This window comes from uncultured Arcticibacterium sp. (assembly GCF_964021845.1).
GTDB lineage: Bacteria > Bacteroidota > Bacteroidia > Cytophagales > Spirosomataceae > Arcticibacterium.
In genome coordinates this window covers 57,672-115,342 of sequence record NZ_CAXHZC010000010.1, presented here as the reverse complement: position 1 = coordinate 115,342, position 57,671 = coordinate 57,672, and the positions used below count along the sequence as shown (strand labels likewise).

Genomic DNA, 57,671 nt, shown 5'->3' with positions numbered 1-57,671 from the left:
CTTATCAGACTATTCAACACAAGTAGCAAAGTATAATATAAAGGAAAGAGCAATTGTTAAAATTCTTTTTGATAATAGAGATATTAAAATCTTGTTTGCAGATAATGAAATTGCAGTTCTAAAAGACAACCAAAAAGGTCCGAACGAGTTTACTTTTTACAATCATCAAACCGAAACCACCCTCTGGCAGTTTGACAGCAGCGAGCTGGGCATAGAGAAAATCAGCAAGATTATGGGGGTGTTTGGAGAGGTGCTGGTGGTTTTTGGGCATAAAAATACAGCTCAAGAAAGCTATTTGTCTTCTGTTCCAGACCTTCCCATATTTTTTGGTATTTCTGTGGCGAATGGCTCATTGCTGTGGCAGCAAGACGTGGTTTTTATGTCTGGTAAAAATGAAAGAGATACCCATTGTAGAATAAGTTTACCTTTTCTAAACAACGAAACAGGTAAAGTAATCATTTTTGAAGCTGGTCAATACATAGAAATGGATGCCCTTACAGGTGAAATTTGTATATGGCAAAACCTTCATGAAAATCCGCTCAGCCTAAATGGCTTATCCATGGATCCATTCTTTTTTGACCCATGTCAGGTTGATGAAAGCTTCATTTACTTTAGAACCGGTATTGGTGAAAGTAGCCGTAGGGCTGGTGTAGGGGTTTTTGACAGGAAAAAACAAGAATTAGTTGCTCTAGAAGTATTGACGGATGATTCAGGAAATCCAGTAGAAATGGGACCCTTAAAAGTTCAAGCTACCAAAGATGAAATTTACGCATTAGACCTAAAGCAAACCCTCCACATTTTTGAGAGAGAGTAATAGTCTATACCATGATTTGTTTGATTTTGATGATTACTGGCTTTCTTCTTTCTATTTAAAGACTTTTAAAAATGTTTTCTAAATAGTGGAGTTACTATAAATCTCTTAGGTTATTAATTAGCCCTTCTATTTTCAGAGTTTCGTCTAAATTGTTTGGATCTTTTATTTCGAAGGAAAAACTTCCGGTGAGTTGGTTATTTGAGTCGTTAGTTATTAAAAGCTTTCCAAAGTTCTCTTTTTCGGATTCTTTATAAGTATCTCCGTCTCCAATTCTTAGATAAGAAATATTTTCCGATTTCTCTTTGGAATAATTTGATGTAAGGTGCATGTAGTAAGAATTGTCTGACCCATTTAGAGCTGTTCTATACCACAGGAAAATATCAATTTCTTTTTTAGAAAAATCAACATTTTGAAATTCAAGGAAACTTGTGTCACTACAAAATTTAGCCTCATTAACTCTTATGCTGACAGGGCTTTCGGAGCAAGCTTCAAAAGATACTCCTAGGTTGTCTTTTTTACAAGATAATGAAAATAGGAGGAGCAGGCCAATACAGAGAGTTGTGATAGACTTTGTCATTATTCTGCAGTATTTACATCTATCCCCAACTCCCCAAGCTGCTCATTAGAAATAGCTGATGGCGAATCTATCATGACGTCTCTACCACTGTTATTTTTAGGGAATGCTATGAAATCTCTGATAGACTCCACGCCACCAAAAAGCGAACAAAGTCTGTCAAAGCCAAAAGCAATACCTGCATGCGGAGGTGCTCCGTATTCAAAAGCACTCATCAAGAATCCAAACTGAGCTTCGGCCTCTTCTGGGGTAAAACCTAATAGGTCAAACATCCTTTGCTGAAGCGGTTTCTCAAAAATCCTAACAGAACCACCGCCTACTTCCGTACCGTTTATCACCATGTCGTATGCATTTGCTCGCACAGCCCCAGGGTCAGAGTTTATTAAGTCCATGTCCTCAGGTTTTGGACTGGTAAACGGATGGTGCATGGCATGCCATCTGTTAGATTCCTCATCAAACTCTAACAGCGGGAAATCTAAAACCCATAGCACAGAAAACTTATTAGGGTCACGCAGTCCTAGCCTTTGACCCATTTCTAAACGTAGCTCGTTTAGTTGCTTTCTTACGGTATTGGTTTCGCCAGAAAGCATTAAAATCATGTCGCCTGGTTTGGCGTCAAATCTTTCTAAAATAGCTTTTTTATCTTCTTCAGAGTAAAATTTATCTGCCGACGATTTGGTGCTGCCATCTTCATTATATTTCAGATAAACCATGCCTTTGGCACCCACTTGCGGTCTTTTTACCCATTCGGTAAGTTTATCCACTTCTTTTCTGGTGTAGCTGGCACAGCCCGTAGCGTTAATTCCTACTACTAATTCCGCGGCATCAAAAATCCCGAAGCCTTTGTTTTGAACCAAGTCATTAAGCTCTACAAACTTCATGTCAAAACGCGTATCTGGCTTATCAGAACCATAAAATTTCATGGCGTCCGCATAGTCCATTCTTGGCACTTCGGCTAGGTCTATATTCTTCACCACCTTGAAAAGGTGACGTATCAAACCTTCAAACATATTCAAGATATCCTCTTGCTCCACAAAAGACATTTCACAGTCTATTTGCGTAAATTCAGGCTGGCGGTCGGCTCTTAAATCTTCGTCTCTAAAGCATTTCACTATTTGGTAATAACGGTCAAAACCCGATACCATCAATAGCTGTTTAAAAGTCTGTGGCGACTGCGGCAAAGCGTAAAACTCGCCTTGGTTCATTCTACTAGGCACCACAAAATCACGAGCACCTTCTGGTGTCGATTTTATCAAAACAGGCGTTTCCACCTCTATAAAGTCTTTATTATCAAGAAAACTACGTGTAGCACTTCCTATTTTATGACGTAACCTAAGTTTTTCTCTTACCGGATTCCTTCTTAAATCTAGGTAACGGTATTTCATTCTTAGCTCATCGCCACCGTCTGTTTTATCTTCTATTAAAAATGGAGGAAGCTTGGCAGGGTTAAGCACTTTGATGTCTTCTACCAAAAGCTCTATGTCACCCGTTGCCATTTTATCGTTTTTGGCTTCTCTTTCAGTTACTTTTCCGGTGATTTGTAACACAAACTCCCTTCCTACACCACGCAGGCTTTCTATAACCGCCTCGGTAGATACGCCTTCTTCCACTATCAGCTGTGTAATTCCGTACCTATCTCTCAAATCTACCCATAACATGCCACCTTTATCTCTGGTTTTTTGCACCCAGCCACATAGCGTTACAGTTTCATTGACGTTTGAGATTCTTAATTCTCCACAAGTATGCGTTCTTAACATTAGTCTGATATAAATTTTGGCTTGCAAAATTAAGGAATTGCCTTTTGAAGGACTACATTTTTCAGCTATTCCTACGTTTTCTTATTGATTTGCCAAACAGGCCTCTATTTGGGCTTTGGCATCTGCCAATATTGCCTCCGGCATCAAACCGTTCGGTTCAATAGGTTTTAAAGAAGTATAAACCATAGGTGTAAAAGATGTCAATGGAAAAACACCTGTAGGGTTAAAAACACCAGTACCTTTTATAGCCAAAGGAACTACCAGAGCATTTGGGCATCTTTTCAAAAGTACCGCCACACCACCTATTTGAAAATCTTTGAGTTTGCCAGTTTTAGAGCGAGTTCCTTCAGGGAAAATAGCGGCAGAAAAATTATTCTCATGTACGTATTTACCCAGCTTCGCAATCTCCACTACGGCTTTTTTACCGTCTTTACGGTCAATTAGAGCCGCTTTGCTCTTCCTTAGATTATATGAAATGCTAGGAATGCCTTTGGCCAATTCTTTTTTAGAAACAAACAAAGGAGTGTGCTTACGCCAATACCAGATAATACCCGGGATGTCAAACATGCTGCTGTGGTTGGCAATAAAAAGGATGGGTCTATCGGTAGGGAGTGGGTGTGTTTTGATGGCCTTGGTAGTAGAGCCAGTCAATAGCCAACCTTTGACTATAAAGAAGTTAAGTCCGTTAACTGACCATTGGTGGGCTTTCTGCCCAAAAGCGTTATAACATATCCACTGTAAGCCGTGAAAGAAAATAAGAACGATGGCAAAATATGCGAGGTAAACAACGCTCAATATATAGTCTATTGCTTTTTTCATGCTTTTAAAAAGAGTAAGCACAAAGATAATTTTTTGACATGACTTATATCATGCTTCGGCTCATCTAATATTACTTATCTTTGTAATACAATTTACCTCAATATTCGTAGGTTATTTTGTTAATATTTGAATCAATTGCAGAAAATCACTATATTCTGAGAATTAAGTGATGAACTATAAAAATATATAATATATGAATTTACCGGCTTCACGTATTGAAGTAATGAATTTTATAGGACAAAAAATGGACGACATCATTGGTGAGTTCTTAAAGCCTATAGATTCTAACTGGCAGCCGTCTGATTTTCTTCCAGAGTCAGACTCTCCAGACTTCTTACCAGATATTAAACTCTTGCAAGAAGAGTGTAAAGAACTGCCTTATGATTATATGGCGGTTTTAATAGGAGATACCATAACAGAAGAAGCTCTTCCTACTTATGAAGCGTGGCTCATGGGTTTAGATGGTGTAGACTCTGTAAACGACCCACAAGGCTGGGCCAAATGGGTAAGATGGTGGACCGCAGAAGAAAACCGCCATGGAGATTTGCTTAACAAGTACTTATACCTTTCTGGTAGAGTAAACATGAAGCAAATGGAAACCTCTACACAATATTTGATAGCAGACGGCTACGATATTGGCACAGGTGCTGACCCTTACAAAAACTTCATTTACACGTCTTTTCAGGAATTAGCTACCAATATTTCGCACAGGAGAACGGCATCGCTTTCAAAAAGCTATGGCAATAAAACCCTCTCTAAAATGTGTGGTGTTATTGCAGCAGACGAAATGAGGCATTACAGGGCTTACAAGTCTTTTGTGAATAGAATATTTGAGATAGACCCATCAGAAATGATGATTGCTTTTGAAGATATGATGCGTAAGAAGATAGTGATGCCAGCTCACTTTTTGAGAGAGTCAGGGGTTAAAATGGGCGATACTTTTGCTCATTTTTCTGATGCCGCTCAGCGTTTGGGTGTGTACACCACTATAGATTATATAGAGATTATGGAAGGCTTAATAGCAGACTGGAAGATTGAGAATATTACCAATATTACAGAGCAAGCAGAAAAGGCGAGAGATTACGTGGTTAAGCTGCCTGCTAGATTGAGGAGATTGGCAGAAAGAAGTAAAGTACCGCAGCTAGAATATGAATTCAGCTGGATTAGTAGATAATCTAAATTCTAGTTTATAAATAATCAATAAGGAAGTAACGCTTAAACGCGTTACTTTTTTTATGCTTTAGAAATAATGAACTAGCTTTATCTTATGAGGAATTTTAAATTATTGAGCCTAGTTCTTTTGATAAGTGTTGCTTGTCAAGCTCAGAACTGGAATAAGGTAGACAGCGTTACCCCAAATTCGAACGTAACAGACACCGTTTGGCGAAGTGGGCCAGTTCTGATTTCGGATTACCTTACAAATCCGTCAAATAACAAGTTTGGTGTGGTGGCTAAATATGACTCTACCAATAATAGAGGAATCTTTATATCTCTTAATGAGCCTGATGACTATACTAATGAAGATGGCGATAGTACACGTGTGGGTTTGGTACTAGATGCTGGTGAGAGCCATGCAGCTTTGGTGGCAAATAATTATGCAAATTTTCATGAGTCGGTAGCAAATACGGATGTTCACAATAGTACTTCGGAGTTTAACTATTTTAGAGGTTTTTATGAAGGCTATGGTTTTAGAGACGGAGGGGCCATGGAAAGAGCTGCTACCTTAAGGCTTTCAGGGGCATTTGGTAATAATGGCAGAGCCTATTCTAATAATCAGTATGACCTTTTAAATCTTCGTTTTTTTACTTCCAGTACACCAGATAACCTTGCCACTATCACTAACTTCTATGCCGTTAGAATGGAGGATTTTAGAGGGGTAAATGTGGATATGATAGAAAATGGCTGGGGTATATACATGAAGCCAAACGTGTTGGATAATTTCTTCGGAGGTAAAGTAGGCATTGGTGTCGATAGCCCTACGGCAGCACTAAGCATTGTTTCTGATACTTTAAATCCTTTAAGTTTATCAGGTTTAAAAGTGGATACCGCAGGAACAGACCTTTCGCTAATGAGTGTGGATGCAGCCGGAGTGGTTCACTCTAAATCTTTGCAGTCGCTTAATGAGAACTTTATGGAAGTGTTGGCCGCCATTACTTTAGATAATGATACTTTTCTCTACGTGCATAAAGGCGGCGATGTAATTTATACTCTGCCTGCGGCAAATACCAGAACAGGAAAGACTTGGAAAATTGTGAATATTGGTTCCGGGTCCATCACCTTCTCTGAATCTTATTATGAAGGAAATGAAACTAGAGACACACTGACTAATAAGGCTGGAGCCTACAGCATAGAACTCTTTTCAGACGGGACTAACTACATAGCTATTAAATGATGGATAAAGTTTTAGACTTTTTCGCAAAGCCTTATTTGGCGGTACTATTCAGCATTCTTATTCTTGGTTTATGCATTATGCCAAGTGAGAAATTACCGGGAGAAGATGTAAACGATAAACTAGCTCATTTTGTGGCCTTTGCTGGTATCTCATTTCTCTGGATGTGGGTTTCTGAAAATTACCTAAAAGTGATAGTTCTTTCTGCTCTTTTTGGTTTAGTCATTGAAGTTATTCAAGGATTATTACCAGAGTCATTTCATCGTTCTTATGATTTGATGGATGCCTTAGCAGATTCGGTTGGCGTACTTATTGGGGCGGTTTTATATTATGTCATAATTAAATTATTAGGCATAAAAAAAGGGAGCTAGGCTCCCTTTTAATAGTGTAGTGTTAGGTTATTTTCCTTCTACCCATTCTACCATTTCATTGTAAACAGCCTCAGAAGAACCTAAGAAACCGGTGCTTTTATGTTTGATGTTTCCGTCTTTATCTATGCAGAACTTAGCAGGAATACCCTCTACGCCATAGGCCAATGCTGTACTATTATTGATATCTAAAGGAGGGTTTAAATATTGATATCCTCTTTTGTCTACGAAGTTCTGAACATGGCTTTTCCATTGTTCTGGAGCTACTCTTTCAAAAGTATTTACGAAAAGAAATACAACATCTGCGTTGTCAGCATATTTGTCCTGAGCCTGTTTCATTCCAGGGAATGAACGAATGCATGGTCCACACCAGGTGGCCCAAAAGTCAATAATTACTGTTTTTCCACGCATGTCTGAAAGCTTCACTTGCTCACCTTTCAAATTTACTAAATCAAAATCTGGGGCTGGCGAACCTTCCATTCCTCCCGATTGCCTATCTATAGTTTCGATAAAAATCTTAGCGAAGTAATGGTCTTGACCTTCTGCTACTAACTTGGCTTTTAAGTCGGTTAAATAAGCTCCGTCAAGCTCTGGTGTTAGAAAGTTATTAGCTGCAATAATACCAGAGAGCGAAGTCCCTAAATCAGATATTAATGGTTTTATAGTTTCTCTATTATTATTCAAAGCCATTTGGTATTGACCTCTTAATTCTTCTTGTGCTTTTGGATTTTTTGCATTCTGGAAATCCGTTTCTAAGGATTGGCGAAGCTTTCCGAAGTTTTGAACCTCGGTCATTATTTTATTGAATGTATCAATGTTTTTAGAACCCGTTACGGTGTACTCGGGCATTTTATCTGGCGATGCCAAGCCATCTGCTACAATATCTAAGGTTTCGCCACCATCTAGAATTAAACCAATAACCTGCTGGCCTTCCATGTTTATTTGATAAATGCCAGGCTCAGGGATGGTAGTGTTAAAAGAAAATTTTAGTTCTGAGCTAACGGCTGAAGAGTCTACTCTGGTAGGGATATTTCTTTCGCTCATTCGCTCTAAATAAACTTTATCTACCAGGTTGTTTTTTAAAGTTCCGTTAATAACGAGAGGAAGACTATTGCTAGCTGTCCCTTCTATAGAGGAGTCGGGGTTTTTTTGCGAGTTGCAGGAAAAACTAAAAAGGGTCAAAAAAAATAATGTCCCAGATATTGTTTTGGCTAAGCGGGTTTTAATTGTCATTGCTTCTAAATAATTATGTCTGTAAATAGTCTTTATACCTTTGACTAACGTAATTTCTATGATTTCACAAAAGTAACGTTTTTTTCGAGTGCTTTGTTCTCTTCATTTGGCAGAGAATTGCCGTAAGGAAGGGTTTTAGTATATCTAAGAAAAGTTTCTGTATAACTATCTAAACTTTATGGTTCAATATTTTTAGGAAAAATAAAAAGAGAGACAGGTTGGGTTCAAGATGTTGTATATTTGTTAGATATTTATCTAACTATTTCATAATAGAAAAGACCCTATTTGGTATAGTTAATTCCTTTAGTAGGAGCGTTAAAACAGTAATTGAAATTTTTAGCTCTAGTGTTTAAAATAGGAACATAGATTTTTTATAAAATGTTACTTTTTGATAAAATTAGAGTCTAACTAGCGATTTAAAAATCTTGTATCATAATGAATATTATAAAAACGATAGTTTTTTTTATACTGACGTGTCAATCATTTTCTGTTTTAGCGGTCACCAAAACTTATGTAGGTGCCTCAGGTGGAGATTGGGGCGTAGCGGCTAGCTGGACACCTGCAGGTATTCCTGGGCCTAGTGATTATGCTATTATTCCTGCCGGTATTACGGTAACAGTAAGCGGTAATCAAACAGGAACTCACGTAGGGTTTATAGAGATTCGTGGAACTCTGGATTTGACAAATAATGGAAAATTAACCGTTGTTGATGGAGTACATATTGTAAGTGGTGGTGGAGCTGTTGGGAATGGTAACTCTGACCAATTAAGGGTGAATAATATTACCTATTCAGGAAATGAAATAACGGCTATTCCTGAAGGAACCACTGGAAATAGTGGAGCTTATCCAGTAACTTTGGCAGGATTTGAACTTTATGTTCAGGGTGAGAGTGTACAATTAAAATGGCAGACTTCGGAAGAATTGAATTTTAGTAAATTTGAGGTTGAAAAATCAAGTAATGCCGTGAGTTTTGAGCGGATTGGAAACCAAAATAGTCTAGGAATACAAATTTATTCTTTTGTAGACGAGAATCCTTTTGTGGGCAATAATTATTACCGCCTAAAAATGGTGGATTTAGATGGAACTTTTGATTATTCGAAAATCATTACTATCAACTATGAAGGAGAAGATGCATTAATAGTTTATCCGAACCCTTCAGAGTCTAGCGTGATCAATGTTTCAGGATTGTATGATTCAGAAGAAGTAATGTTATATAGACTGAATGGTCAGAGAGTAGAATTTGATTTTTTAGAAAGTAATAATGGACAATTGCAAATTACTCCTAAAGAGAAGGTTAAGGCAGAAACGTTGATTCTGAGGTCAAACCTTAACCGTTCAACACGTGTTTTTACATTTTAAAAGTTAGTTTATGTTAGTAAAGAAAAAATATAAAAAACCCCGACTTAATAAATTAGGAGAGGTTAAATCAATAACGCTTAAGACAGGCTCTGTCTCAGATTTTGGTTCTAATCAGTTCCAACCATAAAAAGATGAGTATCACATGATACCCATCTTTCCCATTTGGTAATCTCTCATGGCTTGCATTATTTCTGTGGTGGTATTCATCACAAAAGGGCCTTGACTAACCACAGGTTCGTCTAAAGGCTTTCCATAAGCTATGACAAATCTGCTGTTTTCTTGAGCTTCTATTTCAATATCTTCTCCTTTGTTGGCAAAATCTACTAGTTGATTATTAATAGCAAGCTTTCCATTAACCAATATTTCTCCGTTTAATACATAGAAAAGGATATTCTCATTTTTAGCTATTTTGAAATATTGCTTCCCAGCTTTATGTGCTACTACATTTAGAATGGTCAACTCTGTTATTGACTTGGCTGGACCCTTTTTCTCATCTACCTCTCCAGAAATGACCTGTGTTTTAATTAAGCCATCTTCAGAAATGACAAGTGGAATTTCCTCTTTTTGAAACCCTTGGTAATTAGGGGCTGTCATTTTTAGTTTTCCAGGGAGGTTCATCCATAGCTGAATGATTTCCATTTTACCACCATTTTCCCGCATGGTTTCTGGAATGTTTTCAGAATGAACAATTCCTCTACCAGCAGTCATCCATTGTACTCCACCCGGGTTTATAACTGATTTGAAACCTTGGCTGTCCGCATGTTCTATAGAACCCTCATATATAAAAGTTAGCGTTTCAAAACCACGATGTGGATGTGGGCCAAAAGGCAAACCCTGGTTATAGGGCTCAAACTCATGAGGCCCATGATGATGTAATAGTAAAAAGGGGTCTATGCTCGCAAAATCATTATTTGGCAATGGCTGATGCATGTAATGCTCGCCTATTTTCTGTCTACCGTTGCTTAATATTCTTTTGATTTCTTTTTTCATTGCTTAACATTTAAAATGTCATAGGAACCTCAATAGCTAATACTTTACTATCTACAGAGGCTTTCACATCAACCGTGTCAAATTCCCAAATTCCAAACCCATCTCTTTTAGAAAGTTTCTGCTTATCAATCTCGAGTTTACCTTCCAAAACGAAGAAATAAGTACCATTTCCTTTTTTATTCAACGTATACGGAATGTTCTTTCCAAGCTCAATGTCTGCCATAGAAAACCAAGCATCTTGATTTATTTTAACGCCTAGGTCTGAGCTACTACTAGGAGAAACCACTTTTTGGAATCGGTTCAAACGCTCTTCTAAAGGGAATTCTTGTTGGTCGTAATTTGGTTTTATGTTTTGCTCTTTTGGGAAAACCCAAATCTGAAGAAACTTAACAGGTAATTTGCTGTTGTTATTCTTCTCGGAATGCTCTACGCCAGTTCCTGCAGACATAATCTGCACTTCGCCAGTTTTTATAACCGCTTTATTTCCTATACTATCTTGATGCTCTAATTCACCTTCTAGCGGAATAGAGACTATCTCCATATTACTGTGCGGGTGCTTTGAAAAGCCCATACCTCCAGCTACATGGTCGTCATTTAAAACTCGTAATGCTCCAAAGTGCATTCTTTCAGGATTATTATATCCTGCAAAACTAAAACTGTGATATGAGTTTAGCCAACCGTGATTGGCGTGTCCTCTGCTATCGGATGCGTGATATATGCTGTTCATTGTTATACTTATTTGTATTTAATGTTATAACATATATATTGAAAATAAGTTCAATTTGTTCTAAAAGCTAAAGGCAATAGAGACACCACAATTCCAGTTTCTTTTTGGTGATGGATTGTAATATCTGCTTCCAAAAGCGTTGATGTCATTTCCTAAGCTGTAATCTTGGTCTAAAAGGTTTTCTCCTCCAGCGTAAATTTTTAAAAGCCATGAGTCAATATTCTTCTGCCAGCCTATTCTTGAGTTGAGTAAGAAATACTTTTCAGAATAAACCGTATTGGCATTGTTGAGCGGGATCTCATCTGTGAAGTTCAAATTGTTGTTCCAGAATATACCAGAAGAATGGGCATAGTCTACAGAGAAGTTAAAGGTCTTTTTAGGTACAGATGGAATTAGATTTCCGTCAAAAATAGTCTCGTTGTCAGAGAATTCTAGGTACTTATAATCTTTTAAGTCGGCTGAGAAAAGTAGATTTATTTTAGAACTTTCGTCAACTATTTTTTCATAGTTGACCAATAATTCTAGCCCATTTTGGCTTGCTTTACCAGCGTTTGTAAATACATCTTCATCATTGATACTCCCTCTTACTATGGCATCATTTAACTGAAGAGAATAGGCATTAAATTGATATGAAAAACCTTCTTTGGCTCCTTTAATCCCGATTTCATAGTTGGTGCCAGTTTCTGCATTTAGCTTGTCAATAGTGGCTAAAGGATTAAAAATAGTCACAAACTCCTGCACGGTAGGAGGAGAGAAACCTTTGCCAATACTTCCGAAAACAGAGAAAGAAGGTGCAAAAGATTTTAACACAGAAAACCTTGGCATTACTGGCACACCGCTAGATTCGCTTTTGACCGACAGGCCGCCCTCACGTTCATAATCATAGCTTTGTTTGTTCAAGCTTAAGCCAGCAGTTAAGAATACTTTGGAAGGTAATTCAGCTTCTAGCTGGGCGAAAACAGAGCCTTGAAAAGCATCCACAGCTTCTATGTATTGTACGTCACCTGTAACACCGCCATTATTATCATAGACCTCAAAATCAGAAGTAGTTTTTTGATATTCTAAACCTATGACTGCTTTAGTTTTTATGCGATTTTCAGAAAGAACTATGACATTTTTATTTCTTGCTCCAATAGACTTTTGGTCACGCTTTTCAAAATTAGTTATAAACGGGTTTTGGAGTTTTGTGGCGTTCCCAAATAAAGAAATGGTAGAAGTGAATCTGTCATTAAATTTAAATTCTTGCGACACGCCTAAGGAGAATAACTTTTGATAAATGGCGGCATTCTGTTCTTCAGAACTAGGTGTGAAGTTGGTTGCCTGTCTCGCCCATCTTGGGTTTTCATTTTTCTGGTCTAAGTTTAAGCCGCCTGGGGTTTGATAATATAAGTCGGCATAAAAACTGTTTAGATGTAGCGTATATTCATCGGTCAAATAAAGGCTTGTTCTATAGTTTAAAACATCTCTTCGCAGTTTAGAATGGTCTCTGTAGCCTTCTGTTCTGGCGTGGGAGTAACCTAGAAATGTATTCGCTTTTTCTGATGCCGAGCTAAAATTGATACTTCTGTTTTGGGTATTGTAAGAGCCAAAGTGAGTTTTGACTTCAAGTTTGTTTCTTTTTTGTTCTACAACTTGGGCTGACTTACCGTCAAGTAATATTACGCCGCCCATTCCAGCTCCATAAATACTAGCTGATGGCCCTTTTAACAGTTCCATGCTGCCTACACTGTTTATGTCTAGTAGGTTGAAATATGAAACGCCGTTAGCATCTGTGAACGGAATTTCGTTCCAGTAAACCTTTACATTTCTTACGCCAAAGGGCGAACGAACAGAGCTACCTCTAATGGATATTCTATAACTACCCGGTGACCTTTCTTCCATTCTCACACCCGGGTATTGATTTAAGATTGGCAGGATACCGTTATTGTCAAATCTTTCAATGCTTTTTGGCTCAATGACATTGACAGGAGCCGCAACTTCAGTAACACTTCTTTGAGCTTCAAAGGCGGTGACGGTAACTTGATTTAAGTTTTGGGTGCTGTCTACCTGAGCGAAGGAGAATTGCCCAAATAGAATAAAAAGGATAGTGATGTTATACTTCATAGTTGAATATTGAATAGACTGCTTGATTTTGCAAATTTAAGGAAATCATGGGAGCTAGGGCATAAAAAAAGGCGAACCGAAGCTCGCCTTTTACTTAATCTAAATATGTACTATTTCTTTTTCCAGCTGTCTCTCATGCCTACAGTCTGGTTGAAAACTAGTTTGTCAGCTGTACTGTCTTTGTCAAGAACGTAATAGCCCTTTCTGATAAACTGAAATTTGTCTTCCAGTTTAGCATCTTTTAAACTCGGCTCGCCATAAGCTGTAAGAATCTCTAAAGAGTTTTCATTTAAGATTTCTCTAAAGTCACCGTCATAGCCAGCCACATCTTCTTCTTTGAAAAGTCTGTCATAAACACGTAGTTCTAAGGGTACATTGTTCTTTTGGCTCACCCAGTGAATTACACCCTTGCATTTTACGCCCGAAGTATCTTGCCCACTTTTACTGTTTTCTATAAAGCTACATTTCAGTTCTAATATCTCGCCGTTTTCGTCTTTGACAACGTCGTCACATTGAATAATGTAAGCACCTTTAAGTCTTACTACCCCACCTGGCTTAAGTCGGAAGTATTTTTTAGGGGCATCTTCTAAGAAATCAGATTTTTCAATAAAAATTTCTTTATCAAAAGGCACCATACGGCTGCCGCTATTTTCGTCTTCAGGGTTGTTGTCAATTTCACAATCCTCCGTTTCGCCTTCAGGGAAATTAGTAATGGTAACTTTTAAAGGGTCAGTTACTGCCATTACCCTGGAAGAAATCTTATTAAGATGGTCTTTGATGAAGAACTCTAACAAACTTGCGTCAATCATATTGTCGCGTTTTGCTATACCTATTCTATCACAAAAATCTCTTATTGATTTTGGCGTATAGCCTCTTCTTCTTAAACCAGAAATAGTTGGCATTCTTGGATCATCCCAGCCACTCACATGGTTTTCTTCTACCAAAAGTTTCAGCTTTCGCTTACTCATTAAAGTATAACCAAGGTTCAAACGAGCAAACTCATACTGTTTTGAAGGGAAAATCTCTAATTTTTCAATAAACCAATCATACAATTCTCTGTGAGGTACAAACTCAAGTGTACAAACAGAATGGGTTATTTCTTCTATAGAGTCAGACTGGCCATGAGCTAAATCATACATAGGATAAATGCACCATTTGTCGCCCGTACGGTGATGTTTGGCAAATTTGATTCTATAAATAATAGGGTCACGCATGAGCATATTGGTAGAGGCCATGTCAATCTTGGCTCTTAATGCTTTGCTGCCTTCAGCATGTTTTCCATCACGCATTTCTCTAAAAAGCGTAAGATTTTCTTCTATGCTTCTGTCTCGAAACGGACTGTTGGTTCCAGGAGTAGTAGGTGTTCCTTTTTGAGCGGCTAGCTCTTCAGATGTGCTGTCGTCCACATATGCTAAACCTAAGTTTATTAACTTTTCTGCATACTCATAAAGTGTATCAAAATAGTCTGAAGCGTAATGCTCACTAGCCCAGTTAAAGCCTAACCACTTTACGTCTTCTTTTATAGAATCAACGTATTCGGTGTCTTCGGTTACTGGATTGGTATCATCAAAACGCAAATTGGTTTTTCCGCCATAAGACTCTGCTAAACCAAAGTTTAAACAAATGGATTTTGCGTGACCAATGTGTAAATAACCATTAGGTTCTGGAGGGAATCTGGTCAGAATAGATTTATGCTTTCCAGCGGCTAAATCTTTCTCTACAATCTCCTCAATAAAGTTTAAGCTTTTTTCTTTTTCCTCGTTTGCCATTGTGTTTTCTCCTTGCTTACTTCTCTAAAATACGAGAGTATGCATTATTTGGTCTTTAACTTTAAAATTAAAGCCTAATTTTGACTTTATAAGGCGGCAAAATTACTTAAGATTTCCTTAAAACATGTCTATTTCTGATACGTATTTCACTATTTCCGAACCATCGGTAAGTTTATTTAAAGATAAAGGGAGTAAGTTCTATGGTTTTGCCTTTCCGGTGGCTGATGAAGACGAGGTGAAAATGTATTTAGACGAAACTAAAAAGCTTCATCCAAAGGCACGACATCACTGTTATGCGTACAGGTTGGGCACTACAGACGATAACTTTAGAGCCAATGACGACGGAGAGCCGTCGGGCTCTGCTGGTAAGCCAATTTTGAATGTGCTGCTGTCGCAAAACCTAAGAAATGTTTTTATAGTGGTGGTGAGGTATTTTGGCGGGACCCTTTTAGGAGTTCCAGGTCTTATCAATGCCTATAAAATGGCAAGCATGGAAGCTCTTGAAGAGGCCACTTTAGAAGAGAAAACTATCAATGAGCACCTTAAACTAGCTTTTAAAATTCAATACATGAATGAAGTCATGCGAATTATTAAGAATTATGACTTGAATATTATTTCGCAAGATTATACAGACCGATACATTTTAAATATTGAAGTGAGACTATCACTTTTAGAGGAGGTTAAGGAAGCTATTTTGGATTTGAGGTTTGTGGAGCTGGAGTGATTCGGAATCTTATGAACCTATTTTCGTTAATTGCGTCATTACGATGACGGTATTTAGCTAAATTGCGTCAGTTGACTGCATTTAGTTCAAAGTTCAGATTCGGGTATGATTATTGATTACGTTTAAGAAAGAAAACGAATAATAATTCATCGATGAAAAATCTACTTTTGGCCTTTCTTATAATTTTCACTTTTTCATGTACTAAAGATGGCGATACCGAAATAACGCCAGGTCAAACCGGTGATTTGAATATTGTTGGTACTTGGGAGTCAGATTACGTATTCACAGTTAGTCAAAAAAGTGGTGCAAACGCACTTAACTCTACCATAAACTCACCAGACGGAAGTGTAGTTACATTTAATAGTGATGGCACATTTACTATGAATAAGTTTTCCATAGGAGATTATGGTTTTGATTCATTTAAAGCTGGGACTATAAACGGTACGTTTCTGGTTAAGGCAAATAAGGTGACTTTAACCACTGATGCTGGGGTTAAACATAGTTTTACCGCTAGCGTGTCAAAGGTTACTGAGATGGAAATGAACTTGACGAAAGAGCTAATAAAAGAAAGTTTAGAGTCAAGTAAAGCTGCTCTTACGGATACAGAATATCAGGCCAAAAGCTCCGCTATATCGGTATATGAGCGTTATGACCAATCTGGTTATTTTACAAAAAAGTAATTTTTTGAGTAGCCTAAAACTTGTTATAAATAAATACTCTTTCTTGATGAAATTCACTCGCACTTTTTTCCTTTTAAGTATCCTTTCATTATTAATGTTTGGCTGTGGAGGAGATGCTGATGAACCTACACCTGTTATAGACGTAACAGGTAAGTGGCAATTAGACTTTATTTATACCAATAGGGAAAAAGTGGGAGAAGAGCCCTTGCAAGCATCTATTAACCCACTTTATGGAAAATACCTTACGCTTAACGCTGATGGCTCTTGCAGTTTAACAGAGTTAGGCTTGAGCGATGCAAGTTTTGATTTTTTAACGAGCAGCAGCTTTTCAGGAAGCTACAGTTTAGATGGTGATATCTTAGAAATTCAGGTTGATAATGCTGGAAATACCCAATACGAAATATTCAAAGTGAAAGCAGTTAACGCTGAAGAACTAAAATTAGACCAAGATAAATCTTTGATTCTAACGGGTCTAGAAAAAAATAAGGTTTGGCTTTCAGATGAAGCGTATAATGATAGCTTTCAATTCATAGACCAATATCAGGAGTATGATGTGGAGGTTGAGTTTTTGAAGGAGTAAGGACGGATGTATTTAAATTTTATTGATTGAATCAACAAAAAAACCTCGCAGAGAAATCTCCACGAGGTCCAATTATAAGGCTTAGCCAAATATTGAAAAAAGCCTAAGCCATCTCTTCAAAAGTTCTATTTACAAAGTCTGTCAAGCTACCACCTGAAAGCATACCTTGAGAAAGAAGAGCTAAATCGTGCAATTGTTTTGCGTACGTTTGTCTTCTGTCTTCACCTTTCATTTTAAGCATTTTAGCTATGATTGGGCTGTTTCCGTTCACCACTAAATTATACATAGTAGGCATATTACCCATCATGCCAGCTTGACCGTTCAGCTTGTTCATGTCCATATATCTACGCATAAACTCAGGCTGTACTATGCTCACAGGAGCGTCGTCAGCAGGAAGTGCTTCTATCTGAACCACATTGTTTCCGGCCAATTCTTTGAAAAGACCTTCTACTTTTTCTTTCTCTTTGTCGCCAAGAACAGACTCGGTAGTTAAACCTTTGTCTACCAGTTTGTCAAAAGAATCTCCATCTACACGTTTGAAGCTAACTTTTTCAAGTTTTTGCTCCATGGTATTAATGAAGTGAGGGTCTAATACATCATCTAAGATTAATACATCAAACTCACGTTTCTTAGCTCCTTTTATAAAGGCGTCTTGCTTATCTGCATCAGTGGTATAAAGAAGAATGGTATTTTCGTCTTTATCTTTTTGAAGAGCCTCAACCTTAGTTTTGTATTCTTCGGCTGTGAAATACTCGTTTTCAGTATTTTTGAACAATAAGAAGTTTTGAGCTCTGTCGTAGAATTTATCGTCAGAGATAATTCCGTACTTCACAAATAGGCCAATGCTATCCCATTTTTCTTCAAAAGCCTTGCGGTCATTATTGAAAAGTTCGCCAAGTTTGTCAGCTACTTTTTTCGTGATATGGCTATTGATTTTCTTAACGTTTCCGTCTGCCTGAAGGTAACTTCTAGACACGTTTAACGGAATGTCTGGCGAGTCAATAACACCATGAAGTAATTGTAAGAATTCAGGAACGATGTCTTTTACGTTATCGGTAATAAACACCTGGCGGCTGTATAATTGGATGCCTTCTCTGCTTAATTGGAAATCCTGCTTGATTTTCGGGAAGTAAAGTACTCCGGTCAAATTGAAAGGGTAATCTACATTCAGGTGAATCCAGAAAAGAGGATCTTCGCCCATTGGATATAGCTCCTTATAAAAGGCTATATAGTCTTCGTCTTTAAGATCTGATGGAGACTTAATCCAGATTGGTGCCGGGTTATTGATAACCTCTTCTTTAAACTCAATTTCTACTGGAAGGAATTTACCGTATTTATTAAGAATACCTTCAATTTTGCTTTCCTCTAAAAACTCTTCAGAGTCTTCTGCTATATGAAGAATGATGTCAGTACCTCTTTCAGCTTTTTCAATGTCCGAGATTTCATACTCCGTAGTACCATCACATAACCATTTTACAGCTGGAGCATCTTGGTAAGATTTTGTGTGAATTTCTACTTCTTTGGCTACCATGTAGGCTGAGTAAAAACCAAGTCCAAACTGACCAATGATAGGATTTTTGTCGTCTACATCTTTATATTTTTCTAAGAAGTCTTTTGCTCCAGAGAAAGCTATTTGGTTAATGTACTTTTTAACCTCATCAGCTGTCATTCCTAAACCTTTGTCAGAAATAGTGATGGTTTTAGCTTCTTTATCTACCGCTACCTTAATTTTAAGTTCGCCTAGCTCGCCATCAAACTTACCCATGGAAGAGAGCTTTTTGATTTTCTGAGTGGCATCTACAGCATTAGAAACTAATTCTCTTAGGAAAATCTCATTGTCAGAGTATAAAAACTTCTTGATTATCGGAAAGATGTTTTCCGTATTAATGGAAATACTACCTTTTTCAGTTGACATGTTATCTTATATTTTTGTTTTGAACATTCTTTTTTTATTTGCCTTACGGCACAAAGAGGTGAACAAAGTATATTCCAATTGGCAAAAGGCTGACAGATTGACAGTTTTGGAGCTATTATAGACAAAATAGAATTACATTTAGTCTGCTGATTCTATTAAGTTCTACATCCAGAGTATTGAAATAATTTGAATTTTCATGCATAAAATAAAACTACTTTTTTCTCTGCTTTGCGTTTTTTTGTTCCTAACACAGGCTTGCGTTGATACTTATTCGGTTAGTATAGAGGGGAGTAAAAAGTACTTGATAGTAGAAGGAACCATCACTAATGTTTCTGACCAAAGGCAAATTGTAAAGATTTTTGAAACGGACGACCAAAGTGACTTCGTAAGCACGGAGTTTTCTAAAACTATTTTTTCTATTGATAATGAGGCTATTCCTTTGGAGAATATAATGGTAGAAGTTTATGAAAATGAGTCTATTGTTTATCAAATGATAGAAAAGGCTCCTGGGGTTTATGAAATGCCGTCTGGCTTTTTTGCGGAGGTGGGTAACACTTATCAATTAAAGTTTACTACCACAGATGGCCTTAAATATGAATCAAGTGTAGAGGAGATGCTGCCAGTGGCTGAGATTACAAATTTTGAGGTGAAATATAATGAAGAGGGAATAACAAAGCCGCGACTGTATAATCTTAAAATTCCTACACATGATTATTATTTAGATTTTGATGACCCTGCTGAGGAGGTTAATTTTTATAGTTGGTCATGGACAGATTATGAAGTTCAAAACATTTGTCATACCTGCCAGCAAGGCCGTTTTTTTACAAAAGAAGAATTAGGGACAGCTACTGGTGAATGTGTTACAGATGATGCATTGCACCCAAATAATATCTATGATTATTATTGCCAGGGTTTCTGTTGGGAGCTATTTGAGGGAGAAGATATTCAGATTTTTTCAGATGTATTTACCAATGGACAAAGCCAAAAAGGGAAGTTAGTGGCTCAGGTGCCAGCTTTTCAGTCTAATAGCTGTTTGGTAACCATTCAGCAAAAGTCATTGACCGCCGGAGCTTTTAGGTATTTAAAACTGATAGAAGATCAATCTATTAAGTCAGGTTCTTTGGCAGATACGCCACCTGCTCCTATTCGTAGTAATGTGGTTAACATAAACCAAAAGGAGGAGCTTGTTTTAGGCTACTTCTCAGCTTCTGCTGTTAAAGAAGTTAGGCACATGCTAAATAGAGAAGGTATTACAGGGATTAGAAAAGATAACCTTTTTAGTATTCTTAATAACAGAGACCCAGTGCCTGAGACAGACGGAGATTTTCGCTTTCCAATTCCTTTAGCACCTTGTGTAGCATCTGAAACCAGAACGCCAGTAGCACCTCGAAATTGGCAGTTTGGCATATAAATTATGAAGAAAATAGTTTACATACTGTTGTTTATCATTGGTGGGTTTAATGTCAATGCACAGCTTTTTTGTTCAGGGCAAGTTTTAGATTCATTGACTAATTTACCATTAGAAGGAGCTTCTATTGTTCTTAATCATCAGGGTAAAAATAGCGGCGTAAAGTCTGATGCCGAGGGTAAGTTTTACATTAAACTACCTTATGCCGATAACGCTGTTCAGGTTAGGTATACCGGATATATAGCCAAATGGATTTACCTGAAGAAAGGTGTTTCATTGATAGATGGGATGATTAAAATGGAGGAGGTCTCAAATACTTTAGAACAGGTAATAGTTTCTACCAAGGGTTTTGACCAAAATGTAAGAAAACCTGTTTTAGGTGCGAATAGCATCAATATGAAAACACTTGAGAAGATTCCTGCGGCCTTTGGTGAGGTAGACCTTTTTAGAAGTATTCAAATGTTACCTGGGGTAACCAGTGTAGGCGAGGCCTCCAATGGCGTAAATATTAGAGGAGGCACTACAGACCAAAACTTAATTTTGATTGATGATACGCCCGTTTTTAATCCTACACATATGTTTGGTTTGTTTTCTGTAACACCTCCAGACGCTGTAAGAAACCTAGATTTATACAAAGGGAATGTGCCTGCAAGGTATGGAGGTAGAGCCGCGTCTGTAATGGATGTTTCACTTCTGAATCCAGATTTGACTAGGTTTAAAGCAAAAGGAGGAATTAGCCTCATTTCTGAGAAATTAATGCTCAATGTACCTATTGTCAAAGATAGATTCGGCGTTTATGTGGCAGGTAGAGGCTCTAACCATGATGTAATTCTACCTATTATTTCAGATGAACTTGAGAGTATCAAAACTAAATTTGGGGAGTTGGTCGGTAAGGCTTTTTGGCGTGTCAATGATAAAAATACGTTTACGGCCATGGGTTATTATAGCTCAGACTATTTTGAAACAGATTTATTGGCAAACTTGCCCAATGTGGTAGGTACCACCACCTATTTTCAGCATAATACGCTAAACGGAAGTGCTAAATGGTCTCACATTTTTAATGAGAAACTAGACCTGCAAGCGTCTGTTATAGTAGCAGATTACAAGCCAAATATTGCTACCAAAGAAGCGGAGACAGGCAATCCTATAAAATTGGAGTCGGGGATTTTGCAGAAGCAAATTAAAACGAACCTTTACTATCAAACAGAAAAGCACAAAACGGAAGGAGGTCTTATTTTTACAAATTATGCACTCAACCCTGGTCGCCTAAATCCTGGAGTCAGCACCAGTGTAAATGAGATTCAAACACCCTCAGAAAAAGGAAACGAACTGGCGGCATACATAGACGATGAGTTTGCGATTAGTGATGATTTGGCCATATCGATGGGCTTGAGATATAGCTATTTTTATAACTACGGAGCAGCGGAGGTTCGTTCTTATAGAGTTGGAGAGCCAAGGGATGATTTTTCTGTAGAGCAAGTAACTTCTTATGGTATAGGTGAAAAGATAGAGAATTATGGAGGTTTGGAACCTAGGTTTGGTTTACGCTATTCCATTAGTCCCAAACGCTCTTTGAAATTCGGCTATAATCTGATGAGACAGTATCTTCAAATAGTGTCAAACACCACCACGCCTATTCCTACTTCTAGATGGAAAACAGTCGACACCAATATTAAGCCTCAAGTAAGTAACCTTTTTACTGCGGGTTATTACCACGCTTTTGAAGATGATATTTACGAAGCTACTTTAGAAGCATATTACAGAAGCACACAGAATATAATGGATTATAAGCCGGGGGCGGATTTTCTGCTTCAGCAGTTTCCAGAAACTCAATTAGTGCAAGGGCAAAGCAAAGCCTATGGCCTAGAGCTCATGGTGTCAAAGAAAAAAGGAGTGTTAACTGGCTGGGCAAACTATACGTATGCTAGAACTTTCAATAGGGTTGATGCTAGTGTCAATGCCTCGGAACTTGTAAATGGGGGAGATTGGTATGCGGCTAATTATGATAAGCCACACACCTTTAATACTTCGCTAGATTTTAATGTAGATGAGCATAATTCCTTCTCTTTTAACTTTGTTTACAGTACAGGCAGGCCCTATACGCAGCCAGTTGGTTTTGTGAGTTATTTGAATAGTCTATACCCATTTTATGATCAAAGAAATAATGAGAGAGTTCCTGATTATCACCGTCTAGACTTCTCATGGAACATTTATAACCCTTCTATGAAAAAAAGAAGGTGGCAGGGCAGATGGGCTTTTTCTGTCTATAATTTATATGCTCATAAAAATGTCTATTCGGTTTATTTTAAGACCGAGGATAGTCAAACAAAAGCCTATAAACTTCAAATTTTAGGAGCACCTATAGTGTCATTAGCATATAATTTTACATTCGAGTAGACATTTTATCTACAAAAGGTGTCTTTTAATCTGAACGTGGCAGACAAATTGTTCGTTAAAAGTGAAATGAAAATTTAAACAAATGGAAAAGCAGTTTTTACAACATATCTACGAAAAGCATCAAAAAACTGAAGCTGTGCCACAAACCAAGAAAATAGGGGAGTGGGCTACTGAGGTTTTTCATCTTTTATTTCCAGAGCAAGCGAAAGATTTCTTCCCTAGTATTGATGAGATAGAGGGTGAAATATGGAATTTGGGGAATGAATTAAAAATCATGCTGAATGCCACAGATAAATGCAAAGATTGTGATAACGACGAAAGAGCAAATACCTTCAAAGAGTCTCTTCCTGAACTTTTCAGGGTACTAAGTACCGATGTTAAGGCGATAATGGCGGGTGACCCTGCTGCTACCAGTGAGTTTGAAATAATTAGAGCTTACCCGGGCTTTCAGGCCATTTCTTTTTATAGATTGGCTCATTTACTTTTAAAAATGGAAATCCCTTTGATTCCTAGAATATTGACAGAGTTTTCACACTCTAAAACAGGAATTGACATACACCCAGGTGCAGAGATAGGAGAGCACTTTTTCATTGACCACGGCTCTGGAGTGGTGATTGGCGGGACTTCCGTTATTGGGGAGAGTGTGAAAATTTATCAAGGTGTAACTCTAGGAGCACTAAGTGTGGATAAAGCTTTGGCAAATGTCAAAAGACACCCAACGGTAGAAAACGGTACGGTAATTTATGCCAATGCCACCATTTTAGGAGGTGAAACTGTGATAGGTGCAAATAGTATTATAGGAGGTAATGTTTGGCTTACGAAAAGTGTACCTGCCAACAGTATAGTGTATCATAAACCAGAAATAGAAGTTAAAGAAAGAGAATTAGCATAATATGGCTACGATTATAGATTTAGTAGGAAACACTCCTTTAGTAGAGCTAAAAAGGCTCAATCCGCATTATAAAAACAGGGATAATCCAAAGGTTAAGATTTACGCAAAATTAGAGGGGGATAACCCTGGAGGTTCTGTGAAAGATAGGGCAGCTTTGAACATGATTCAGTCTGCTATGGAGCGTGGAGATATTAAGCCGGGTGATAAGTTAATAGAAGCTACTAGCGGAAATACTGGGATAGCTTTGGCCATGATAGCTTGTCAATTTGATTTGGACATTGAGCTGGTAATGCCAAAGAATAGTACGGTAGAGCGTGCCAAAACAATGGAAGCCTATGGGGCAAAAGTAACACTATTAGATGGCATTGAAACTTGCCGAGATTATGCGGACGAAAAAGGTAAAGAGGAGGGCTACTTTCAGTTCAATCAATTTGCTAATCCTGACAATTACCTAGCACATTATAAAACTACGGGTCCAGAAATCTGGAGAGATTCGGATGGTAAGGTGACGCATTTTGTAAGTGCAATGGGGACTACGGGCACCATTATGGGTACTTCCATGTATTTGAAAGAGCAAAATGCTAATATTCAAATAGTGGGCTGTCAGCCAACAGAAGGCTCTTCTATTCCAGGAATTAGACGCTGGCCAAAGGAGTATTTACCAAAAATATTTGACGAATCTCGTGTCGATAGAGTTTTTGATATTTCTACGGAAGTAGCAGCTAATACGGCTAGAGATTTAGCTAAAGTAGAATCAATTTTCGCTGGAATGAGTAGCGGAGGTGCGGCTTCCGCGGCCATTAAACTAGCTGGAGAATTAGAGCACGGCAATATCGTTTTTATAGTTTGTGACCGTGGAGATCGTTATTTGAGCAGTGATTTGTATAGTTAATTGACGGAAAATATTTGTTAGATTTGATTATGGACTTACAAACTTCAAAAATAGAATTAGTCAAAGAAATCTTGAATATTGAGAATCCATCATTAATTCAGAGAGTTTATGATTTACTAAAATCTGAAAAGGAAGAAGTGGGCTTTCACTTGACGGAGGTAGAGAAAAAGGAGATTCAGATAGGCCTGGAGCAGTTAGATAAAGGTATGCGAGTGCCTGCTAGAGAATTTTTGAAAAAGTTCTCTTAGGTGAAATACAGAGTTTACTTTTCTGAATTTGCGGCAAAGAAACTTGATAGACTGGTTCCATATCTTGAAAAGGAATGGGGTGTACCAGAAAAAAAATAATTTCCTTGAAAAGCTTAATAATTCACTGGATAAGCTTGAAACATTCCCGAAATCATCTATAAAAAGTACTCATTTTAAGGGAGTTTATAAATGTATAGTTACGTCAAGAGTCAGCTATTTTTATAAAATTAAGGGCAGGGATGTTGAAATTATCACTTTGACAGACAACCGCCAAAACCCCAAAAATCATGCACGAAGAACTAATAGCACTTTTCAATAAACAATAAAACATGCAAGCATTACATTTAGTAGCTCCCAATACTTTAGAATTGGTGGAGTTAGAAACGCCACAACCAACAAGAAAGGGTCAGGTGTTAATTAAGATGGCGTATTCGCCAATAAACCCTGCCGACTTAGCTTTTTTGACAGGGCAATATGGAATTCAGAAGCCTTTTCCGGTAGTGCCTGGTTTTGAGGGTAGCGGAGAGGTGATAGCATCGGGCGGAGGTTTTTATGCCAATTACCTTAAAGGGAAAAAGGTGGCCTGTGTGGCGTCAGAGCAAGGCGATGGAACCTATGCAGAATACATGTTAACCGATGCTACCAAATGTGTGGTATTAGGTGACAATGTGGCTTTGGAGCAAGGGGCGATGTCTTTTGTGAATCCGTTAACGGCTATAGAATTGTCAGAAACGGCACTCAGAGGCGGTTATAAGGGAATTGTAATGTCGGCGGCTGCTAGTGCTTTAAGTGCCATGGTACAGTATCAGGCAGAAAAAAAAGGATTGTCCTTTGCGGGTGTGGTGCGTAGAAAAGAGCAGGTAGATAAATTACAAGCTCGTGGAGTAGATTATATAGCTAATTCTTCAGAAGAAGGTTGGCAAAAAGGACTGGCAGACTGGGCAAAACCGCAGGGTAAGATGCTCTTTTTAGATGCTATTGGTGGAGGGAAATTACCAAGTCAGATTTTAGGAACACTCCCTATTATGTCAAAAATGGTGATTTATGGAAAGCTTGATTTGGAGAATGATAATATTATTGACGGAAGAGATTTCATTTTCAAAGAATACGAAGTTTCGGGTTATTGGCTAAGTAAGACTGCTTCCAGAAAAAGCTTTTTACAGTCTTTAAAAGACACCAGAAAAGTGCAAGCCATGCTGAAAGATGGCTTTGAAACAGATATAAATGCGAAGTTCAACTTAAAAGATTTCGCGACAGCTATAGGAACATATACTTCTCAAATGTCTGCGGGGAAGGTTTTGTTTGAGTTGTAAATTGACTCAAAACTAAATCCCCAAAACATAGAAGCGTTTTGGGGATTTTTTACTGAAAGGGCTACGCCCAAGCACCAATCACAGCACCCATAATCATCAAAATGATTACTTGGTAGCCGGCGTCTATCAACCATAGTTTAAGGCTTTTTCCTTGGTAAAGGATATTGATGGCGGCACCTGTTGCTACAAACATTAGACCTACGTATAAGCCATGCATTAAGCCTACTTGCCAGTCTATTTCACTAGCTTCATGCCCTCTTAGTAGAATCGCCATTCCTAATGACATGATTAGCATCATTACTAAGCTCCCACCAAAGGTTTTTAATAAGTTGGAGTTTTTAAATTCCTCGTCTGAGATGCCTACGCCTTCTTGCCAAGCTTTGATAAAAAGCAAAGGGCTGTACCAAAGAGAGCCAAAGGCAAAAGAAGCGATAGCTCCCACAAGGACAGCTAGAAAATTGATGTTTGAGAAATCCATAATAGTTTAGGTTAAGGGTTTAGATTGTACCGCGATAATTATTCTACGGTATATAAAGCACCATCGAATATACGTTAATTTAGAAAAAATAGAAAGAGTGAGAGTTATAAGCTTTATACTAATGGTACTTCTTTTTTCATGTGAAAAGGAAACATTTAATAAAATACAGGTTGGGAATTGGGGAACTGAACATGCAAGTCTTACAGTAAATCAACTCTCCTGGTATTTTGAGTTTGACTGTGCTAATGTTACGGTACAAGAACCGGTAACATTTTCAGATGGTAAGTTTGAAACGGATGCTCTTTACTATAGAGAGTCTGGGGTTCAGCTTGATGATCCAGACTTTTACAAGGCTATTCCTTCAAAAGTTTCTGGCAGTCTTTTGTCAAATGATAAGTTAGAGTTGACTATGCTTGTGGGCCCAGATTTAGAGAATTATGGCACTTACACCTTTGTTTATGACCAAGAAGGAAACGTGTATAAGTGTCCTTGATTTACTTTGGTCTGTATTTTAATTGAAGTCCATGTAAGAAGTTTCTAAGATATTGGTCATTCATCTTACGAAACTGATTTTGTTTCGGGTTTCTAAGAAATGCACTTAATTCGTGTTCACTTAATCTAGTATCTACTAGCTGAAAAACTTGAAGCATATCGCCAGACTGTAAATTCAATGCTATTTTGAGCTTTCTAAGAATATCATTGTTACTTAAATAACGCTCTGGTTTAGGCGAAGGTCCATCTTTCTTTCCTCTGTTTTTGGTAATGAAACCGTTTAAGAAAGTAGCCAATAGCAAATCATCAATTGGTTGAAAATCCTCATCTTCCTCTTTTTTTAGCCAATCGCTGACCATGGCTCTGCTAGCACGGTATTCTGCCAGTTTAAACACCTCCATCATTTGGTCGTCAGATAGTTTGAAGGTGTATCGCAGTCTTCTTAAAATATCGTTGTTTGTCATGATGCCATTGCGTTTTCTACCTCTTCTACAGTTTTAGGAATCTTATCACCTAGTATTTGATGGCCATTCTCAGTAACCAGCACATCATCTTCTATTCTAATTCCACCAAAGTCATAATAGGCCTTCAGTTTATCATAGTTAATATGCTCGGCAAACATCTTCTCCGCCTTCCATGATTCTATCAATTCAGGAATAAAGTAAAGTCCTGGTTCTACGGTTATAACAAAATTCGCTTCCAGTTTTTTCGCAAGTCTAAGTGATTTTAAACCTAACTGTGTACTTCTCTCTAAATCTTCGCCATAACCTACTAAATCTTCACCAAGGTCTTCCATGTCATGCACATCCATCCCAATCTGATGGCCCAAACCATGTGGCATAAATAAGCCGCCCATGCCTTGTTCTGCTAGTTCATCTGTATTTCCTGATACCAAACCCAATTCTTTCAAACGGCGTAACATCAATTTATTAGAATCAATATGCACGTCACGATACATAACGCCAGCTTTTAAAGAAGCAATGGAGTTTTCTTCCATTTCTAGCACAATGTTGTAAATCTCTTTTTGCTTGTCAGAGAATTTTCCTGAAACCGGAGCCGTTCTGGTGATGTCGCCCGAGTATAGCATTTCATTTTCTGCACCAGAATCATTTAATACCAGCCTGTTACCAGTCATGGTATTGTTATGTCCATGGTTGTGGAGTGTTTGACCATTGATGGAGAAAATGGCAGGATATGCCAAATAGCTATTGTTTGCTTTGGCGGTTCTATAAAGTTCAGCTACTACTTCATATTCCTTTTTACCTTCGGCAATGTTTCGCATGGCGTTAATGTGCATTTCTCTTGAAATGTTCACTGCATGAGTCATTTGGGCTATTTCTTCCTCAGATTTATAAGAACGAAGGTTTATTACAGCTTTCACCAATTCTGAAGAGACATTTGGTTTAACTTGTTTGGCTCCTAAGCCCAACCATTCCATTAATTGAAGTTTATTGTCAAATCTGTACGGTGGTAAAAAATGTACTTTTCTTCCCTTGGCTTGAGCCATTGAAAGAATATCTGCAATTTTAGAACTTGGTCTTATATCTTTAACACCTACTTTGGCGGCTTTGGAAGCAATAGTCTCTAACTGGCCTACCCATATTATATCTTCAACCGTGAATTCGTCACCAAAAAGAACTTCTTCGCCAGACTCGGTATCGATTATAGCATTTAATCCAGGCTGATTAATACCAAAGAAGTACATAAAGCTGCTGTCTTGCCTATATCTAAAATGGTTGTCAGGGTAGTTTAAAGGGGCTTCATTGGTACCCATCAAAAGGATAAGTCCTGATTTTAGGGAAGATTTCAGTTTGGCTCTTCTATCAATATATGTTTGGGCAGGGAAAAATTTCATGTCTTTCTAATTGTTGATATGCAAATCTACTTATTACTCTTAAAACAAAGATATTTTAGGCGAATTGCTTTCTCTTTAAATGCGTTCCAGGCTGATTTTTAACTTTCTGGAGGGGTTTTGAAAAACTTTACTAATTTATTTGCTGTGAGTATTGCATAAAATTAATAAGTCACTTACTTTTGCACTCCGATTTGAAACAAACATGTTTGTTTTTTATCATGAGGGTCCCATAGCTCAGCTGGATAGAGCATCTGCCTTCTAAGCAGACGGTCGAACGTTCGAATCGTTCTGGGATCACAAAATAAAAGCCTCATAATCAATGGATTGTGAGGCTTTTTCTTTTACTGCTAGTTTCGTTCAAAAGGCTGGTTTAAACATAGTTTAAACATTTTCTGAATTATTTTTTTCGGTTTCAATTTCTTCTCTTCCAAAGAAAAGTAAGATGCTATCCTTGTGAATAGGCCAGTACTTCTCTAAAAGGAAGAATCCTAGAAAACTGAGGACTCCAATAATCAGAATTATTAGACCAAAGTTATGACTGGGCTTAGATTTCTGATATTCGCTTACACGTGTTGGTACTGGCGAGTAGGACTGAGGGCTAGAGTAAACATTACTCAGTCTAGGTTCAAAGTTAGTTTCTCGAGATTTCGTTTCGTTAAGAATGCCCCTGTTCGTAGATGGAGTACTCTGGAATGGATTAGTTTCAAATTCAAACATTAGCGTGTGGTTTTAAGGGTGTGTATAAAAACGGTGTAGACATCTTCAATGGTTTGGATTTGAATCTCTTTAGAATCTCCATAAATGTCTTTATAAGGTATGAGTTTCCCTTTGTAGGTAACTAGTGCCTTTTTCAGGAGATCGTTCTCATAAAAGGAAACCTTAGCCCTTAATACTTCAATTTCTTTAAGAAGTGTTTGATTACTTTTTGAGTCGTGTCTTTTACAAGCAATGATTTCAGTATACTCTGATAATGTCATCCCAAACTTTTCAGCTTCTAGTGCTAAGTCCATTTTTAATTGGGCGTCGCATTTAAAACCTAATGTTACTTTGTTTTTTGCTTGAACTAGGGCATCTACATCTAGTGGGCGTCCAGTTCTAATTGTGTTTTGCATTTGTGTGGTGTTTAGTGTTTCTAGTTTTCGTTTTGGATTTCTTTTATGGTTTTGCGTTTGTTTTCTGCTAGCCAATCGACTAGTTCCTCCCGCTTAAATTTTAAGGATCGCCCTATTTTTTTGTGGGGAACCTTTCTTTGTGAGGTATACCTATAGAGGGTGTTTTTTGGAATTTGAAGATACTCTGAGGCCTCGTCTATTGACATGATTGACCTTTCCTCTTTTTCTCTGCTAAGTGAGTTATATAAGAGGTTTCTTTTTAGAATTTGAGCTATAATTTCTTCAAGCTCTTCTGCTGTGGTTACGATTACTTTCGTCATGTTTATTTGGTTGTGTGGAATGCAAATATTAGAAGAAAATCGGCAGAAAAAGTCATGGCGGGGGGGAGCTACCCCCCCAACATTTTAAAGTTTTTTATTTTATCGATGATGTGTTCGCCGTTAAGTAGTTCGAAATGATTGATTAAGAACTCTTTATCTTTTTTGTTTAAAGAGTTTGCGTTTAGCTTTCTATAAATCTCCGAGTCCTTGATTTTGCTGCTATTGAGGTTTTTGGATGTGAGAAATTGTATGAATTCTGCTTTCACCGTGTTGTCTATATTAGTACATTTTGCTGAGGTTAGGAGAAGATTTATTGCAATAACCTGTCTATTCAAGGTGAACTCCTTTGATTTGACTATTTCTTCTTTTGGTGTATAGTTTTCAACAGCACAATGAAAAGATTCATTGTGATAGGCATCAAGTAAATATCTTGTATATTTTTCGAGAAACTTTTCCATTTGTTCATCAATCCCCGTGTATCGTTCATCACTTAGAACTTGGATGTAACTTTCTTCTTTTTGGTCGTAATTACTTAGTAATTCAGTTAAGTCTTTAGAGAAAGGGTTATCGAGTTCGGAAAGGGTGGATGCTTTGTGGTTACCCAGTATCTTGTCAAGATTAAAAGAATGTTTTTCAATGTTGTTAAAGATTTCAGAAAATTTGTTCGCTGATATTTTATTCAGTTTCTGACACATTAATAATGGAGAATCTAAAGCAAAATTTTCATGTGCTTGCTCCACTATTTTGGAGTGGTTTATACCTTTTTTTGCTTTGAAAATGTAGCTGTCTTTAAAGAAGCCAAATTCTTCTTGATAAATGGTTTCATAATGACTGTCTAAGGTTGGAAAACGAAATCTAAGAAACTCGATTAATGTTTTAGTGTTAAGGACCTTGGTTAAAACATCTTGTCCTGTTTCATCTTTCTTTAAATCCCCTATCAATTCATTTACTAAGAATTCGTATGCTTGTTCCTTTTCATTCTCAGAGGCAGATTCATCCAGTTTGCTAAATGATTTACAGTCCTCGTAATATTTAAAAAGGAGATCTTTCTCTTCTGTAGTTAGGAAATCAAAGTTTTCGGTAGTGCTTAATACAAAAGCCCATGAAAAGGCATTGTGCATAGTGGTTGTAATTTAATAGGGTTTACTGCAGATTAGATTAATATAGGTTTATAGGTATTGACGAGGGAAGGAAGTGTTATTGAGAGGCTTGTTGAGCTTTTTTGAAATTTTCAATACTTGTTCTAGAGTACATAAAGGCATTTCCTTTTTTTACAAATTTCAATTTACCACTAACTCTGATATGAGCCAAATCACAGTCTTGCATTTTGAGTTCTTTTTTTGTTTCTTGACTAGTTAAATACTTTTCCTCTCGATAAGATTGGTTTTGCATAGTTGAATCTTTTCATGAAATCGTAGTAACGAAAGAATTTGGTAGTATCAAATATTGAGATTTTTGTTTTATGCTGTTAACGTAAGACTGGTTCCGGTAATATTTATAAAGGAATAAATTCATCAATTATTACCTTTTCATAATTTCTAACAAATAGTCATCAGGGCTGTCATAGAGTCTTTCATATCCACTTGTTTGGCGAATTTCTAGTATGTATTTTGCTCCTCCCTCGGCATATTCACTAATTATGGTAAGTAACTTTCTTGAGTTTAAAAAATCTTCCGACTTTTCCGCTTCGATTTTACCTATTGCCATTAATAGTAGTGCATGAGCAATAGATTCTGAACCATTAATGATCATTTGATATTGGAATGAAGACTGATGAGGAAGATCAGTATCAACCTCTCTTTTGTCATTTATTAAACCAATTACAGCTGCCCAGGCATAGACTTGCCAGTATTTTGAGAAGAATTTGTCATTTCTTGTAGTTAAGGATTCCTGTTTACGAGAAAACATATTTCTTATTTGTGCTACGTTATTTCCATAATGAACATTTCTTCTACTAATTTCTGAAAAAAGTTTTTCCATTTATTTTATAGTTTTGATATAGGTTTTTCTATTGGTTCTTGACGCAGGCCCATCTTTATCAATTAAATCATTTTTTAATTCATAGTATTTAATAATCTTGGCTTTAGAAATGTATTTTAGTCTATCATCTCCTTTAAGAGAGTTGTAGTCTTTTGACATGACAATTATTTGTTTAAACGAATCGGTGAGGTTTTCGGTTAAAGATAAGGTGTTATCATCATCAAACTGAGAGGTCGGGGCATCAGCCAATAAGGGGAAAGACCGATTCATTTTCTTTTCACTTAAAGAAAGAAATGCATTAGCAACAGCTAATTTCTGAGCGGTTAACTCAGCAGTGTTTAAATTGGAAAGTGACTTTTTTGTCAGTTTATCGATTACCCTTACACCTTGATCTATTCTTATTTCTCCCTGATTATTGCCACCCAAATATTTTGAATACAAGATGTTGCTTTCAATATTTATCTCGTCCATTAATTTTTCGAGAGCGGCATTTTTAAGATTAGCAAGGACTGAGTTTATTAAACTTATATATTTTTCTGCAGTTGATTCTGCTGTTTCATCCTCATCTCCCAAAAATATGTCTTTAGCTTTTTGAGCAGAGAGGGCTTCTATATCATCATCCAGAGTTTTCTTGTCACTCTCGTATCTAATTATACGCTTTTCTAAATCAGTTTTACTGGAGCTTAAACTTCTTATTTTATTCAATATTTGTTCAGCGGTTGATGAATTTCTCGTGATTTCAGTAACTTTTTCAACCCCTGATTCAGATAATAAATTTGCAATTTCAGCCAGCTTTTTCTTTCGCTTAGATATAAGCTTTTCTATATCATCATCATTTGTTTTGGCTTCTTCTGCGATTAATGGAAGTTCTGCAATTAGATTTCTTTTAAACCTATTTAATTCTGTATAGTTATCGGAAAGTATTTTTTGAGCTTGATTATTTTTGAAATCTTCCATTCTCAATTCAAGTGCAGCATAAGCGGGGGTATTTTCTTCCACTGAGCGTTCACAGATATAACAGACATGATTGTCAAGCATTTGCTGAACATATTCAGGTCCAGGGAGTGTTATAGGGACTGGGTTTTCGGATTTTTGGAATGATTTAATCTCCTCGCTTAATAAGTTTAAATTATCTACGGACGCATTAATCAAATTGTCGCATTTATGAAGCATCCACTTTGAAATAAATTGTTCTTTACCATAGACTCCTAGAGATTCAATTTTATCATTACAAGTTTTAATTTCATAATCTAACTTTGTCATCTTTCTCTGTAAATCAGAATATTTACCATATCCTTTAAGTTTTTCTTCTTCTTTGAAGATTAAATCAATAAGATCAGAAAGTTCGTTCTTCATATCAACTATTCGACCTCCATAAGAGGATGAACGAGTTGTTTTTAAATCAATATCATCAAGTAATTGTTTTTGGTCCTTTGTTAACTTTCTTTTCTTTTTGAATTCGGTATCTATTTTTTTATTTATGCTGCTTACCGACTGTTTTGTTATTTCAACAAGGTTTTCATAAATGGGGAAATACGAAATTTCCTTTATTGCATAATTCAGAGTATTTGGATTGCTGAAATCATATAATTCATCTACGGTTTCACCTTGGAACCACATGAATTTCCTAATACTCACAGGGAATAATTTATCCAAAAACCACTTATGCTCGCCTTTTTCAAGATATATAGTTTCTCCGTCCTTTACATACGAAATATCAAGGTTTGGTTTATCAATTGGGAAAACATCATCAGTCCCTTTTCTAAACAACATTTCTTTAATGAAACGGTATTCGATAAGTTCATTTGTGTTTCCTTCTTGACTCTTGTGATACTCTGCTGAAAGTGTAATATCAATAACTGTTTTTAAGTTGGCATCTACTTCGGCATTTGAAATGACATAGTCTGGCAACACTATAACTTTATCTGCTGATTTCCATTCTTTTTTTGTAGTGTCTTTTGTTGTATCGACATAGATTTGATTGAAGAATGTCCAATGAAAGGCATTAAATAAATGAGACTTTCCGGCAGAATTCTTTGCTGAAACGATGTTTAGCCCTTCTTCAAAATTAAATACATTCTCACTGACATAACAAAAGAAATTACTAATTCGTACTTTTTTTATAATCATGATTTGGTTTTAAAATGATTAATTAAGAAATTTTCAAATTGTCTTCTAGCATTGTCTCGTAAATCGGAATCTGATTTAAATTCTAATAAGACGTCAAATGCTTTATTTATTAGATTTGTATCTAATTTATTAAATTTGATTTTGTTCGTGAATTCATCTTGTGTTAGAATCCTAGAAAATTCCTCCCGGAGCGTGTCGTTTAAGGTTTTCATATTATTTGTAATTATCTAATTCTTGGTTGGCTAAATCATAAATATCAATGCCTAATTCGTAAGAGATGTCTTCAATACTCCTTAGTGATTCGTCTTTATTCTCACTTAAAACGGCGAAATTGACTAATCTTCTCAACTCGGACAAGAGTATATTTTTTTCTATTTTATGTAGTTGATTATCTGTTGAAGTGTGCTCTATTTTAGGCTTAACTATTAAGTCATAAATGACGGCATTCTCTTTTCCTTTAAAATTCCTAAGAACTCTACCTCGCCTTTGTATGTATTGGCGTGGATTACCTGTAGACGAACAAAATATGGCATATTTAGTCTGTGGGATATCAACACCTTCGTCTAGACATTTCATGGCCAAAAGAGCGTCAAGCTTGCCGGAAGAAAAAAGTTTTAAAATTTGATCTCGGTTATTAGTTTCACCGGTAAATTTGGCCAGTTTCAATTTGAATAGGTTATATAACTTTTGAGTATACAGGTCTATTAACCTTTCATCTTCAAACTCGTTGTCAGTATTTGGTAAATCATAATCTGAGTAGTCTCCTTCTATACCCTCTGGAACATAGATAAATGCATTTTTAAATGCATTTGACCCAATTTTTTTCACAATAGAAACTAAAGCCCCAATTTTTTGATTTGCCTTGTGAATAACACTTTTTCTTTTTATTAATAGACTATTTACATAATCAGACTCTATATATTTGCCTGTATTTGAATCAATGAACTTAGCTAATTTTTTGGTTATTTTTAGATATTCTTCTTGTTCAACTCTTTCAAGATCCACAATAATTGGATAGTAATAATAACGGCATAAGAAACCGTTTTCTATAGCAGTTTTCATATCATACTCAAAAGTGTATTTTTCTGCCGAGGTGTTAAAATAATTAGCTATAATTGAATTTCCTTTCTCATCAAATTGCCTTTCAGGCGTAGCTGACAATCCAATTCTTAATTCTAGGTAATTGGGTAAAACTTTTAAAAAACCAGGAGCAGCAAGGTTATGAGCCTCATCTGCTATTAAAGTTATTTTATGGAAGTCCTTGTTAAAATAATCCTTGAGTATTGTTTGGAATGAAATCCCCTTGAAAGTTGCATAAGTGGTAACAATAGCATAATTCTCATCTCTATCAAGAACGACACTCTTTCCGATTTGGGACAATTCAGCTCTCCATGAATTGTTTGAACTACAACATAAAATGGTGTTTCCAAAGTTAAATTTAACTTTAACTTCATTTAGCCATTGATTTGCTAGAGCTGTAGTTGGAACTAGAACGATAAATTTATAAAATGTATTTTTTTTATATTCATTTAAAATACAATTAAGTGAGGTCAAGGTTTTACCGGTACCAGTGGCCATCGCAAACATTCCTTTATAATCATTTGCAACCCAACTGTCGTAGGCATCAACTTGATAAAGTCGTGGACCTTCTGAATAAGGGAATTTAGGCGTTCTTCTAATTAAATCAATGTCATTAAAAAGCTTAGCAATTGTTTTTTTGAGTTTGGCATTTGAAATTAAGCTTGCTTTCTTTTTGAGTAATTGTTCTTCCTGAACTAGTAATTCATTTATGTCTTTCTTGCCAAATTTATCTTTAAGAACAACTTCAATGTCGTTTACTGAGAGATACTCTACATCTTGATCTTTCTCTTCGAAATAGTGGTCAATTAGTTTTAATTGCTTTTTGATAAGTTTATTTGACCTGCCATTTTCCCAACTCAGAAAAGCTTCAAGTTGTTCTATGTTTTCAGATAGACCATAATAAGTAAAATTACAAGATGCTTGATAGCCGACAGTATCTTGCCCGTCGCTGAAAACCCCTGATTTATAATGTGATATTCCCTTACCGTTTTTCGGTTTAATTACTTTAATTTCAATTCGTTTTTCAGCAATTAAATAAGCTAAACATTCAAAAAAGTGAGTGTCATATTCATCCAACACTATACCGAGCGAAACCACATCCGTTAGATCAAAAACTTTGTTTCCTCCTGAACCATTTTCTGAATTCTGAATCGCTTCTTTATCTTTTGATGAAAGTAAATGGTTGATGACCATTTTCATTTTACCTCCCTTACTTATAAATGTTGCAAAGCCAACAGAAAGGAGATTGATAGCGGAAGAACTAAAATAACCTAGTAGTAAATTAAACTCATTGCTATTGGCTAGTCCATCCAAATAGAATTGTAACGGCTCATTTTCGGAACCAGTTTTATAATCTCTATCTAATGACCAATCGCAATCTTTGAGCATGGTTTAAGTAAGGTTAAATGAGTTGTTTGATTTTGTTTACTACGATTTCAATATCTTCTTGACTATTAAATTTGCCAAGAGAAAAACGCAATGAAGCATATGCATCATCATCACTTAAACCCATAGCTTTTAAAACGTGTGAGGGTTCTATGACGGCAGCTGAACAGGCTGAACCATTGGAAACTGCTATGTTTCTCATTCTACCAATTAAGACATTGGCATCTTGGCCTTTAAAACATATGTTAGTTGTGTTATAAGCTCTTTTTTCTAAATCACCATTTAGTGTTGTATTTGGTAGTCTTAATAACTTGGATTCCAAGTCATCTCGTAATTCAGAGATGCTTTGTTGATTCTGTGTCATCTCTTGACCGGCTATTTCACAAGCTTTCCCTAGAGCAATTATTCCGGGTACATTCAAAGTACCACTTCTTAATCCTTGTTCATGACCACCGCCATGAATTTGAGATGTTAGTTTGACTTTAGGGTTTGCGTGCCTAACATATAATGCTCCAACTCCCTTTGGTGCATACATTTTATGGCCGCTAATACATAATAAATCAACACCTAGAACATCAACATCAACAGCTATTTTACCAACCGCTTGGGTAGCATCAGACATAAATAAGACATCATTTTTATGGGCTAGAGAAGCGATTTCTGTGATAGGTTGAATAACACCTGTTTCGTTGTTGACGTACATTACAGAGACTAGAATAGTGTCTTCTCTTATGGCCTTTTCTAGTTGCAACAAATTTACTAACCCGTTTTTTTGAACAGGTAAATAAGTTACTTCAAAGCCTTTTCTTTCTAAGTCGTGGCAGGTATCTAAAACGGCTTTATGCTCTGTTTTAAGTGTGATGATATGTTTCCCTTTGTTGGAGTAACTTTCGGCTACTCCTTTAATAGCAATATTTATGGCTTCTGTGGCACCACTAGTAAAAATCAGCTCTTTAGGATCTGCGTTTATGAATTCTGCTATAACTCCTCTAGATTCTTTAACCTTTTCATTTACAGTTTGGCCAAAATGATGGGTACTACTTGAATTGGCAAAGTTATCCTTTAAAAAGGGCATCATTGTATCAAGCACCCTTGTGTCGATGGGGGTGGTGGAATTGTAGTCGAAGTATATTATCCCAGTTCTTAAATCCATTTCCTAAATAAAACAAGCCGCACATCCTTCATCTTCGGCATCATCCAAGATGTCAACTAAGTAAGGCGATTTGACTTTTGACTTCCTTTTCATTCTTTTAACATACTCTTCCTTAATGGCCGCCATTCTTTTGGGTTTAATCAATTCTTCTAGGCTTTCGTGTTGACCCCAAGTGTATCCGTCCTTCTCGTAATCCATGGCTTTTATATACAATTCAGGGTGCTGTTCATAAAGCCAAACCCACTCTATTTTTTGTTGGAAAAAGCAAAAGAAACAGCCTGAACGACTTCTGGCATATTGGCCTTTATTGCCATCAATTTCAAAGTCAATTTTATTGTAATAGGCAGGAACCCCCACACCGCTCTCTTCCAGAATTCTGAAGATGTCATCCCTCACCAAGACTTCTTCATTTTCTAAAAGATGAAAAGATTCTTCCTTAGCTAAAGGGTAATCGGTAGTTTTTAAGTAATCAAAAGTCAAATAATTAAAAGCCTTAACATTAGCATCAAGTAGGGTATTTAGTTTTTGTTCTAGTGTAAAGCTAGTGTCTATTTTCTTTAGAATGGTTTGGTTAGCTTTCTCCTGATTTTTACCAAAATCAATATTCTTTGAAAGAGCCCGAAGTTGTTCCATATTTTGATTGGATAATAACTTTGCTACTACATCTTGACTCCAAATGTTTTTCCGAAATGGAAAAATGGATTGAATATTTTTCTTGGTAGAAATGTAGCCCTCTCTAGCTTCATCGCCCCTTATGCCTACATAAGAAACAACAGGGTCTGTACCTACGTAATTTTCGAAGGGTTCCAGTTTGAGTTTCTTTGTACACCAACGTGCATTTGCTGAAGGCAAAAAACCTCCATACATTTTTAAGAAATGGTCAAATGGGTCTTCAGAGCTGTTCATTGCTCCCTGTAAAAGATTGATTTTAATTCCAAGGTATACTTCAAGGTTTCTTATGAGTTGATAGGTCTCCTCTAGTTCTTTACCCGTATCGCAAGAGTAAAACTCTAAGTCAATTGCAGGATACTTAGTCTTGACATAAATAGCTAGAGCAGCACTGTCTTTTCCTCCCGATATGCCTAGTACGTGTCTTACTTTGCTCATTGTAACAATTCTTTAAGTAGGTTCAAGACGGCAGCGATATTCGATGTATTGTCTTTACCCAATTTATTTTTCAATTCGATTTTCAATAGCTCAATTTCTTTACTCTTATTTTTTGGAACCCTTACTACTTTAGGGTCTATCTTACTAAAGAATGAATCGATCTTAACTCCAATAACATCTTCTTCGTTTTCGTCTATATCCGTTTTTGATATGCTTGTCAAACTATCTAAAGCTAAAACCATAGATTTAAAATGTTCATAAAGCTTTATTTCATCAGCGTCAGAAAACATTTCAAGTGTTTTGCCGGTAACGGCTTGTGCCATGGAATTTAACCAAGCTTTTTTGTCATCTAATGGAGAGTCAAGTCGTTGGACAAAGGTCTTTTGATTGCTCAAAAGCATATGTTTTTTCAATTTAGAAAAACGCTTTTGTAAGTATCCTTTATAATCGTCAAAGTCTACAGATTTGCCGACAAATTCATGACAAATGAATTCTTCAAATCTCTTCAAAAGTTCATCATACGAGGTTCTTAATTCTCTAACTGCTTCTTGGAGGTTAGTTGTGTAACTTTGAAGTTTAGAGCTGTCCTTTTGTAATGCCGAAAGTGTTATTCCCAATGCTTCTGGAAAAGCTTCAAAGAATGTTTCTTCGGGGTCTTTACTTTTTAAAATCGCTTTACGAATTTTTAAAGCTGAAGGAGATAGTCTCTTTGTGTTTTTTGTGTAATCTGGTAATTGTTTGTAAAAAACTATGAATGGCTTAATCGTTTCTATGAAAGAATTATTGTCAAAGCTTTGTTCGGTAGACTGATTTAAAAATGTTCGGTAGCTATTGAAGATGTCAAGTTTCACACCTTCAATGTCAAAAGTTTTGATGGAGTACTTTTCTGGATATTTAGCAATTAGCTCTAAGTTTTCTTCAGTCAAGTTTGGGATATAACTTTCATCATTAAAAACCGCAAAATCGTCTCGTTTCAAAAATAGAAAAGTTGGAATCCAGAAATCAATCATTCCTTGCTTAAGCTTGAAGGGTCTTTTGCTAAGCATTTCTGCCAATTCTGAAACCTTCAATTGTTCTGATTTTGCACTTTCTAAGAAGTCTTCAGATGCTTTCCAAAGTTTATTGAAAGATGATTTTTTGTCAATTGAAATAATGTTTAAAGAATCTTCTCGAATAGGTGAAATCCCATTTTCTTTGAGAAGAGAAAGGTAAATAGTTTTTTCTGGCGGAAATTTGGAGTCTTCGAAACCTAAATTTTCTTTGTCCCAATTATTGGCCAATGCCTTGAAATAATTTCTTTTGGCTGTGTGAATGGAGGAAGAAATTTTATGCTTATTGACTAGCTCATTTTTGAAAACAGGCGTTGCGTTATAAACAATACCACAAACTTGAGAAAGTAATTTATTGAAATCTTTCTTCTCTCTAATCTCCTTTTCTTCTCCGTTAAAATACCATTTAACATCTTTACTCCCAGAATAAATACTATCTGTGATATAGTGATTTAACAAGCGTATTTGAGACTCAACAATATTTTCGAGTTCTCTTTTTGCAACCTTATCCTCTTTGTTTTCTTCAATGACATTTTGAATTTTCTCAATTTCAAAAAGTAAATTCTTGATCTCAGCAGAGTTTTTGAAAAAACAGTAAATGATGGCTTCCTCTTGCTGCTTGGATTTGTTTTGAATGTCATTTACCTTAAGTTTGCTATTGAAAACTAGATTTACAAAACCATCAATTTCACCCTCGGGTAATGGAGGTGTTGAGATTGGATAATCAGAGATTTTAAATTCGAAGTACCTAGGTGTACCTGTTGAAAATGAATATTGTTTAGCAATTACAGGTCTGAATTGAATATGCTTATTTAATAGGGTGGTTATATCAGTAACCTCCGAGATTTTATTGCCTGCTTCAATTAAGGCTGTTTGAATATCTAAATCCGTACCTTCGAAAAGAATAAATCTCTTACTATGAGCTCGGTAACGGATGATGTTTTTTGATTCAAGTTTTTTTATAATATTTTTTGAATCAGAAACTCCACAAGCTGTTTCGAGATAATTAACCAAAAAGTTTAAATCTAATATAGAGCCACTAGCTGAGAAAATATTAAGTAGCCCAATAGTTTTAACGGCTTTTATGTAATCATTTATTGACGAATCATAGGCCCTTTCCACTTCTTCAATAGCAGAACGTAAAGAACTCCATGATGCAAAGTCTGGGTTGTATTTTGATGTTAAAAATGAATAGAAATTAAAATTCAGATAATCATAAACATTCGATAAATTATAAAACGGATTTTCTTGCTTATCGAATTTTGTTAGACCTGTGTGATCTGATGATTCAAGGAAAGAAAATAATGAGCGTTCATTCTGTCCAAACCTTTGTAATGAAAGAGTAAGGATATTAGCTGATAGAATGTCTAAAGGGTATAGTTTAGTAGCTATGTCATTTAAGAAAGCCTTATTAAAGTTGAAAGCTTTTGTATCTATAGCTAATTGCAAACATTTGTCAATAGCAGTTTTTGATGTTTTATTTTCAAAATTTTCTGCAACATATTCCGAAGCTAAATACAAAAGCTGCTCAACGGGTTCATTAAATGTAATCTCGCGAAATCGTCCTTTAACCTTGGTCCATTCTTGTTTTTGAGTAGTGCTAAGTGAGTAAGCGTAAGATTCTAAACTTTGGTGAAGTGTTGTGATTAATACAATGTTATGCTTTGGATTGTTACAAAATTCGGCAAGTTGTTGAATAAAATATAGTTCATATTCAGGGTTGTTTTTACTGGCATATTCCAAAAACTTACCGAACTCATCAATCAAGATAAATAAAACCTTATTACTCTTTTCAATAAAATGGTATCTATTGAATATTTCGGAAAGGATATTTTCCTGTTTGTTTTTAGTGGTTTGGACTTCAAAAATATCCGCAAACTCCTCAATGATTGAAGTGTAAGAGCCGATGATTTTTATGAAGTCAACTTGAGGATCTGTAATGAAATTGGGGTCGAAATAACGTTTTGTTCCCCTCAGACTCTGTTCAAAAGCCAATAGGAAAGAGGACTTTCCTGTACCGTATGTCCCGACGACATTAAAGGAACGTATCCCTATTTTAAAATCATTTACGATTTGGCTAACAACCTGTCTAGCATTGGGAGTAGGAATATAATTAAAATCCCTATCAGAATCTCTTATGATATTAACCGATGTAGTGAAATTATTTGCCATAGTATTTGTCTAAAATTGAGTAAGCGTCGGATTTGTTTTTGAATTGTAATTCCTTAATTCCCGCTTGGTCTGTAAATGTAATATCTTTATTCTCGTTAACTATTTCGGCTATCTTTAGAAGTAGGCCAGAACGATTTAGTGAGAAAATGGAGCCTGGGCTATCGAGGTCAAACTCTAAAGAATTTAAGCTGATAGATTTTCCATAATTTGGGTTATCAAGTATGGCATATAAAACAACGGCTTCGGAAAGGTTATCTCTTTCATTGTTTTCAACGCAGAATTGCTCTTCCTTGCCTTTTCCCGTAGTTTTTAAAAGTTCTATTTCCGAAAGTATTCCCGAATAACTATCCTCTATATTTTTACTCTGAATGTCATTTTTATAAAGGTTAGCAAAAACAATAAAGTCTTTCGCTACTGTATTTTCATTCAAATTTAAGTCAGGGTTACTCTCTGCAATTCTTTTAAGGTAGTTAACAAAGGTTTCTTTGTTAAAGAAAAGCTTCTCTTTTCTAAACTCATTGAAAATGATGCTGTAGATAGAGGCAAAACGATTTTTAACAAGTTGATAATGTAGAAGCCATAAACTAGCTTCATCCTCTAAAAACGGGTCATAGCCAGTCTCATCATTAAAAAGGCGTTGTCCGAATTCAGTAGGATTATCTTTTATGTCAATGATATTGAAAGCTTTCAGCCAAAAACGAATTGAAGAAACCATGTTTTTCCCAACGCCTAGCTTAACCACAGCTTCTGCGTCATTAAAAGCTCGATTGTCTACTACATAGTCGAAGCCCTTCTTAAGCCAAAGTTGCCTACACTGAAAGGAGTCATGTCCTGAGAATGTGAATTTTGTTATTTCTGAGTGGTCTAAAGTCATTCGTTGATATAAAATCTGATTGTTATCTATTTAGTTCAAAGTAACCAATTTTTCCAAGGATAGTTGGCTATTTTTTTTGAATTTCTTAGCTTATGGTTTCCCTTAAGTGCTCATAAACCATCACCATAGCTAGAGTGTCTAATTCACAGTATTTTAATAATGCTGATTTGATTTTTTCTCGTTCTTCATCTGACATGTCTGTATATTGTGTTAAACCGTAGGCGGTCATTGCCGCACCGCCATTATTAATATCTTCAATATCACTTACTCTTTCAAAGTCCTCATCCCAATCCTGAAATGGTTTCTCCAATGACTTATAAGGGTCTACGACTTTACCATCCTCTATTGTAAGCCACACCTTTTCTGAAGAGAAGTTAAAAGAATTCATCTCAATATCACTTATAGGTTTGGAGTATTTGGTTTTTATAAATTGGCTGGTTTCGAGAATCGCTGGTAAAATGGCTTTAATGGAATTGCTGCCTTTTGTAAGTGGGTTATAGTAGTAAGCCTTAATAACCTCGCATAAATCTATCATACCTCTCGAAGGCTCCCATATTTCATCTTTATAATCTTTACTTTTGGGCGGAGTAGTCAATGATTTGATGAATGTAATTAACTCATTTTTGTCAGTTTCATTAGATTGATCTAGTTGAATTTTCAGTTGATTAAGTGTAGAATTCTCATAGGGTGAGAATTGAAAAACAGTTCCAGTATTTTGCTCTAATGCCATTTTTAGTTCTCTGACAAACTCGAAGTTTGGAAACACTCCAGCATCTAAATTTATATACTCATTGGCGTGTTCTATTTTTCCGTTCTCATGGTAAATATGATGTGAGAATTGGAAAACAACTTTCTCATAAGGCTTCTGTCCTGCATAAAAAGGTAAAGCAGAAGTGGATGCCTCAAAATCGATAAAGTTTAATGGGAAAGTCCAAGAATCTATTTCTGCCTTTAGAGAATCTTTTAACACCTCAGGTTCAAGGTCATTATCAACAGCTTTGTGCTTTTGAATAAGTTGTCTTTCATAGGACGACATCCCATTTAAAATTAGTTTAGATTCTGTTTTAGGTCTTAATAGTTCGTCATCAATATCTTCCAGTTTCAAAAGACCTAATTCTTGAAGTTTATTTCGTTTCGTATAATGCAAGTTCCAGATTTCAAATGCATGTGGCTTTTTAAAATCAGCTTTATTCCAATCCATCTTTTTCGCAAAACATTCTTTAAACCCAGACCGTAAGTTTTCGATGTCTTCCTTAGTTTTAAATTCACAGGCTTTACATGCCTGAAAATTTAAATCGTGATCAAAAAAACGGTCGTCCTGATACGCCTTTGCAAAAAACTTAATGGAATCTTCAAAAGCACAATCCTTTATAATTCTGTGGTTCCCAGATTCGATACCTTCTATAAGGCTTGAAACATTAACTGTAGATAAAACAGATTCTTCCTCAGGCTTGTTGAGTTTAAACAACCTAGGTTCTACACCAGTACGATTGTCAGAAGATTTAGTAATTCTAAATAGTTGATTTAAACCATCTAAGGAGGTGGTTTTGTCCTTATCGGCTAACATTAGAAATGGTATTACTTTAAATTCAGGAAATGCTTTCTCTATTACATACTTCTGGAAAGCTACATCGAATAAATAGGGTGCCCAGGAAGTATCTAATCCACCTTTTTTGCCAACAAACTCAAATTCACAATCAGAAGAATTAAAAGATTTAGATTTGACTTCAATGAGGTTGATTTGTTTTCCTTTTTTTTCTAAAATATCAACTCTAATAAATAAGTTATCGAACAGAAAAGCAGCTTCAAAAATGACTACATCTACACGTTGGAGAAGTTTGTTGGTCGCTTCTACCTTTTCTTCATAATCATACGAACTATGTGACTTTTTATCCTCAATCAAAATACCATCAGGATAATGTAGTTTCGCCAATTCCTCCACTTGAAAACCTCCAGAAGCCAAGGCCTCCAAAAATGGGTTGTCATTTTTCTGATTAGCGTATTCCTTCTTTTTGGTATAATAAAGTTTATTTGGACATTCTAAGCCTAGTTTAAAACGGGATTTAGTGAGTAGTCTCATGCATTTTCGAGTTTTAGTATTTTCCTTCTGCATGATTTGAAGAAATAGATTTTGACAATTCAGTTACATCAATCCTTTTACTGTAAAAGCGTATGTTATTAATTATTTCCATTAGGCTTTTTTCTGCTTCTTTGTCTGAGCCCTTAAAGCTCAAAAAAGAAAGTCGATAGATCTTTTCTCCTTTACAGAAATCGGCATAAAACTGTTTTTCGTTTTGGCTATCATCTTTTGCTAATGTTGGATTTACAATGTTCCATAAGTTTATAAGAAGTCCATTTTTATTTGTGAATGCATTCTGGATATTAATTGCCTGGTTGAATGTTTCGGCCAGATAATCACTCTCCCATTTCATGTAGTTTATTAGTATCTCTTTATTCTCTTTTCCGAAATCTTGACTTTGACCAGTCACGTACTCAAATAAATTACCATTGATACCTACTCTTGGGTAATTAGATAAATTAATATCTCCTACAAGGTTCATGGTGAAAGGGGTTTCCGAATTATTATAAATTAGGAATCCTTCTTTCGTTTTTATGGCACCTATATCGTCTTGAGCATTGACATAGCCAAAGATTAAGAGTAGAGCAGTAGTTAAGAAGAAGTGTTTCATTTTTGATGGGTTATGGTTGACTTAGTAGTCTATTCTTTTTTGTGCCACTCTCCCTATCTTTCATTCTTTCAACTCTAGTTTTCTTAGCAATCTTTTCTAGTTCAGATTTGTAGTTTTCGTAAGGAGAAGAACTACGAGAATGAGCACCAATAGGTGTATATTGTAGAGTAAGTTCATCCTTAGATTTAATATTTCTGTTTTTAAATAATCCAAATCCATTATGACTGTTAATTCTGTAATAGTTCGTGTAAATGGCTCGTTCGTGGTTATCTTCTCTTATAATTGACAAGTTTACCTTGTAATTAAAGTTTTCCGCGAAGTAACTTGACAGCTTTTTATGTAAATCATTAATACTCTTGAACTGCTTCTTAGGGTCGAAGCCTATAAAAGTAAGATCAAAGGTTGTTTTTAGTTTGCTGGGCATTAGATTCTTAAATATACTTTTCAGGTTTTCAAAGTTTACATCATTTGAGAAGAGATAATTATCTGAAATTATCATGGCATTCAATGGTATTTGATAGTCTGAAAGTAAAGACCAGTCCCGTTGGCTAGTGTCAAGTCTTTTTTCATCTTTTAACAAGATTAGTGAGGCTTGGTAATATTTACTTGAAGAAATAGTAAAGCAGCCCCAAGTTGAAGGGTTAGTTTCCTCTTCTTCCATGAAAAAAAGCTTTGGTATGGCTGATTCATAGAAGTCTTTATTATTAAAGCTTTTTGTGAAAGTTAAATCTATGGTAAATGAGGATAGTCTTTGTGCTATTTGACGAGCTATTACCCGCTTTTCAGGGTCATCATATAAATCGATTGGATCAAAGTCTAGAATTAGCTTATTCGCACTGCTTTGGTCACAAATGAATTTTTTAAGGATATAATGTTCATCACTATCATCGCTTAGCAATAAGAAATTTTCGAGGAATTGATAATTGAGGTATACTAGCATACTAGTTTAAATTTGAATTGCCTCTCTTTATTTTTAATAACTCCAATTCTAGGCTAGATGCTTCATCAAAGAAACCGGGGTAGAAGTTCTCTGAGAGGCTACCATCTTTGTTAAACTTAATGGGCTTAACGGCATTACTTTCTGTTTCGTCATTATTAAATTTTCTAAAATTATAGATAATGGCATCTTCAGCTTTGAATGCCTTTTTAGCAATAAGATATTGCATTTTCCTTATAAAGTATTCACTGTGAGTCTCCACTATTATTTGAATATTGTCTGTTTGATAACATTCAATAATCATTTCTGCAAGTTTTGATTGTAAAGCTGGATGTAGGTTAGTTTCAGGTTCTTCAATAATAACAATTGAAGAATTCCCAAAGGGGTCACCATATTTAGGATTGGCAGCGTTATTTGTTATTAATAAGCCCATTTTTAAAATAATTGGAACTATTTGAGAAATACCATAACCCAAATCTGCTAGCTCCTCTTTAAGCCCATTTTTTAAAAAGATTATTTTTGAAGTGCTGCTGTCTTCAGATATTTCGATTTGAATTTCATTTGCAACATTAAAGAGTTCTAAATATTTATTGATAAATGTAATGGCATCTTTAGAAAGCTGTGTTTTATGAATTTGAACGAGTAATTCTTGCAAGAAAGAGTTAGAATTATTGATTATAATTCGCTCAACCTGATATCTTACTGAAGGTATATATTCAATACTCTTAAAAATGGAAGAAAGGGTACTGAACCCATTTGTTATGCTTTGAAAAAAATATTTGTCAAAAAAAATGTCAGCCTTTTGAAATGCAGAATTAGTTTTCGGTTTTAGTAATAAATTAGAGTTTTCAAATGATTTTATTCCATATTCCTCTACCTCATAAACCTCTAAAATTTCTGGAATATATTCACATAGTTTTTCTAGAAAGGTAGTTTTAAAAAAGTTGCTTTTAAAGGCAATGCCTTTACTCATGCTTGTAAAAGACGTGAATTCAGAAAATGTTCTATCTTCCTCCTTGAAAATAAAGTCCTCCAAAATTTTTATTTCTATTCCACGCAACTTTTTATAAAAATCAGAAAACGGCAAATTAATTTTATTCCAAAAAATATTGTTTTTAAGGATTATTTGTTCTCTTTCTGTGTCGCTAAGAAGGAAGTTATCTTTCATCTGGTCCGCTCTTTCTCCATGAAATAGAAAGCAATAGTTAAATAAGGGCAGTTTATCATGAAAGTTTAATGAGTCAGAAAGAATTCTAGCTCGATAAATAGAACTAGATTTAAAACTGTCAATGTACTCTGCATGCCAAGCCGTGGGAGCTAGTCGGTCATAGAAAACCTTAAGTTCCAAAATGTCTTTCTCTAGAAGACTAAGGTTTTTTTTTAACTCTTCCGTGAATAGATGTTCTTGTGCTACACCATCAAACATGAAAGGTTCAATTAGATTTTCTTTGTTACTTTGAAGCCTTTCAAGCTCAAGATATTTTGGAATTTCACTTTTAAAAAAGTCTAATAATTTGGTATAGCAAATTCTAAGTTCACCTTTAGCGAGGTCATAATGTAAATGATTTTCGTTAGTGGTAGGTTCAACTATTTGGAATGAAATTAAGCTAGCATTTTGTATGGAATTGTTATTTAATTTATAATTAATTCTCAGAATACAGTGATGGAATTGTGAGATAAATTTAAAAGGTAGTTCAAAAATGAATATATCACTTTCTGAGTTTCTATTTTTTATTTTTCCGAAATTACCAAGATGTAGTTGGTTTGGAATGTCTAGCTCCTCTATGGAGTAAGTATTTATGCCTTCATCAAAGTCTCGTTTAATGCCTGAAAAGCTTTCTTTAAGTGTTAGAATGGCTTTAGTTAAACTACTTTTTCCACTACTATTTTCTCCAATTAATATTGTAATGGGTTTTAGATTAAAACGACACATGTCATTAAAAATCCTAAAATTCTTTACTCCGAAATAATTTAAATGTGCCATTGTATATAATTAAAACCTCCAAGTTAATACTTCATTTTTTGCCCTTGTTACGGCAGTATAGAGCCAAGGGTGGTCATAGGGGTGCAGTTTTTCTGATGTAAAAAGAACACGACTCCACTCACTACCCTGTGCCTTGTTACAGGTCATAGCGTAGGCATAGCTAAGCTTCATAGCGTTCATATAAGGGTCGTCATTTACTCTTTCCGATTGTCGAAAAGTACCATTGTGTTTCATTCTATTGTGCTTTAAATTTTTAAGGCTTTGGCTATCAATGCTTGCTGTATTGTTTAAAAGTGAATCTAAGAATATTTTCGTTTTTACTAAGGTCTTCTCTCCTGAATTTTCAAATTGAATGGTAGCATCTTTGAATCTTATGCCTGCAATTTCTTCAGTATTCGAGCTTAAAGATTTTATTAATCCTATATCTCCATTTACAAAAGTTTGTTGGTCTTTTTGGATATTATTTCGAAGCATTACCACTTCACCAACCTCCAGTGTTTGATAAAAGCCTAGACGCTTTCTAATAAGTTGATTGTATCTTTCAACTTGTTCGTTTGTTTTAGCAATCAGCATGACTTCATTTAGCTCTTCGACATCAAAAAAGGTCATGAAGTAATCAATGGCTAGGTCTTCGTTTCTAAGTCTCTCAGGTTTAATGCTGTAAACACTTTGAGCATAATCTTTAGCTCGTTTTATTTCTAGGGCCAAACTTAGTACGGGTGAGTCTGAAGCTTGCCTTACCACTTCGTTTAATTCTATTTCTTGGCATTTCAGCTTAAAATTCTCTCTTAAGGCTTTCTTAGAAAGAGCCATAGAGCTCTTTTCATGAATAGGTTGAAGTTGATAGCTGTCCCCCAAGAAAATTATTTGATTATACTTGTTTCCGTTAAACACAAACTTTAGTAGATCTAGTAACAGAGGGTTTTGTGAAATATATTCACCAGTTGATGGATTTAGGGCGGGTATCATGGAAGCTTCGTCCACTATAAAAATTGTAGGAGTATCAGACTCATTTTCTTTAAAGTTGAATTTTACCCTTCCATCATCTAAAGTTTCAGGGGTATAAATTAAATGATGGATGGTATGAGCCATGTGGTTTGTCTTATCGCTCAAAATAGAGGCTGCTTTAGCTGTGGGGGATAGTAGATGAAAAGGCTTGTTTTTCTCGGAAAGGTAGTCTACCAAAGCTTTGGTCAAGGTAGTTTTACCAGTTCCTGCAGAACCTTTCAATATAAAAACTTGGTCTTCCTTATTATCCAAGAAGTTTTCAATCTCGTACAAAGCCTTTGCTTGGCATGTGGTTGGTTGAATGTCGAGGCATTTAAAGATATTAGAGCTTGTCGTTGTCTTTACCATAGTTTTTGCGTTTTTCTTGATACAAAATTGGGCTGTATTTGGAGTTGGCACAACCATCAACTACATTTATATCGTAGTTGATAAAGCAAAATGTCAAAAAAAGGAAGTAGTGTTGTTAAATTGAATCGCCTATTCGCTATTCATAAGCTCTTACGCTCTATGAATAGTTATAGTGGGAGTGAATTAGCTGCGGAGTTGGTTAGTTTAGGGTTTAGTACAAATGAACGTTTAGTAGCACTTGATATACAAGAGTTACGAAATCTCGGTGCTGAAATCCCTGGGCATAGGTTTGTTAAATACTGTTATAAGAAACCATTTTCATTATTAGAGAGCTTGGAAGGTGTGGATACTGCGAACTTTAATGAAATACTTGCTTATCTCAGACAATTTTCGCGTGACAGTTTACCAAGAGATCAAGTGGATAAGCTTCTTATTTACTTTGAGCAAATGGTTCGAAATCCTGAATTAGAAGAAAACCCTTATATACAGTATGAGAAGGTAGAGCTCAAGAATATTGAAAAGCTTGATAAGTTCTACCGCTACATTGTAGAGAAGCGTGTAATTGATATTGATTACAAGTATTTCGAATGGGAATTAGTTAGCAAAACCATTGTGCCAGTACTGCTGAAAGAGTATAATAATCGATGGACATTAATGGCTTTTGATAAGGAGAAAGAGAGCTATCAAAACTTCCCATTAGACAGGATAATTAATGAACGGTTGAGTAGTGTATCATTAGCAGGAGAAAGTGGCTTTGACGCAGTCCGACATTTTAAAGATGTTATAGGGGTCTCAGTGCCTGTAGATGTTGAGAAAGAAGTTATTGTTCTAAAAGTAGGCAAGCCAAGAGCTCACTATGTAAATACCAAGCCATGGCATCGTTCCCAACTTCTGGTTGAAGAGCAGGATGAGTACATGATTTTTCAGTTAAGTATTGTACCTAATTTAGAGTTTTGGGCAAAAGTGATGGAGCATATAGAGGATATAGAGGTCATGGAACCTGCTAATTTACGAGAAACCTTTTTAGAGAAAGTAGAAAAGGTTTATGCTAGGCTGATTGCAAATTAATTTGAAGTATTAGCGTACTAACGGAATGAATTAAATCCTTCGTTAGGAAGAATTAACCTAAATTAATTTGGGTTAATTTAGGGTTAATTCAAATTAACCAGAATCCTATGAAATTAAATCAATTACCGAAGGTAGAGTATCAATCGCTTAACCCTCGACAAAAAGAAACCTATAACTTTCAGAAGGTTTCAGCTATTTTGGCTGATTATGGATTTGCGACAATTAAGCTCAACGATGATTGGGCGAATGCTGATTTCATAGCACAACATATTGACGAAGATAAGTATCTCAAGGTACAGTTAAAAGGTAGACTGACTTTTGATAAGAAGTATCTGGGTAAGGATTTGTACATCTGTTTTCCTTACGAAAATCATTGGTATGTTTATAACCATGACAACTTACTCGAGGAGTTTTTAGGCAAAGGGAAACTTAGTGGAACTTCCTCTTGGGATGAGAAAGGCTTGTATCATTTCCCCAAATTATCAAAAGATATTCTTATAGAAATAGACGGTTTTAAGCTTTAATTAGGTAGGAAAAAGTAATCAAAAGCCCTTTTATATATTTGAAAGGAGATAGCGGATTCCTGTAAACTACTAAGTGTAGTGATAATTAATATAAGGTCACAGCTGCTTTTAATCTTTCTTTGACAGTTTGGGCGAGACTCTCTGGTTGAATGACAACAACGCTGTCTGCGTAGGACAGAATTAATCTTTCCAGTTCATAATTTATAATGACTTCTAGCCTCACTTCAAGTGTTTGGTTTTCTAGCCAACTAGATTTTTGTGAGCCATGTATGGGTTTTGTTTCCATGTACTTTCCAGTTTTTCCAGTAAAATGTAGAATAACATTTTCTAGGAGCCCTTCAACTGGCTTAGTTACACCGATTATGTCGTCAAAATATTCTGACCAGTTGATTTTAGTATTTTCGTGGTATTTAGATTTTGTTTCGACAATAGAAGAAATACGGTCAATGGCTAGATTCCAATTATATATTTGTCTTTCAGGGTTATATCCAAATAAGAACCAGCGATTATTATATTGTTTTAAAAAGTAGGGGTGAATAATTATGTCAAAAGGTAATTCATTCTCAAAAGGCTGATAACTGATGGAAAGTACTTTTTTATAGAAAATGGCATTATGCAATGTTCCCAAGTACTCAATACCTTTGAGATAATGGTTATTGTCAAATTCTATAATAGTAGGAGAAGTTTGTTCAGGAGATATACCCTGTTGTAGTTTGGGTACTAGTTCATGAATCCATTCAAATTGAGGCATTCCTTTGAATTGTGTCAGAATATCAACCGCAGATTTCAACTGGTTGATTTCAATCTCATTGAGCGGCATATTGTTTATAGAAAAAGAGCTGTCTACATATGTGTAATAAACTTTTTTCCCATCACGAAGCTTATTTAGTTCTATGCTCCAACCTTCCTCACTTTCCATAAAAGAAATATCATCGAATATCTGTCTGCGACTGATGCCATTCGATTTAGGATCCCTTTCTAAAAGGATACTCTCACATTCAGCTATTAAATCATCTATAAAGTACTTTTTCCCAGGATTCCTGAAGCAGTTATCAAGTACTTTGTAGCGAATAAGAGCATTTTTATTAGTAGCCATAGTCTATTTTACTGCTGTGCAGATTGGCTGCATAGCTAGTGTTTTAGTTTGCATTACAATTAACTGTGTCTCATAGGACACAAAGTTAAGAGGAAACAATTATTTTCGTGCAGTTGTACTGCACAGTTGAAGTATTACTTTGCATATTGTTCTTTGAAAACCTGCTGCACGATATTGAATTGTGCCAACTGGAAGCTCTCTTCGGATAGTTTCAAATCGGTTGGTGTTCCGGATTAATCTGGGATGAATGTTTCTTGGTTATTGTTAGTTACTCAGTTTAAGTTAGATACTTAGGAAATTGAGATGAGTTCTAATTAATTTTTATGAAATATTATTATTATTAAAATGGGGAGTGTTTCTTCATAAACAAAGAATAACGCAGCAGGTTTCATTGGACTATTATTACAATTATGAAACTAGATCCAATACATATCAAGGGAATTAAGGATGGCTTTGCAAAAATGCAATCTAGAGAAGATTTGCTAGACTTATTAAATTTAGCAAAGCCTTTTGTTTACGGTACTAAATCTGTTCCATTTGAACTAAAGCAGCTAACCTGGTATGCCAACCCGAAACACGGGGGAAAGCGTTATTCTGAATTTAAGATAAAGAAAAAATCGGGAGGAGAGCGTAGTATACATACTCCAGTTAACGGCTTGAAGTCTTTGCAAAGTACTCTGAGTTTTGTCTTGCAATGCGTTTTTGACCCTCATAAGGGAGCAATGGGATTTGTTAGAGATAAGTCCATTGTGGATAATGCTAAATTGCATGTAGGTAGCAGATATGTGTATAATATAGATCTAAAGGACTTCTTCTCTGCGATAGATCAGGCTAGGGTATGGAAGTGTTTGCAATTAAAACCTTTTAACCTTATCGATGTTGCTACCAGTTTTAAAGAACAAACGCCAAAGCGAAAAACAGGAATAAGAAAATATATTACAGAAAAAGGGGAACAGATTTTTTATAAAATTGAAGGAAACTCACTATTCTTTGTTGATGATAAAAAAGGTAACTATAAAAAATATAAAGAACGTCTCACAGCTCATTTAATAAGACCAGAAACAAATATCCTTCAATACTTCTTTAACAAGGATAAAGAAAAGTTAAGTGCAGCTCAAGCAAAACTTAGGGAATATACTCGTCTAGTAGATGAAATTATTTTAGAGGATGTTAATAGATGTGTTGGGACCTCCGCCAATTTAAAGGAGATAAATCGACTTGTAATCTCACGTTTATCTTTGGCTAATATGATTGCTTCGATATGTTGCACAGATATGGAGGTTGAGCGGAAAAGTGCAGAAGGCGAATGGATTAAAGTTAAAAGGAACGTGCTGCCTCAAGGTGCTCCAACATCACCTGTCTTAACAAACGTTATTTGTCAGAGGCTTGATTATTTACTATCTGCGGTTGCAAAGCGTTTTGGTCTGAAGTATTCAAGATATGCAGATGATATCACCTTTAGCTCCATGCATAATGTTTATCAAAAAGAAGGAGACTTTCTTAAAGAGCTTCATAGAATTATAGCTGAGCAAGGCTTTCATATAAAAGAAAGTAAAACCCGTTTACAAAAGGATGGTTATCGTAAAGAAGTAACTGGTTTATTGGTAAATGAGAATGTGAATGTGCAGAAGAGGTATATTAAGCAAATCAGGCTGTGGTTATACTATTGGGAAAGATATGGTTATGGTAGAGCTTATGGTTTTTTTCTAGAGCAATATCTAAAAGACAAAGAAGCCGCGAGGAAAGGCAGACCTGAGATGACAAGTATTATTTCAGGTAAACTGGATTACTTGAAAATGGTAAAGGGTGGAGAAAATGCATTGTATCTGAAGTTGAAGGAGAGGTTTGATGTTTTGGTTGGAACCAAAGTTGAGGAAAAGACTACTATTGGAACTTATGATATAGATTTAAATGAAACAGAGATTTCAGGGGAAATGGAAAATGGAATCATTGTCTATATTAATCCAAAGGGTTCTCAAAAGGGAGATGTCAAGTTAAAAAGAAAGATCATAATAGATAAGGGTAAAAGCTTGCCTCATGAAGAATTTTTGGACAATCACGAAGGAAAGCAAGCGGAAATTGACTTGTCCAAGCACAAACCAATAGATGTGACTCGTTTTTTATTAAGTTTTAGATCAAGTGAAGGATTGAAGTTTCTTACCCACGATTATGACAAAGCAGATTCAGTTTTTAATTACTTAACAGTATTAGATATTGCAAAAAAAGAATTTAACCAGTTGTCTTCTCAATTTGTTATTCCAGGTCGCCTTTATAAAAGAATCGAACAGTTTGCTTTTGGCGATCCTAGTAAAAAATGGTGGTTTAACAAAGTTCAGTACAACCTAAATTGGCGATCTCCCGAACTGTTAAGTTGGTTAAAAGTAAACCCTAACACGCATCCAATTAAAAGTGAAAATTTTGAAACAAGTTTTATTACTCCTTTCAAAAAAAGTATTGAAATAAAAGCTCCGGAACTAGAATATATTTTTAAAAATAAATTGGCCGAAAACTTAGCCTCAAAGTATCTGTCATTTGATATAGAATTAATTAATTTAAATAAAGCTAGTTTTTATACAAATGTCGATGCATTACAAGTTGGTATTTCTTACATTTTTAAAGCCATTAAACAACGTTTTGATAATGGCAATAAAATTAAAGTGGAGTTTCAGCGTAAGGCGGATGCAGAAGGGAGGAAAAGAATTATTAAAATAGTTCATGTTGGCTCAGAATGTAATAAACCTTTGGAGAAAAACGAACTTTTTCAAGGAGATTTACTAGAAGCTGAGAAGGCATTCTTTGGTATTTGTGATTGGTCAATAATTTCTAAGTCAACGGACAATTCAATTAATAAGATAAATATATTATTTGATATTAATTCTGACAGAATTGTTAAAGAGAAAATAGATGACTCTTTGATTGAAGGATTTACTCATGTCTTAACTTTTTATGCTTAAATAATGATATACCTGATTGATGATAATAAATATGAGCAGATGTCGAAAAACTATAAGATTGACTATACCTCAACCTTGCAGTCATTTTCAAACCATGTTACATGGCTCCAAACCGTTCCGACTAAGGACATTCAAATTGTAATAGCAAATGCATCATGCATTTTAATACATGATTCGTTAGATGCTAAAGAAGACAAAGAAAGATTGGTTGCATTGGCTAAGAGTAGGGAAATACCCTTTTGTGTCTTTAGTAACGGATTTACCGCTACTGTTTTTGAAGGCGAATCTATCAGGGAAATTAAGAAAGATAGGTTTTATAATAATTTGGTAATTTTAGTTGAACGTTTCGTCTCCACCAATAAAGTTAATTTAAGGCATCTTTCTTTGGGTCAAAATTATGAGGTTGAAAAGGCGTCAATAATTCAGGATAGACTAATAAATGGAACTTTACTTAATTATAAGGAAAATTTCAATTACGAAGTAGCATTTCCAAGTGGCAGTATTGAATATAAAGATCTAATAGAACTCGTATATTTAAGTGATGCAGCTGATGACTTTTCTGATTTTGAGGATAAGCATAACTCAAAAGAAACTACTGCTCAATTAATGAGAAGTGTAATTACCTCTATGGTAAAAAATGTAAAAAGTAAATATGATGAATAATATCCTTGTTATAGAACATGCTTCTTCAGGCATTTCAGCACGATTAAAATGTGATAAGCTTGAATATAACAATCAATCAAAAGATGAAGATATTCATCAGTGGCTTATTAGCAATAAACATCTTTTAAGTGCGGTTAAGGTATTGATAATTTCTGTGAGGTTAGGGAATGAAGATGCGGAATTCATGGGGCTTTACATAGGATTACACATTAGGTTGACTAAAGAACTAAAGGAGGGGTGTTTGCTACCAATATTATTTATCACTGACGACTCTAAGGAGGATATTCTATCTAACCAAATCAAAAATCATAAAGAAAAGTCTGGCCTTCTACTTTTCACGAAAGGGTCTTATTTATTATCTGCCTTTTCTTTAGAGGATTATATTGCAAAGCCTTTATCGCTTCTTGATGAACAAACTCTTTTAGCAACTGTCATCCCAAGCCTCAATATACAGAATACCAAAGACCTAGGTCATCAATTAGCAAATGATTGGGGGGCATTTCGTTTGGCGAAATTTGCTGGATATAGCTTAAAAAAAGAGAAACCGTCCTCTTTGTATTTTAAATATAAAGATTCACTAACAAATAATGATATAGGCCCAAATGCAAGTACGAACATTGGCCTATGTAAACAAGCCTGTAAAGCATTGCTTATCGATGATAATTCAGATTCAGGATGGAGTGAGATACTTGGTTACATTATAAAGAATAAGATTGTTAGGATTGGTCAAAAAACAACGCTTGATGTAATTAAGACATTTGATGAAGCTATGAAGTTTGAGCGTTTTGCTGATTATGACGTTGTGTTCCTTGATCTTAGGTTACTAAAGGAGGAAGATAGAGCAAATGAAGTAAATGATTTATCTGATTTAACAGGCACGAAAATCCTTCGTAAGATTAAGGATATTAATAGTGGAATTCAAGTTGTTATTTTTACAGCATCTAATAAAGTTTGGAATATAGAGAAGCTGCTTGAGTTAGGGGCCAATGGTTATTATATTAAGGAGAGCCCTGAATACACCCAAAATGATACGTTTTCAAAAGAAAATTATGATGAATTGCTTATTACTATTAAAAAGTCACTCAGCCTTAAGTTTTTGAGACGGGTAGCTAAAATTCACAAAAAGTGCTTACAATTTATTCTAAATGATCGATCTCATAGGTTTGTAGAATACCAGAATTTTTATGACAGGACAAAGGCCTCTTTTGAGATAGCCGAACAGTTACTTAATAAGGTAACTATAGATGAAAAATATTTAAA

At 35.7% G+C, this 57,671-nt stretch carries 50 protein-coding genes and 1 tRNA gene (2 of these 51 cut by a window edge); 21 read left to right on the top strand and 30 right to left on the bottom strand.

Annotated elements, in window-relative coordinates; genetic code table 11:
* Window positions 1-814 carry the 3' portion of a hypothetical protein gene (locus AADJ06_RS21085; protein ID WP_341228484.1) on the top strand. Its footprint begins 287 nt before the window's first position, so the window shows 814 of its 1,101 coding nt (coding positions 288-1,101); its start codon lies beyond the left edge, outside the window; its stop codon occupies window positions 812-814.
* Window positions 815-908: 94 nt separating this feature from the next.
* Here AADJ06_RS21085 and AADJ06_RS21080 read toward each other — a convergent pair whose 3' ends face one another.
* The 3 genes from AADJ06_RS21080 to AADJ06_RS21070 form a co-directional block, all read right to left on the bottom strand.
* Window positions 909-1,391 carry a hypothetical protein gene (locus tag AADJ06_RS21080; RefSeq protein ID WP_341228483.1) on the bottom strand — a complete coding sequence of 161 codons (483 nt, stop codon included), beginning with the start codon at window positions 1,389-1,391 and terminating at the stop codon, window positions 909-911.
* Window positions 1,391-3,145, bottom strand: coding sequence for an aspartate--tRNA ligase (gene aspS, locus AADJ06_RS21075; RefSeq protein WP_341228482.1), 1,755 nt, complete (start codon window positions 3,143-3,145; stop codon window positions 1,391-1,393). The genes AADJ06_RS21080 and aspS overlap by 1 nt, the downstream gene beginning before the upstream one ends.
* An 81-nt stretch (window positions 3,146-3,226) precedes the next feature.
* Window positions 3,227-3,964: a lysophospholipid acyltransferase family protein gene (locus tag AADJ06_RS21070; RefSeq protein ID WP_341228481.1), complete on the bottom strand. Its 738-nt coding sequence runs from the start codon at window positions 3,962-3,964 to the stop codon at window positions 3,227-3,229.
* 193 nt (window positions 3,965-4,157) lie between these two features.
* On the opposite strand from AADJ06_RS21070, the gene AADJ06_RS21065 reads away from it, so the two are divergent.
* The 3 genes from AADJ06_RS21065 (at window position 4,158) to AADJ06_RS21055 (ending at window position 6,724) form a co-directional block, all read left to right on the top strand.
* A complete protein-coding gene (locus tag AADJ06_RS21065) occupies window positions 4,158-5,138 on the top strand; it encodes an acyl-ACP desaturase (protein WP_341228480.1) in 981 nt (326 codons plus the stop codon).
* 93 nt (window positions 5,139-5,231) lie between these two features.
* Window positions 5,232-6,356, top strand: a complete 1,125-nt coding sequence (locus AADJ06_RS21060) for a hypothetical protein (RefSeq protein WP_341228479.1) — start codon at window positions 5,232-5,234, stop codon at window positions 6,354-6,356.
* Window positions 6,353-6,724 carry a VanZ family protein gene (locus AADJ06_RS21055; RefSeq protein WP_341228478.1) on the top strand — a complete coding sequence of 124 codons (372 nt, stop codon included), beginning with the start codon at window positions 6,353-6,355 and terminating at the stop codon, window positions 6,722-6,724. Before AADJ06_RS21060 ends, AADJ06_RS21055 begins: the two co-directional genes overlap by 4 nt.
* 27 nt (window positions 6,725-6,751) lie before the next feature.
* Here AADJ06_RS21055 and AADJ06_RS21050 read toward each other — a convergent pair whose 3' ends face one another.
* Window positions 6,752-7,954, bottom strand: coding sequence for a TlpA disulfide reductase family protein (locus AADJ06_RS21050; protein ID WP_341228477.1), 1,203 nt, complete (start codon window positions 7,952-7,954; stop codon window positions 6,752-6,754).
* Between the two features lie 435 nt (window positions 7,955-8,389).
* Here AADJ06_RS21050 and AADJ06_RS21045 point away from each other — a divergent pair, with 435 nt between their 5' ends.
* On the top strand, window positions 8,390-9,313 hold the full coding sequence (locus tag AADJ06_RS21045) for a hypothetical protein (RefSeq protein WP_341228476.1): 924 nt from the start codon (window positions 8,390-8,392) through the stop codon (window positions 9,311-9,313).
* A 138-nt stretch (window positions 9,314-9,451) separates the two neighbouring features.
* On the opposite strand, the gene AADJ06_RS21040 is transcribed toward AADJ06_RS21045, so the two are convergent.
* From AADJ06_RS21040 to AADJ06_RS21025, 4 genes are all read right to left on the bottom strand, one after another.
* Entirely contained in the window at window positions 9,452-10,303 is an 852-nt protein-coding gene (locus AADJ06_RS21040; RefSeq protein ID WP_341228475.1) for a pirin family protein, read from the bottom strand.
* Window positions 10,304-10,313: 10 nt separating this feature from the next.
* The gene (locus AADJ06_RS21035) at window positions 10,314-11,030 is read right to left on the bottom strand and encodes a pirin family protein (RefSeq protein ID WP_341228474.1); all 717 of its coding nucleotides are present in this window, start codon (window positions 11,028-11,030) and stop codon (window positions 10,314-10,316) included.
* Between the two features lie 60 nt (window positions 11,031-11,090).
* Complete coding sequence (locus AADJ06_RS21030; RefSeq protein ID WP_341228473.1) at window positions 11,091-13,133, bottom strand: TonB-dependent receptor; 2,043 nt, start codon at window positions 13,131-13,133, stop codon at window positions 11,091-11,093.
* Window positions 13,134-13,243: 110 nt separating this feature from the next.
* A complete protein-coding gene (locus AADJ06_RS21025) occupies window positions 13,244-14,902 on the bottom strand; it encodes a glutamine--tRNA ligase/YqeY domain fusion protein (RefSeq protein WP_341228472.1) in 1,659 nt (552 codons plus the stop codon).
* Between the two features lie 124 nt (window positions 14,903-15,026).
* Between AADJ06_RS21025 and AADJ06_RS21020 the strand changes: the two genes are divergently transcribed.
* The 3 genes from AADJ06_RS21020 (at window position 15,027) to AADJ06_RS21010 (ending at window position 16,886) form a co-directional block, all read left to right on the top strand.
* Window positions 15,027-15,626, top strand: a complete 600-nt coding sequence (locus AADJ06_RS21020; RefSeq protein WP_341228471.1) for a YigZ family protein — start codon at window positions 15,027-15,029, stop codon at window positions 15,624-15,626.
* A gap of 152 nt (window positions 15,627-15,778) precedes the next feature.
* Entirely contained in the window at window positions 15,779-16,306 is a 528-nt protein-coding gene (locus AADJ06_RS21015; protein WP_341228470.1) for a hypothetical protein, read from the top strand.
* Window positions 16,307-16,352: 46 nt separating this feature from the next.
* Window positions 16,353-16,886: a lipocalin family protein gene (locus AADJ06_RS21010; protein ID WP_341228469.1), complete on the top strand. Its 534-nt coding sequence runs from the start codon at window positions 16,353-16,355 to the stop codon at window positions 16,884-16,886.
* 103 nt (window positions 16,887-16,989) lie between these two features.
* On the opposite strand, the gene htpG is transcribed toward AADJ06_RS21010, so the two are convergent.
* A complete protein-coding gene (htpG, locus tag AADJ06_RS21005; protein ID WP_341228468.1) occupies window positions 16,990-18,801 on the bottom strand; it encodes a molecular chaperone HtpG in 1,812 nt (603 codons plus the stop codon).
* Between the two features lie 196 nt (window positions 18,802-18,997).
* Between htpG and AADJ06_RS21000 the strand changes: the two genes are divergently transcribed.
* The 6 genes from AADJ06_RS21000 (at window position 18,998) to AADJ06_RS20975 (ending at window position 25,951) form a co-directional block, all read left to right on the top strand.
* Window positions 18,998-20,212, top strand: coding sequence for a DUF4249 domain-containing protein (locus tag AADJ06_RS21000; protein ID WP_341228467.1), 1,215 nt, complete (start codon window positions 18,998-19,000; stop codon window positions 20,210-20,212).
* A 3-nt stretch (window positions 20,213-20,215) separates the two neighbouring features.
* A complete protein-coding gene (locus AADJ06_RS20995) occupies window positions 20,216-22,606 on the top strand; it encodes a TonB-dependent receptor (RefSeq protein WP_341228466.1) in 2,391 nt (796 codons plus the stop codon).
* Between the two features lie 82 nt (window positions 22,607-22,688).
* A complete protein-coding gene (gene epsC / locus AADJ06_RS20990; RefSeq protein WP_341228465.1) occupies window positions 22,689-23,498 on the top strand; it encodes a serine O-acetyltransferase EpsC in 810 nt (269 codons plus the stop codon).
* Between the two features lies 1 nt (window position 23,499).
* Entirely contained in the window at window positions 23,500-24,390 is an 891-nt protein-coding gene (cysM, locus tag AADJ06_RS20985) for a cysteine synthase CysM (RefSeq protein ID WP_341228464.1), read from the top strand.
* Window positions 24,391-24,419: 29 nt separating this feature from the next.
* Window positions 24,420-24,638 carry a hypothetical protein gene (locus AADJ06_RS20980; protein WP_341228463.1) on the top strand — a complete coding sequence of 73 codons (219 nt, stop codon included), beginning with the start codon at window positions 24,420-24,422 and terminating at the stop codon, window positions 24,636-24,638.
* 329 nt (window positions 24,639-24,967) lie between these two features.
* Window positions 24,968-25,951 carry an alcohol dehydrogenase catalytic domain-containing protein gene (locus tag AADJ06_RS20975; protein WP_341228462.1) on the top strand — a complete coding sequence of 328 codons (984 nt, stop codon included), beginning with the start codon at window positions 24,968-24,970 and terminating at the stop codon, window positions 25,949-25,951.
* A 61-nt stretch (window positions 25,952-26,012) separates the two neighbouring features.
* Here AADJ06_RS20975 and AADJ06_RS20970 read toward each other — a convergent pair whose 3' ends face one another.
* On the bottom strand, window positions 26,013-26,429 hold the full coding sequence (locus tag AADJ06_RS20970) for a DUF1761 domain-containing protein (RefSeq protein WP_341228461.1): 417 nt from the start codon (window positions 26,427-26,429) through the stop codon (window positions 26,013-26,015).
* A 97-nt stretch (window positions 26,430-26,526) separates the two neighbouring features.
* On the opposite strand from AADJ06_RS20970, the gene AADJ06_RS20965 reads away from it, so the two are divergent.
* On the top strand, window positions 26,527-26,922 hold the full coding sequence (locus AADJ06_RS20965) for a hypothetical protein (RefSeq protein WP_341228460.1): 396 nt from the start codon (window positions 26,527-26,529) through the stop codon (window positions 26,920-26,922).
* Between the two features lies 1 nt (window position 26,923).
* On the opposite strand, the gene AADJ06_RS20960 is transcribed toward AADJ06_RS20965, so the two are convergent.
* Both AADJ06_RS20960 and AADJ06_RS20955 read right to left on the bottom strand, forming a co-directional pair.
* Window positions 26,924-27,385, bottom strand: coding sequence for a DUF1456 family protein (locus tag AADJ06_RS20960; RefSeq protein ID WP_341228459.1), 462 nt, complete (start codon window positions 27,383-27,385; stop codon window positions 26,924-26,926).
* Window positions 27,382-28,776 (bottom strand): aminopeptidase P family protein, encoded by a 1,395-nt coding sequence (locus AADJ06_RS20955; protein ID WP_341228458.1) that lies wholly within the window; start codon window positions 28,774-28,776, stop codon window positions 27,382-27,384. The genes AADJ06_RS20960 and AADJ06_RS20955 overlap by 4 nt, the downstream gene beginning before the upstream one ends.
* Window positions 28,777-28,999: 223 nt before the next feature.
* On the opposite strand from AADJ06_RS20955, the gene AADJ06_RS20950 reads away from it, so the two are divergent.
* A tRNA-Arg gene (locus AADJ06_RS20950) sits at window positions 29,000-29,073 on the top strand.
* A gap of 84 nt (window positions 29,074-29,157) precedes the next feature.
* On the opposite strand, the gene AADJ06_RS20945 is transcribed toward AADJ06_RS20950, so the two are convergent.
* The 17 genes from AADJ06_RS20945 to AADJ06_RS20865 all read right to left on the bottom strand — a co-directional run bounded on the left by AADJ06_RS20945 (window position 29,158) and on the right by AADJ06_RS20865 (window position 50,106).
* Window positions 29,158-29,493 (bottom strand): hypothetical protein, encoded by a 336-nt coding sequence (locus AADJ06_RS20945; RefSeq protein WP_341228457.1) that lies wholly within the window; start codon window positions 29,491-29,493, stop codon window positions 29,158-29,160.
* On the bottom strand, window positions 29,493-29,888 hold the full coding sequence (locus AADJ06_RS20940) for a hypothetical protein (protein WP_341228456.1): 396 nt from the start codon (window positions 29,886-29,888) through the stop codon (window positions 29,493-29,495). The genes AADJ06_RS20945 and AADJ06_RS20940 overlap by 1 nt, the downstream gene beginning before the upstream one ends.
* Before the next feature lie 20 nt (window positions 29,889-29,908).
* Window positions 29,909-30,208: a helix-turn-helix domain-containing protein gene (locus tag AADJ06_RS20935; protein ID WP_341228455.1), complete on the bottom strand. Its 300-nt coding sequence runs from the start codon at window positions 30,206-30,208 to the stop codon at window positions 29,909-29,911.
* A 68-nt stretch (window positions 30,209-30,276) separates the two neighbouring features.
* The gene (locus AADJ06_RS20930; RefSeq protein WP_341228454.1) at window positions 30,277-31,329 is read right to left on the bottom strand and encodes a hypothetical protein; all 1,053 of its coding nucleotides are present in this window, start codon (window positions 31,327-31,329) and stop codon (window positions 30,277-30,279) included.
* A 76-nt stretch (window positions 31,330-31,405) separates the two neighbouring features.
* On the bottom strand, window positions 31,406-31,600 hold the full coding sequence (locus AADJ06_RS20925; protein ID WP_341228453.1) for a hypothetical protein: 195 nt from the start codon (window positions 31,598-31,600) through the stop codon (window positions 31,406-31,408).
* A 129-nt stretch (window positions 31,601-31,729) separates the two neighbouring features.
* Complete coding sequence (locus tag AADJ06_RS20920; protein ID WP_341228452.1) at window positions 31,730-32,188, bottom strand: hypothetical protein; 459 nt, start codon at window positions 32,186-32,188, stop codon at window positions 31,730-31,732.
* Window positions 32,189-34,318, bottom strand: coding sequence for an AAA family ATPase (locus tag AADJ06_RS20915; protein WP_341228451.1), 2,130 nt, complete (start codon window positions 34,316-34,318; stop codon window positions 32,189-32,191). It lies immediately after the preceding gene.
* A gap of 213 nt (window positions 34,319-34,531) precedes the next feature.
* Window positions 34,532-36,787: a DEAD/DEAH box helicase family protein gene (locus AADJ06_RS20910; protein ID WP_341228450.1), complete on the bottom strand. Its 2,256-nt coding sequence runs from the start codon at window positions 36,785-36,787 to the stop codon at window positions 34,532-34,534.
* 13 nt (window positions 36,788-36,800) lie between these two features.
* Window positions 36,801-37,937, bottom strand: coding sequence for a cysteine desulfurase family protein (locus AADJ06_RS20905; RefSeq protein ID WP_341228449.1), 1,137 nt, complete (start codon window positions 37,935-37,937; stop codon window positions 36,801-36,803).
* A gap of 3 nt (window positions 37,938-37,940) precedes the next feature.
* Entirely contained in the window at window positions 37,941-39,044 is a 1,104-nt protein-coding gene (locus AADJ06_RS20900; protein ID WP_341228448.1) for a phosphoadenosine phosphosulfate reductase family protein, read from the bottom strand.
* A complete protein-coding gene (locus AADJ06_RS20895) occupies window positions 39,041-42,265 on the bottom strand; it encodes a hypothetical protein (protein WP_341228447.1) in 3,225 nt (1,074 codons plus the stop codon). The genes AADJ06_RS20900 and AADJ06_RS20895 overlap by 4 nt, the downstream gene beginning before the upstream one ends.
* Window positions 42,255-43,139, bottom strand: a complete 885-nt coding sequence (locus tag AADJ06_RS20890; RefSeq protein WP_341228446.1) for a DUF4007 family protein — start codon at window positions 43,137-43,139, stop codon at window positions 42,255-42,257. Before AADJ06_RS20890 ends, AADJ06_RS20895 begins: the two co-directional genes overlap by 11 nt.
* A gap of 85 nt (window positions 43,140-43,224) precedes the next feature.
* A complete protein-coding gene (locus AADJ06_RS20885; RefSeq protein WP_341228445.1) occupies window positions 43,225-45,219 on the bottom strand; it encodes a DUF2779 domain-containing protein in 1,995 nt (664 codons plus the stop codon).
* 13 nt (window positions 45,220-45,232) lie between these two features.
* The gene (locus tag AADJ06_RS20880; protein WP_341228444.1) at window positions 45,233-45,829 is read right to left on the bottom strand and encodes a hypothetical protein; all 597 of its coding nucleotides are present in this window, start codon (window positions 45,827-45,829) and stop codon (window positions 45,233-45,235) included.
* A 10-nt stretch (window positions 45,830-45,839) separates the two neighbouring features.
* Entirely contained in the window at window positions 45,840-46,769 is a 930-nt protein-coding gene (locus tag AADJ06_RS20875) for a hypothetical protein (protein WP_341228443.1), read from the bottom strand.
* 1 nt (window position 46,770) lies between these two features.
* Window positions 46,771-48,750 carry an AAA family ATPase gene (locus AADJ06_RS20870; protein WP_341228442.1) on the bottom strand — a complete coding sequence of 660 codons (1,980 nt, stop codon included), beginning with the start codon at window positions 48,748-48,750 and terminating at the stop codon, window positions 46,771-46,773.
* 9 nt (window positions 48,751-48,759) lie between these two features.
* A complete protein-coding gene (locus AADJ06_RS20865) occupies window positions 48,760-50,106 on the bottom strand; it encodes an AAA family ATPase (protein ID WP_341228441.1) in 1,347 nt (448 codons plus the stop codon).
* 120 nt (window positions 50,107-50,226) lie between these two features.
* Between AADJ06_RS20865 and AADJ06_RS20860 the strand changes: the two genes are divergently transcribed.
* On the top strand, window positions 50,227-51,174 hold the full coding sequence (locus tag AADJ06_RS20860) for a WYL domain-containing protein (protein ID WP_341228440.1): 948 nt from the start codon (window positions 50,227-50,229) through the stop codon (window positions 51,172-51,174).
* A 107-nt stretch (window positions 51,175-51,281) separates the two neighbouring features.
* Entirely contained in the window at window positions 51,282-51,698 is a 417-nt protein-coding gene (locus tag AADJ06_RS20855; protein ID WP_341228439.1) for a hypothetical protein, read from the top strand.
* A gap of 85 nt (window positions 51,699-51,783) precedes the next feature.
* Here AADJ06_RS20855 and AADJ06_RS20850 read toward each other — a convergent pair whose 3' ends face one another.
* Window positions 51,784-52,794: a WYL domain-containing protein gene (locus AADJ06_RS20850; RefSeq protein WP_341228438.1), complete on the bottom strand. Its 1,011-nt coding sequence runs from the start codon at window positions 52,792-52,794 to the stop codon at window positions 51,784-51,786.
* 410 nt (window positions 52,795-53,204) lie between these two features.
* Between AADJ06_RS20850 and AADJ06_RS20845 the strand changes: the two genes are divergently transcribed.
* The 3 genes in view from AADJ06_RS20845 to AADJ06_RS20835 are tightly spaced (at most 3 nt apart) and all read left to right on the top strand, a layout consistent with a single transcriptional unit that may run on beyond the window.
* Window positions 53,205-55,748: a reverse transcriptase domain-containing protein gene (locus tag AADJ06_RS20845; RefSeq protein ID WP_341228437.1), complete on the top strand. Its 2,544-nt coding sequence runs from the start codon at window positions 53,205-53,207 to the stop codon at window positions 55,746-55,748.
* Window positions 55,749-55,751: 3 nt separating this feature from the next.
* Window positions 55,752-56,411, top strand: coding sequence for a hypothetical protein (locus AADJ06_RS20840; RefSeq protein ID WP_341228436.1), 660 nt, complete (start codon window positions 55,752-55,754; stop codon window positions 56,409-56,411).
* A protein-coding gene (locus AADJ06_RS20835) for a hypothetical protein (protein ID WP_341228435.1) crosses the window boundary here: on the top strand, window positions 56,401-57,671 show its 5' portion. 409 nt of this gene lie beyond the right edge of the window; only the first 1,271 of its 1,680 coding nucleotides appear in the window; its start codon is at window positions 56,401-56,403; its stop codon lies beyond the right edge, outside the window. The genes AADJ06_RS20840 and AADJ06_RS20835 overlap by 11 nt, the downstream gene beginning before the upstream one ends.

Bases quoted from the DNA above. Each gene is read 5' to 3' on its own strand.
- AADJ06_RS20895 (WP_341228447.1), bottom strand. From the start codon at position 42,265: ATGGCAAATAATTTCACTACATCGGTTAATATCATAAGAGATTCTGAT.
- AADJ06_RS20925 (WP_341228453.1), bottom strand. From the start codon at position 31,600: ATGCAAAACCAATCTTATCGAGAGGAAAAGTATTTAACTAGTCAAGAA.
- AADJ06_RS20880 (WP_341228444.1), bottom strand. From the start codon at position 45,829: ATGAAACACTTCTTCTTAACTACTGCTCTACTCTTAATCTTTGGCTAT.
- AADJ06_RS21025 (WP_341228472.1), bottom strand. From the start codon at position 14,902: ATGGCAAACGAGGAAAAAGAAAAAAGCTTAAACTTTATTGAGGAGATT.
- AADJ06_RS20980 (WP_341228463.1), top strand. From the start codon at position 24,420: ATGGACTTACAAACTTCAAAAATAGAATTAGTCAAAGAAATCTTGAAT.
- AADJ06_RS20845 (WP_341228437.1), top strand. From the start codon at position 53,205: ATGAAACTAGATCCAATACATATCAAGGGAATTAAGGATGGCTTTGCA.
- AADJ06_RS20875 (WP_341228443.1), bottom strand. From the start codon at position 46,769: ATGCTAGTATACCTCAATTATCAATTCCTCGAAAATTTCTTATTGCTA.
- epsC (WP_341228465.1), top strand. From the start codon at position 22,689: ATGGAAAAGCAGTTTTTACAACATATCTACGAAAAGCATCAAAAAACT.
- htpG (WP_341228468.1), bottom strand. From the start codon at position 18,801: ATGTCAACTGAAAAAGGTAGTATTTCCATTAATACGGAAAACATCTTT.
- AADJ06_RS20930 (WP_341228454.1), bottom strand. From the start codon at position 31,329: ATGCACAATGCCTTTTCATGGGCTTTTGTATTAAGCACTACCGAAAAC.
- AADJ06_RS20900 (WP_341228448.1), bottom strand. From the start codon at position 39,044: ATGAGCAAAGTAAGACACGTACTAGGCATATCGGGAGGAAAAGACAGT.
- AADJ06_RS20960 (WP_341228459.1), bottom strand. From the start codon at position 27,385: ATGACAAACAACGATATTTTAAGAAGACTGCGATACACCTTCAAACTA.
- AADJ06_RS21000 (WP_341228467.1), top strand. From the start codon at position 18,998: ATGCATAAAATAAAACTACTTTTTTCTCTGCTTTGCGTTTTTTTGTTC.
- aspS (WP_341228482.1), bottom strand. From the start codon at position 3,145: ATGTTAAGAACGCATACTTGTGGAGAATTAAGAATCTCAAACGTCAAT.
- AADJ06_RS20940 (WP_341228456.1), bottom strand. From the start codon at position 29,888: ATGCAAAACACAATTAGAACTGGACGCCCACTAGATGTAGATGCCCTA.
- AADJ06_RS21035 (WP_341228474.1), bottom strand. From the start codon at position 11,030: ATGAACAGCATATATCACGCATCCGATAGCAGAGGACACGCCAATCAC.
- AADJ06_RS20955 (WP_341228458.1), bottom strand. From the start codon at position 28,776: ATGAAATTTTTCCCTGCCCAAACATATATTGATAGAAGAGCCAAACTG.
- AADJ06_RS20935 (WP_341228455.1), bottom strand. From the start codon at position 30,208: ATGACGAAAGTAATCGTAACCACAGCAGAAGAGCTTGAAGAAATTATA.
- AADJ06_RS21055 (WP_341228478.1), top strand. From the start codon at position 6,353: ATGATGGATAAAGTTTTAGACTTTTTCGCAAAGCCTTATTTGGCGGTA.
- AADJ06_RS20870 (WP_341228442.1), bottom strand. From the start codon at position 48,750: ATGGCACATTTAAATTATTTCGGAGTAAAGAATTTTAGGATTTTTAAT.
- AADJ06_RS21060 (WP_341228479.1), top strand. From the start codon at position 5,232: ATGAGGAATTTTAAATTATTGAGCCTAGTTCTTTTGATAAGTGTTGCT.
- AADJ06_RS21050 (WP_341228477.1), bottom strand. From the start codon at position 7,954: ATGACAATTAAAACCCGCTTAGCCAAAACAATATCTGGGACATTATTT.
- AADJ06_RS20905 (WP_341228449.1), bottom strand. From the start codon at position 37,937: ATGGATTTAAGAACTGGGATAATATACTTCGACTACAATTCCACCACC.
- AADJ06_RS21040 (WP_341228475.1), bottom strand. From the start codon at position 10,303: ATGAAAAAAGAAATCAAAAGAATATTAAGCAACGGTAGACAGAAAATA.
- AADJ06_RS21080 (WP_341228483.1), bottom strand. From the start codon at position 1,391: ATGACAAAGTCTATCACAACTCTCTGTATTGGCCTGCTCCTCCTATTT.
- AADJ06_RS21015 (WP_341228470.1), top strand. From the start codon at position 15,779: ATGAAAAATCTACTTTTGGCCTTTCTTATAATTTTCACTTTTTCATGT.
- AADJ06_RS21010 (WP_341228469.1), top strand. From the start codon at position 16,353: ATGAAATTCACTCGCACTTTTTTCCTTTTAAGTATCCTTTCATTATTA.
- AADJ06_RS21070 (WP_341228481.1), bottom strand. From the start codon at position 3,964: ATGAAAAAAGCAATAGACTATATATTGAGCGTTGTTTACCTCGCATAT.
- AADJ06_RS20865 (WP_341228441.1), bottom strand. From the start codon at position 50,106: ATGGTAAAGACAACGACAAGCTCTAATATCTTTAAATGCCTCGACATT.
- AADJ06_RS20995 (WP_341228466.1), top strand. From the start codon at position 20,216: ATGAAGAAAATAGTTTACATACTGTTGTTTATCATTGGTGGGTTTAAT.
- AADJ06_RS20945 (WP_341228457.1), bottom strand. From the start codon at position 29,493: ATGTTTGAATTTGAAACTAATCCATTCCAGAGTACTCCATCTACGAAC.
- AADJ06_RS21030 (WP_341228473.1), bottom strand. From the start codon at position 13,133: ATGAAGTATAACATCACTATCCTTTTTATTCTATTTGGGCAATTCTCC.
- AADJ06_RS20840 (WP_341228436.1), top strand. From the start codon at position 55,752: ATGATATACCTGATTGATGATAATAAATATGAGCAGATGTCGAAAAAC.
- AADJ06_RS20850 (WP_341228438.1), bottom strand. From the start codon at position 52,794: ATGGCTACTAATAAAAATGCTCTTATTCGCTACAAAGTACTTGATAAC.
- AADJ06_RS20885 (WP_341228445.1), bottom strand. From the start codon at position 45,219: ATGAGACTACTCACTAAATCCCGTTTTAAACTAGGCTTAGAATGTCCA.
- AADJ06_RS20890 (WP_341228446.1), bottom strand. From the start codon at position 43,139: ATGACTTTAGACCACTCAGAAATAACAAAATTCACATTCTCAGGACAT.
- AADJ06_RS20910 (WP_341228450.1), bottom strand. From the start codon at position 36,787: ATGCTCAAAGATTGCGATTGGTCATTAGATAGAGATTATAAAACTGGT.
- AADJ06_RS20855 (WP_341228439.1), top strand. From the start codon at position 51,282: ATGAAATTAAATCAATTACCGAAGGTAGAGTATCAATCGCTTAACCCT.
- AADJ06_RS20975 (WP_341228462.1), top strand. From the start codon at position 24,968: ATGCAAGCATTACATTTAGTAGCTCCCAATACTTTAGAATTGGTGGAG.
- cysM (WP_341228464.1), top strand. From the start codon at position 23,500: ATGGCTACGATTATAGATTTAGTAGGAAACACTCCTTTAGTAGAGCTA.
- AADJ06_RS20915 (WP_341228451.1), bottom strand. From the start codon at position 34,318: ATGATTATAAAAAAAGTACGAATTAGTAATTTCTTTTGTTATGTCAGT.
- AADJ06_RS20920 (WP_341228452.1), bottom strand. From the start codon at position 32,188: ATGGAAAAACTTTTTTCAGAAATTAGTAGAAGAAATGTTCATTATGGA.
- AADJ06_RS21020 (WP_341228471.1), top strand. From the start codon at position 15,027: ATGTCTATTTCTGATACGTATTTCACTATTTCCGAACCATCGGTAAGT.
- AADJ06_RS21045 (WP_341228476.1), top strand. From the start codon at position 8,390: ATGAATATTATAAAAACGATAGTTTTTTTTATACTGACGTGTCAATCA.
- AADJ06_RS20970 (WP_341228461.1), bottom strand. From the start codon at position 26,429: ATGGATTTCTCAAACATCAATTTTCTAGCTGTCCTTGTGGGAGCTATC.
- AADJ06_RS21065 (WP_341228480.1), top strand. From the start codon at position 4,158: ATGAATTTACCGGCTTCACGTATTGAAGTAATGAATTTTATAGGACAA.